Annotated in this window: 46 protein-coding genes, 4 pseudogenes and 1 riboswitch; of the genes and pseudogenes, 26 read left to right on the forward strand and 24 right to left on the reverse strand. The window is 72.9% G+C overall.

What is annotated here, in order from left to right; genetic code table 11:
* The first annotated feature begins 212 nt into the window (after positions 1 to 212).
* From AC07A4_RS29715 to AC07A4_RS29730, 4 pseudogenes are all read left to right on the forward strand, one after another.
* Positions 213 to 971: pseudogene (locus tag AC07A4_RS29715) on the forward strand (transposase).
* A 323-nt stretch (positions 972 to 1,294) separates the two neighbouring features.
* A pseudogene (locus tag AC07A4_RS29720) lies at positions 1,295 to 1,606 on the forward strand (effector-associated constant component EACC1); the annotation flags it as partial.
* A 1-nt stretch (position 1,607) separates the two neighbouring features.
* Positions 1,608 to 2,252 (forward strand): annotated as a pseudogene (locus AC07A4_RS29725) (caspase, EACC1-associated type); the annotation flags it as partial.
* Between the two features lie 144 nt (positions 2,253 to 2,396).
* Positions 2,397 to 3,314 (forward strand): annotated as a pseudogene (locus tag AC07A4_RS29730) (PAS domain-containing protein); the annotation flags it as partial.
* A 190-nt stretch (positions 3,315 to 3,504) separates the two neighbouring features.
* Here AC07A4_RS29730 and AC07A4_RS29735 read toward each other — a convergent pair.
* The 3 genes from AC07A4_RS29735 to AC07A4_RS29745 all read right to left on the reverse strand — a co-directional run bounded on the left by AC07A4_RS29735 (position 3,505) and on the right by AC07A4_RS29745 (position 5,844).
* Complete coding sequence (locus AC07A4_RS29735; protein ID WP_478604364.1) at positions 3,505 to 3,699, reverse strand: hypothetical protein; 195 nt, start codon at positions 3,697 to 3,699, stop codon at positions 3,505 to 3,507.
* A 439-nt stretch (positions 3,700 to 4,138) separates the two neighbouring features.
* A complete protein-coding gene (locus AC07A4_RS29740; RefSeq protein ID WP_478604367.1) occupies positions 4,139 to 4,522 on the reverse strand; it encodes a DUF6415 family natural product biosynthesis protein in 384 nt (127 codons plus the stop codon).
* 116 nt (positions 4,523 to 4,638) lie between these two features.
* On the reverse strand, positions 4,639 to 5,844 hold the full coding sequence (locus tag AC07A4_RS29745) for a helix-turn-helix domain-containing protein (RefSeq protein WP_478604370.1): 1,206 nt from the start codon (positions 5,842 to 5,844) through the stop codon (positions 4,639 to 4,641).
* Positions 5,845 to 6,191: 347 nt separating this feature from the next.
* On the opposite strand from AC07A4_RS29745, the gene AC07A4_RS29750 reads away from it, so the two are divergent.
* The 4 genes from AC07A4_RS29750 to AC07A4_RS29765 all read left to right on the forward strand — a co-directional run bounded on the left by AC07A4_RS29750 (position 6,192) and on the right by AC07A4_RS29765 (position 9,179).
* Positions 6,192 to 7,103 (forward strand): hypothetical protein, encoded by a 912-nt coding sequence (locus AC07A4_RS29750; RefSeq protein WP_478604373.1) that lies wholly within the window; start codon positions 6,192 to 6,194, stop codon positions 7,101 to 7,103.
* A complete protein-coding gene (locus AC07A4_RS29755) occupies positions 7,100 to 7,330 on the forward strand; it encodes a hypothetical protein (RefSeq protein ID WP_478604376.1) in 231 nt (76 codons plus the stop codon). Before AC07A4_RS29750 ends, AC07A4_RS29755 begins: the two co-directional genes overlap by 4 nt.
* 128 nt (positions 7,331 to 7,458) lie before the next feature.
* Entirely contained in the window at positions 7,459 to 8,412 is a 954-nt protein-coding gene (locus tag AC07A4_RS29760; RefSeq protein ID WP_478604379.1) for an ATP-binding cassette domain-containing protein, read from the forward strand.
* Positions 8,409 to 9,179 carry an ABC transporter permease gene (locus tag AC07A4_RS29765; protein ID WP_478604382.1) on the forward strand — a complete coding sequence of 257 codons (771 nt, stop codon included), beginning with the start codon at positions 8,409 to 8,411 and terminating at the stop codon, positions 9,177 to 9,179. The genes AC07A4_RS29760 and AC07A4_RS29765 overlap by 4 nt, the downstream gene beginning before the upstream one ends.
* Here the strand turns inward: AC07A4_RS29765 and AC07A4_RS29770 are convergent.
* The 5 genes from AC07A4_RS29770 to AC07A4_RS29790 all read right to left on the reverse strand — a co-directional run bounded on the left by AC07A4_RS29770 (position 9,163) and on the right by AC07A4_RS29790 (position 16,952).
* On the reverse strand, positions 9,163 to 12,357 hold the full coding sequence (locus tag AC07A4_RS29770; RefSeq protein ID WP_478605022.1) for a BTAD domain-containing putative transcriptional regulator: 3,195 nt from the start codon (positions 12,355 to 12,357) through the stop codon (positions 9,163 to 9,165). The genes AC07A4_RS29765 and AC07A4_RS29770 overlap by 17 nt on opposite strands.
* 468 nt (positions 12,358 to 12,825) lie before the next feature.
* Positions 12,826 to 14,019, reverse strand: a complete 1,194-nt coding sequence (locus AC07A4_RS29775; RefSeq protein WP_478605024.1) for an ATP-binding protein — start codon at positions 14,017 to 14,019, stop codon at positions 12,826 to 12,828.
* A gap of 178 nt (positions 14,020 to 14,197) precedes the next feature.
* Positions 14,198 to 14,914 (reverse strand): two-component system response regulator CseB, encoded by a 717-nt coding sequence (gene cseB, locus AC07A4_RS29780; protein WP_478604385.1) that lies wholly within the window; start codon positions 14,912 to 14,914, stop codon positions 14,198 to 14,200.
* A 35-nt stretch (positions 14,915 to 14,949) separates the two neighbouring features.
* Positions 14,950 to 16,026 (reverse strand): endonuclease/exonuclease/phosphatase family protein, encoded by a 1,077-nt coding sequence (locus tag AC07A4_RS29785; protein WP_478604388.1) that lies wholly within the window; start codon positions 16,024 to 16,026, stop codon positions 14,950 to 14,952.
* Positions 16,023 to 16,952 (reverse strand): D-alanyl-D-alanine carboxypeptidase family protein, encoded by a 930-nt coding sequence (locus AC07A4_RS29790; RefSeq protein WP_478604391.1) that lies wholly within the window; start codon positions 16,950 to 16,952, stop codon positions 16,023 to 16,025. Before AC07A4_RS29790 ends, AC07A4_RS29785 begins: the two co-directional genes overlap by 4 nt.
* 320 nt (positions 16,953 to 17,272) lie before the next feature.
* Between AC07A4_RS29790 and AC07A4_RS29795 the strand changes: the two genes are divergently transcribed.
* Positions 17,273 to 18,694: an alpha/beta hydrolase-fold protein gene (locus tag AC07A4_RS29795; protein ID WP_478604394.1), complete on the forward strand. Its 1,422-nt coding sequence runs from the start codon at positions 17,273 to 17,275 to the stop codon at positions 18,692 to 18,694.
* Positions 18,695 to 18,807: 113 nt separating this feature from the next.
* Positions 18,808 to 20,019 (forward strand): cation:proton antiporter, encoded by a 1,212-nt coding sequence (locus AC07A4_RS29800; protein ID WP_478604397.1) that lies wholly within the window; start codon positions 18,808 to 18,810, stop codon positions 20,017 to 20,019.
* Between the two features lie 10 nt (positions 20,020 to 20,029).
* On the opposite strand, the gene AC07A4_RS29805 is transcribed toward AC07A4_RS29800, so the two are convergent.
* The 11 genes from AC07A4_RS29805 to AC07A4_RS29855 all read right to left on the reverse strand — a co-directional run bounded on the left by AC07A4_RS29805 (position 20,030) and on the right by AC07A4_RS29855 (position 30,009).
* Complete coding sequence (locus tag AC07A4_RS29805; RefSeq protein ID WP_478604400.1) at positions 20,030 to 21,229, reverse strand: MFS transporter; 1,200 nt, start codon at positions 21,227 to 21,229, stop codon at positions 20,030 to 20,032.
* A gap of 140 nt (positions 21,230 to 21,369) precedes the next feature.
* Positions 21,370 to 21,798, reverse strand: a complete 429-nt coding sequence (locus AC07A4_RS29810; RefSeq protein ID WP_478604403.1) for an Rrf2 family transcriptional regulator — start codon at positions 21,796 to 21,798, stop codon at positions 21,370 to 21,372.
* A 45-nt stretch (positions 21,799 to 21,843) separates the two neighbouring features.
* Complete coding sequence (locus tag AC07A4_RS29815; RefSeq protein WP_478604405.1) at positions 21,844 to 22,278, reverse strand: MmcQ/YjbR family DNA-binding protein; 435 nt, start codon at positions 22,276 to 22,278, stop codon at positions 21,844 to 21,846.
* A gap of 9 nt (positions 22,279 to 22,287) precedes the next feature.
* Positions 22,288 to 23,109, reverse strand: a complete 822-nt coding sequence (locus AC07A4_RS29820; RefSeq protein WP_478604408.1) for an ABC transporter ATP-binding protein — start codon at positions 23,107 to 23,109, stop codon at positions 22,288 to 22,290.
* Entirely contained in the window at positions 23,106 to 24,158 is a 1,053-nt protein-coding gene (locus AC07A4_RS29825) for a FecCD family ABC transporter permease (RefSeq protein ID WP_478604411.1), read from the reverse strand. Before AC07A4_RS29825 ends, AC07A4_RS29820 begins: the two co-directional genes overlap by 4 nt.
* On the reverse strand, positions 24,155 to 25,213 hold the full coding sequence (locus AC07A4_RS29830; RefSeq protein WP_478604414.1) for an ABC transporter substrate-binding protein: 1,059 nt from the start codon (positions 25,211 to 25,213) through the stop codon (positions 24,155 to 24,157). The genes AC07A4_RS29825 and AC07A4_RS29830 overlap by 4 nt, the downstream gene beginning before the upstream one ends.
* A gap of 60 nt (positions 25,214 to 25,273) precedes the next feature.
* A riboswitch (cobalamin riboswitch) is annotated at positions 25,274 to 25,458 on the reverse strand.
* 23 nt (positions 25,459 to 25,481) lie between these two features.
* Positions 25,482 to 25,928, reverse strand: coding sequence for a VOC family protein (locus AC07A4_RS29835; RefSeq protein ID WP_478604417.1), 447 nt, complete (start codon positions 25,926 to 25,928; stop codon positions 25,482 to 25,484).
* Positions 25,929 to 25,933: 5 nt separating this feature from the next.
* Entirely contained in the window at positions 25,934 to 26,812 is an 879-nt protein-coding gene (locus tag AC07A4_RS29840; RefSeq protein WP_478604420.1) for an AraC family transcriptional regulator, read from the reverse strand.
* Positions 26,813 to 26,919: 107 nt separating this feature from the next.
* Positions 26,920 to 27,897 carry an asparaginase gene (locus tag AC07A4_RS29845; protein WP_478604423.1) on the reverse strand — a complete coding sequence of 326 codons (978 nt, stop codon included), beginning with the start codon at positions 27,895 to 27,897 and terminating at the stop codon, positions 26,920 to 26,922.
* 135 nt (positions 27,898 to 28,032) lie between these two features.
* Positions 28,033 to 29,367, reverse strand: coding sequence for a DUF2252 domain-containing protein (locus AC07A4_RS29850; RefSeq protein WP_478604426.1), 1,335 nt, complete (start codon positions 29,365 to 29,367; stop codon positions 28,033 to 28,035).
* 327 nt (positions 29,368 to 29,694) lie between these two features.
* Positions 29,695 to 30,009, reverse strand: coding sequence for a hypothetical protein (locus AC07A4_RS29855; protein ID WP_478604429.1), 315 nt, complete (start codon positions 30,007 to 30,009; stop codon positions 29,695 to 29,697).
* Between the two features lie 165 nt (positions 30,010 to 30,174).
* Here AC07A4_RS29855 and AC07A4_RS29860 point away from each other — a divergent pair, with 165 nt between their 5' ends.
* Positions 30,175 to 30,546 carry an arsenate reductase family protein gene (locus AC07A4_RS29860; RefSeq protein ID WP_478604432.1) on the forward strand — a complete coding sequence of 124 codons (372 nt, stop codon included), beginning with the start codon at positions 30,175 to 30,177 and terminating at the stop codon, positions 30,544 to 30,546.
* A gap of 50 nt (positions 30,547 to 30,596) precedes the next feature.
* Here AC07A4_RS29860 and AC07A4_RS29865 read toward each other — a convergent pair whose 3' ends face one another.
* Both AC07A4_RS29865 and AC07A4_RS29870 read right to left on the reverse strand, forming a co-directional pair.
* A complete protein-coding gene (locus AC07A4_RS29865; RefSeq protein ID WP_478604435.1) occupies positions 30,597 to 31,709 on the reverse strand; it encodes an NAD(P)H-dependent flavin oxidoreductase in 1,113 nt (370 codons plus the stop codon).
* Between the two features lie 49 nt (positions 31,710 to 31,758).
* Positions 31,759 to 32,403 (reverse strand): flavodoxin family protein, encoded by a 645-nt coding sequence (locus AC07A4_RS29870; protein WP_478605027.1) that lies wholly within the window; start codon positions 32,401 to 32,403, stop codon positions 31,759 to 31,761.
* A 186-nt stretch (positions 32,404 to 32,589) separates the two neighbouring features.
* Between AC07A4_RS29870 and AC07A4_RS29875 the strand changes: the two genes are divergently transcribed.
* From AC07A4_RS29875 to AC07A4_RS29895, 5 genes are all read left to right on the forward strand, one after another.
* On the forward strand, positions 32,590 to 33,186 hold the full coding sequence (locus tag AC07A4_RS29875) for a TetR/AcrR family transcriptional regulator (RefSeq protein WP_478604438.1): 597 nt from the start codon (positions 32,590 to 32,592) through the stop codon (positions 33,184 to 33,186).
* A 164-nt stretch (positions 33,187 to 33,350) separates the two neighbouring features.
* Positions 33,351 to 33,824 carry a hypothetical protein gene (locus AC07A4_RS29880; protein WP_478604441.1) on the forward strand — a complete coding sequence of 158 codons (474 nt, stop codon included), beginning with the start codon at positions 33,351 to 33,353 and terminating at the stop codon, positions 33,822 to 33,824.
* A 182-nt stretch (positions 33,825 to 34,006) separates the two neighbouring features.
* Positions 34,007 to 35,044 (forward strand): glutamine synthetase, encoded by a 1,038-nt coding sequence (gene glnII / locus AC07A4_RS29885; protein WP_478604444.1) that lies wholly within the window; start codon positions 34,007 to 34,009, stop codon positions 35,042 to 35,044.
* 375 nt (positions 35,045 to 35,419) lie between these two features.
* Positions 35,420 to 36,049, forward strand: a complete 630-nt coding sequence (locus tag AC07A4_RS29890; protein WP_478604447.1) for a winged helix-turn-helix domain-containing protein — start codon at positions 35,420 to 35,422, stop codon at positions 36,047 to 36,049.
* Between the two features lie 146 nt (positions 36,050 to 36,195).
* Positions 36,196 to 37,200, forward strand: coding sequence for an NAD-dependent epimerase/dehydratase family protein (locus AC07A4_RS29895; RefSeq protein ID WP_478604450.1), 1,005 nt, complete (start codon positions 36,196 to 36,198; stop codon positions 37,198 to 37,200).
* 201 nt (positions 37,201 to 37,401) lie between these two features.
* On the opposite strand, the gene AC07A4_RS29900 is transcribed toward AC07A4_RS29895, so the two are convergent.
* A complete protein-coding gene (locus AC07A4_RS29900) occupies positions 37,402 to 39,600 on the reverse strand; it encodes an MMPL family transporter (protein ID WP_478604453.1) in 2,199 nt (732 codons plus the stop codon).
* Positions 39,601 to 39,872: 272 nt separating this feature from the next.
* On the opposite strand from AC07A4_RS29900, the gene AC07A4_RS29905 reads away from it, so the two are divergent.
* From AC07A4_RS29905 to AC07A4_RS29915, 3 genes are all read left to right on the forward strand, one after another.
* Complete coding sequence (locus AC07A4_RS29905; protein ID WP_478604456.1) at positions 39,873 to 41,144, forward strand: sensor histidine kinase; 1,272 nt, start codon at positions 39,873 to 39,875, stop codon at positions 41,142 to 41,144.
* Entirely contained in the window at positions 41,129 to 41,779 is a 651-nt protein-coding gene (locus AC07A4_RS29910) for a LuxR C-terminal-related transcriptional regulator (RefSeq protein WP_478604459.1), read from the forward strand. The genes AC07A4_RS29905 and AC07A4_RS29910 overlap by 16 nt, the downstream gene beginning before the upstream one ends.
* 75 nt (positions 41,780 to 41,854) lie before the next feature.
* Positions 41,855 to 43,375, forward strand: a complete 1,521-nt coding sequence (locus AC07A4_RS29915; RefSeq protein ID WP_478604462.1) for a DUF1996 domain-containing protein — start codon at positions 41,855 to 41,857, stop codon at positions 43,373 to 43,375.
* 116 nt (positions 43,376 to 43,491) lie between these two features.
* On the opposite strand, the gene AC07A4_RS29920 is transcribed toward AC07A4_RS29915, so the two are convergent.
* Positions 43,492 to 43,899, reverse strand: coding sequence for a hypothetical protein (locus AC07A4_RS29920; RefSeq protein WP_478604464.1), 408 nt, complete (start codon positions 43,897 to 43,899; stop codon positions 43,492 to 43,494).
* Between the two features lie 112 nt (positions 43,900 to 44,011).
* Here AC07A4_RS29920 and AC07A4_RS29925 point away from each other — a divergent pair, with 112 nt between their 5' ends.
* The 5 genes from AC07A4_RS29925 (at position 44,012) to AC07A4_RS29945 (ending at position 52,198) form a co-directional block, all read left to right on the forward strand.
* The gene (locus tag AC07A4_RS29925; RefSeq protein ID WP_478604467.1) at positions 44,012 to 47,140 is read left to right on the forward strand and encodes an alpha-N-acetylglucosaminidase; all 3,129 of its coding nucleotides are present in this window, start codon (positions 44,012 to 44,014) and stop codon (positions 47,138 to 47,140) included.
* A gap of 289 nt (positions 47,141 to 47,429) precedes the next feature.
* Positions 47,430 to 49,301, forward strand: coding sequence for a hypothetical protein (locus tag AC07A4_RS29930; protein ID WP_478604469.1), 1,872 nt, complete (start codon positions 47,430 to 47,432; stop codon positions 49,299 to 49,301).
* A 98-nt stretch (positions 49,302 to 49,399) separates the two neighbouring features.
* Entirely contained in the window at positions 49,400 to 50,314 is a 915-nt protein-coding gene (locus AC07A4_RS29935) for a metal-dependent hydrolase (RefSeq protein ID WP_478604471.1), read from the forward strand.
* Between the two features lies 1 nt (position 50,315).
* Positions 50,316 to 51,416, forward strand: a complete 1,101-nt coding sequence (locus tag AC07A4_RS29940) for a PDR/VanB family oxidoreductase (RefSeq protein ID WP_478604473.1) — start codon at positions 50,316 to 50,318, stop codon at positions 51,414 to 51,416.
* A gap of 74 nt (positions 51,417 to 51,490) precedes the next feature.
* Positions 51,491 to 52,198: a TetR/AcrR family transcriptional regulator gene (locus tag AC07A4_RS29945; protein ID WP_478604475.1), complete on the forward strand. Its 708-nt coding sequence runs from the start codon at positions 51,491 to 51,493 to the stop codon at positions 52,196 to 52,198.
* Positions 52,199 to 52,237: 39 nt separating this feature from the next.
* On the opposite strand, the gene AC07A4_RS29950 is transcribed toward AC07A4_RS29945, so the two are convergent.
* Positions 52,238 to 53,971 (reverse strand): SpoIIE family protein phosphatase, encoded by a 1,734-nt coding sequence (locus AC07A4_RS29950; protein WP_478604477.1) that lies wholly within the window; start codon positions 53,969 to 53,971, stop codon positions 52,238 to 52,240.
* A gap of 362 nt (positions 53,972 to 54,333) precedes the next feature.
* On the opposite strand from AC07A4_RS29950, the gene AC07A4_RS29955 reads away from it, so the two are divergent.
* Both AC07A4_RS29955 and AC07A4_RS29960 read left to right on the forward strand, forming a co-directional pair.
* Positions 54,334 to 56,019: a glycoside hydrolase family 13 protein gene (locus AC07A4_RS29955; RefSeq protein ID WP_478604479.1), complete on the forward strand. Its 1,686-nt coding sequence runs from the start codon at positions 54,334 to 54,336 to the stop codon at positions 56,017 to 56,019.
* Positions 56,020 to 56,044: 25 nt separating this feature from the next.
* Positions 56,045 to 57,082, forward strand: coding sequence for a LacI family DNA-binding transcriptional regulator (locus tag AC07A4_RS29960; RefSeq protein ID WP_478604482.1), 1,038 nt, complete (start codon positions 56,045 to 56,047; stop codon positions 57,080 to 57,082).
* Positions 57,083 to 57,179 lie beyond the last annotated feature (97 nt).

Below are 57,179 nucleotides of genomic sequence, written 5' to 3' on the forward strand. Positions count from 1 at the left end.
TCGCAAGGCCCGCTGCAGCCCCAGCCGCATCAGCCGAACCGTCGCCGCTGTTCATGCCGTCGAGATCGCGTGGCACTCAGGATGAGAAGCCTTCACTGAGCTTCTTCGAGTTGGCCACCGATCGGGTGATGGGCCCTGAAGCTCAACGAGCGAGGCCCCCGAGCTGTTGATCGAGATGCCTGACGCCTCAATCACGTTGCTCGAGGGCCTCGTTGGTCATCCATCCTGCCGCACTCGACCTGCTGCATGTGCTCGTGGAGTGGGTCATCATGCTGATTGTCACCCGTGAGGGCGACCGGCGCTGCAAGCTCCGTCCGTCTCAGCGCGCGATGGTGGCGCTGGTGTACCTGCCCGAACACACACTCTGGCGAAGATCGCCTCCGGGTTCGGGATCAGTGAGTCCACCGCCCACGCCTACACCCGCGCGGTCGTCGACCTGCTCGCCGAGCGTGCACCGGGTCTGCTCAAGACGCTGCGCGAGCACGATCCCGACTTCGTCCTGCTCGACGGCACACTCGCCGAGTGCGACCGGGTCGGCGACGGCCGGGCCGACTACTCCCACAAGCACCTGCGCCACGGGGTGAACGTGCAGGACGTCACCGACCCCGGCGGCCGGCTGCTGTGGCTCTCGCCCGCCTTGCCGGGCCGTACCCACGACCTGACCGCCGCCCATGCCCACCGGATCATCCGGATCTGCGAGCACCAGGGCGTTCCCATCCTGGCCGATCTCGCCTACCAAGGCGCCGGCCCATGGCTGACCACCGGCATCAAACGCAAGCCCTGCAGGAACTCCCCCCACCGAAAAGACCTCAGCCAGACACCTCAACCAGACACTGGCCGCCGCACGAGCGCCCATCAAACGCGGCGTCGCAAGGCTGCAGTCCTGGCGAATCTTCCGCAAGTCCCGATGCAGCCCCAACCGGATGACGCCAATCGCCAAGGCCATCCTCACTCTGGAGCGGCAGCGCTGAAGAAGCTCACTGATCCGTTGCCACTAGCACCGCAGCCCGACGCCGAAGAGCGGCAATGCAGTCCCTGCGGAACACCCGGCGACAGCACTGCTCGCTACCAAATCCGCTCGTGCCTGAGCGACTGGCTCTGCAGGACCTTCCGTAACGGCCTGCCCTTCCCCGGTATGACGGGACCAACAACTCTTCACCTCAGCCGGTGGGACACCGGAGTGCACAGTGAGGCCCTCGGCGACTCGGTGGTGTGCGATGCTGTGACGATCTTAGGCGAGTCATTCTCTGGGGGGCTCTTGAACATTCTCGTACGCTGCTCGTCCGAGGACTCCGAGCAGCAGCTTCAGTCGCTCGCCGCTTGGCTCGGGACCGACAGGACGGTACGACGTTCCGTCGACGCCGAGTTGCGGAGTGACCATCCCTCCGCGCCCGGTCACCAGGGCAATGGCATCGACGTCTTGGCTCTGGTCCTCGGCAGCGGTTTCAACGCGGCTTCGTTGGTGATCTCCATCCTGACGTGGCGCTCCACCCGCCCAGAACGTCCGACGCTGACGGTCGAGCGGCACGACGGCGCCGTCGTGCGGATCAGCGGCCGCTCAGAGGAGGAAGCTGAGCGTCTGCTCCGACGTGTCCTGGGGGAATGAGGTGAACTTGCCGGAGGCAGAGCAGTTGCCTGCCCCAGAAAGAACCCGTGTCGTTCTGATCGGTGCGAGTACTTTCTCAGCCTTGGATCCCTTGCCGGCAGTGCAAGGAAATCTTGCGGTTCTCCGGAATCTGTTGCGGGAGAAATGGCAGCTACCCCCCGAGCACTGTACGGTCCTCGCCGATCCGTCCCTCCCTCGAGACGTTTCCCGGGCTGTGGGGAAAGCTGCCGAGGAAGCGTCCGATACGCTGCTCATCTATTACGCGGGGCACGGTCTGATCGAACCCAGGACCGGCCGTCTACATCTTGCCATCGAGAGCAGCGATCCTCGGTCAGTGCACGACTCATCCGTTCCCTACGACTGGGTCCGGATGGATGTGGAGGGAAGCCGGGCTCTGCGACGAATCGTCGTCCTTGACTGCTGCTACAGCGCCCGGGCATTCGGCGTCCAGTCGAACGCGCCCGCTCTAGAACTGGACGGCACCTATCTCCTGGCCGCCGCTGCGGAAACGGCCGTTGCACTCGCGCCACCCGGTGAACCAGTCACGGCATTCACCGGCGAATGGGCTTCCATCCTGCAAGAGGGAATTCCGGGCGAGGCATCACTCCTCACTTTGGACGCGATTTTCACTCGCCTCCGCACACGACTCATCATGAGGGAGCGGCCGGAGCCCCAGCGCCTGTGCCGCAACCAACTGGGGCAGGCTCCGTTCATCAGAAACGCCGCATACACGTCGCAGCGCGACCCGGCCACTGGCGCTGACGCGGCCTCCGACAGCACCGACTCCCTCATGGCGGACCAAGCCATAGCCGACCTCTACACCAGCCGCAGTCTGGCCGACACACTGCAGACTATTGCTAATGGAATCGTGACACATCTCGGATACCGGCTGGCCACCGTCAATCTGGTCAGGCCCGACGGCGATCTGGTGGTAGCCGCAGTTGCCGGTGACCCAGGGGCCGAAGCCATGCTGACGGGCCGTGTCGGCTCCCGTGCGTCCTGGGAGCGGCGCCTGTCCATGGGTGAGGACTGGGATCTGCTGCGCTTCATACCACACACCGAAAGTTGGGTTCTGGCCGACGACGACGTCCCGCAGTGGCACACTGAAGGTGCTCTGCCCCAGTTGGACCATGAGTGGCATCCTCAAGATCATCTCTATGCGCCGATGTATACGGCCGGTTTCCGGAATGAACTGATCGGGGTCATATCGGTCGATATGCCACGAAACCGGATCCGCCCCACGCCCCAGGCGCGCGGCCATTTACGCAGGTACGCTTATCACTCTGGTACGGCTGTCAACGGTGCCCGTCTGCGCGCCAATATGCAACGCGCGCTGGTTCGCCTCGAACGTGAACAGCAAGCCTTGCGTATCAACGAGGAATCCTTCCGTCAAGCCTTTGAATACGCTCCATCGGGTATCGCCATCGCCGAATTGGGCGGCGATCGCCATGGGAGGGTCCTCCGGACGAACGACGCGTTGTGCCGCATGCTCGGTCGCCCGGCTTCATCCATGCGACGGTACTCTCTGATCGACCTCACACACCCGGACGACATCGGGACTCTGCTGCGGACCCCGCCACAAGGCGGTCATGCGGAAGTACGGCTGGCCCGCCGCGACGGTACGTACATTCGGGTGAGGCTACGTAGCGCTGTAGTAGCCGACGTCAGCGATGGGCTTCGCTTTCAGCTGTCTCACATCGACGAAGTCCGCCCGGCCCTCACCACGAGATCCGAAGCTTCGACCCACGTCGACACAGTACGGCCGGAAGAGCCGCTTTCCGAGCGAGTCCGGTGGTACCGCCTCCGGCTCCTGTGGTCGACACTTTCACGACACCGCTTTTCCCTCTTCGTGCGGCATAGGGGCCATCAGGTCGGCAACACCGCGCGGTAGTGCGTCGTCAGGCGTCCCCCGCGTCCAGAACGTGGAACGCCACCGCCAGAGGCAGGTCCCTGTGGACGTGGTGGGAGTCGTGGGCCTGGGGTTCCCAGAGGAGGCGGAGGGTGGAGACCCCTCCCGGGGCCACCTGGAGGGGCTTTCCGGCGAACGTCGTCGCCGCCGGGGTGTAGCGCGTGGCCTGCCAGACCTCTGCCACTGCGCGTCCGTGAGCTCGTGTCGCCGCACCATATGGGCCTCCCGCCCGGCAACCCACGAGATCCACCAGCCCACCAAAAGCCATCAGAAACGGCCTAGTCGGGCTCCCCCTCGAACAGATCGGTCGCCATTCCCGAAGATCTCCGTCGTAGTCACCCTCACGCACGTCCCGCAGAGCAGCCGCGTACCCGACCTCGATGGCCTGGGCGATCATCTGCTGTACCTGGCCCGGCACAGCCGTGAGCCTTGCCCCTGAGTAGAGGTTGGCCGGAGACGACAACCAGCGGGCGTGGGTCGGGGCTGGACTAGGTGGGCGTGCGCACGGTGGGCGTACACGAGCCAGCCGGGGCCGCTCAGGCTCGGCTGGTAGGCGAACAACTCCGCGTCCTTGGGATCGGTGATCAGCTCGTCGCAGTAGCGGCAGTAGTGCCGGACGTCGGTCACGGGTGCTCGCCGCCCAGGTTCTCGATGTGATCGCACAGGGCGCTCACGCAGCGGGCCAAACGTTGCGCGTGCGCGATCCCGGCGGGCAGGGTGCGGCCGGGCTCCAGGCCGAGCCGCATGCGTGCCTCCGTCACGCAGGCGTACGCGCAGGCGCGGGGCACGTCGTCCTTGGGGAGCCGCCCGGCCGCGATCTCCACCTCAGGGATCGCCAGCATGATGTGCCCGCGCAGGTGAAGGGTGAGTGTTTCCAGGTCCTCGGGGGTGGGAAGTTCGGCGTTCTCGGCAAGCAGACGGCGCGCGCTGGCGCGCATCGTCTCGACATCGAGCAGCGGGGTGGGCGCCTGTCCCCTGCCGTTCGAGTGGGTGGTAGAAGTAGTCACTGTCGGCGCTCCTCAGCAGCGTTGGCACCCCGGCGAGGTCTCGCCACCTCGTCGGGGACTGTCTTCTTCATACTGCTGCGGTGCGTGCACCCGTGAGTTTCACGACTCGTGAAACATCAAGTGATGCCGATCCAAGCGGCGAATCCCGCCAGTGACTCCTTGCTGTAACGCTCCAGGTGGATCAACGTTTGGACGGTCTCCCGCACTTGGGGATGGTTCCGGGTTTGCTCAGGCGCCACTCCCCGCGCCGATTGGAGCGCGGCGAACGCCTTCTCGCGGTTCCCGTAGTCAAGCCAGCCCTTCGCAGCGTCCATGTACCAGCGCCCCGCCCGTACGGGTGCCACGTCGGCGGGGAGGCGGGTGCGCTTGGTCTGACGGACGACTTCCGGGCCGTCGTACATCTCCACGGCCACGCCGAGTCGGTGCATCGCGACGTTGGTCGGACCGAACTCAAGGCCGTAGTAGTTCGCGTCCCGACCGAGGCGGCTGGCAGCATCCGCCGCAGCGTCGAGGTGCGCATGTGCGGTCGGGCCGTTCCCGACACGTGCTGCGAACATGGCTGATCGTAGGTGCACGGCGCCATGCACGCTCAGCGTGGGCGCGTCCATGCGTGCGATGTCCTCGCCCAAGTCATGGCGGACGCGGTCCAGTAGCCGCATTCCACGGCCGTACGCGGCGGATTGAAGGAACAGCGTGGCGCGCTGCCATTGCGTACGTCCAATGCGCAGTGGGTCGGCAGACTCCCGTGCGGCCCACTGAATTCGATCCATCGCCTGCGAACGCAGATCGAATAGGCCGAGCGCGTAGGCGATCGCGGTGACACCGGAGTAGGCCTCGGCAAGCAGTCCGAACAGCCTTTCCCGCTCGACTCCCTCAGCTGTATGGCATGCGGTCGACAGTTCATCAAGGAGTGGCGGCAACAGGTGACCGACCTTCGCGTACTTGGCCTTGCGGCCGAGTGCGGAGGCGCGCGCCACGTCGGCGGCCAGCTCCTCGTACGCCCTCACCGACACATCCTCGTCCGGCAAGTCCCAGGACAGCATGGACGTCTGGATACCCGGGATCGTCGCGTGCACGCGACCCCGTTGAGCATCCTCGTACGGCTGTCCCGTGAGCTGTTCAAGGCGGACACCCAGCGCGCGGGCAGCGCCAGCTGTGAGTGCGGGCGTGGCGGGTTTGTGGCCCCGTTCGACCTGAGCGATCAGAGACTTCGAGCAAGGAATGCGCTGAGCGAGTTGGAGCTGTGTCAGACCACGCGTCTTGCGTGCTTGCGCGATGCGCCGCCCAATCCGCTCGCCCGCTGCGTCGTCCGCGTACGGCATGATGACGTCCTTCGAGTCTCGACAGCTCGAAGATACCCCCAGCCGCGCTGAGGGAACGGCGTTCGGCTCCCGGTCCCCTCGATGGGATCGACGCGCTGCATGCCCACGCTCGGTTCCTCGGCGGCGCTTCTCCGGTACTCAACCTGTTCGTTCACCGACTCGATCACGAGAGATGGTATAGCGTGCCTACCGCGCTGCTGCGGCAGTGCGTCTCGCTACATCCCGGTCCCGGCGCCGGAGCGAGCAGTGGGCTCTTGAGAGTCACCCGCAGTTGGCCATCAGTACGCATCAGGACATCCGACCTGTCTCTCCTGTCGTCGCCGGGCGGCAAGCGGAAGGGGCGACGTATGTCCAAATCGCGCAACGCCAGCCGTCTGGCGAAGAGGATCCACCGCCAGACGTCGCTCAGACAATCGAGTGCTGCACGGCTGGCGAAACAGGCCCACGTCTACCTCGGCCCCTCGATCGCCGATGCGGCAGAACCTCATCAGTGTCAGCTGGAAGCGCACGTCGCCCACGTCTTGGCAAGCCGATTCCAGGATCGTCAGCTCAACGGCGCCCTCTTTGGAGTACGGAAGGCGCGACCCGTCGCTCAGCACCTGGAGTTGACGCTTGAGCCCACGATGGCGAACGAAGTGGTCCGTGAGCTCCTCCCGCGCTTCGATGAGCCTTACGGAGGCATCCGTGGCGTCCCCGGGCTGCGTTGTCATCCGGACGACCGGGAAATCCTGCTCCACGACGCCCTCAGCCCTACGCGGATCACTCTGACGCGCACCGACGGCCGTACGTGGCGTCTCCCGACCGCACGCGACGGTGAGACTCTCCTGTGGAAGCGACCCGGGAGCGGACTTTCACTCGACGAGAGGGCTGAGGCCGAAGAGTGGAAACAGCCCCATCCTGCACACGTGGACGTGCCGGTGCGCGACCTGATGATGAGTCGGCTCCTGCGTCGTCCAGCTCTGGTCAATCGGACCGCGGAACCCCACGGTTTCGCCAACTGCTACACGCACCACTCCGGAGATCTCGTGATCGAGTGGTGCTGCGGCGACACTGTGGAGGCCCTCTGCGCTGCGCTATTGGCCCATGGCTTCGTCGACGGCCTGTCGCCGAGCGAGGCGATCGAGTTGACTTCGCATGAATCCGCCCGCCTGGGCGGACATACCGTGATCTTGAGGCGTCACTCCGCATGCCAGTACGGGTACGGGCCATCTGGCTCTCAGGAAATCACTGAACATATCCGGAAGGGCTACACATCGTGACCTCGATCATGGCCGTATTCGGAATCGTGGTCTGCGTGGCCCAAGGTGTTGTGGTCCGCTGCGGGCGGGATCTCGCCGTACTCCGTCGCCTGGAGCGCCTGATGGACGGCTGTGATCAACACCAACGGGTCGAAGTCTGCCGCATTCTCGCCGCTTCACTGCACCAGAGTGGGAGGCCGGACTCCGCAGAGGAATTGCCGGCCAACAACGTCACGGCGGCACGGTGACTCCCTTCTTGGGACTTTTAGGACTCTTGGGACCGACCCTTCCATTGTTCTGTCGCTTCGTCTGGTGTGGGGGGGGCGTGTCAGGTGGGTGACAGGGGGATGTCAGGGGCCGTCGGCACCTTGGGGGCATGAGAAGTTCGGCTGTCGCAGTTTCTGGGCTGCGCAAGATGTATGGCGACAAGGTCGTGCTCGACGGGATCGGGTTCGAGGTCGCGGCGGGGTCGGTGTTTTCGTTGCTCGGTCCGAACGGGGCGGGCAAGACGACGACGGTGAACGTGCTGACGACGTTGTCGAGGGCTGATGCCGGGAGCGTGCGCGTCATGGGGCACGACGTGGTGGACGCGACCAAGGAGGTGCGCGGGGTCATTGGTGTGACCGGGCAGTTCGCCGCGGTCGACGAGTTGTTGTCGGGCCGGGAGAACCTGCGCATGATGGCGGACCTGAAGCGCGTGCGCTTCGCTGGTCAGGTGGTCGCGCGGCTGCTCGAGCGGTTCGATCTGGTGGAGTCGGCGGACAGGCTGGCGGGGACGTACTCCGGCGGGATGCGCCGGAAGCTGGATCTGGCGATGACGCTGGTCGGCAGCCCGCAGGTGATCTTCCTCGATGAGCCGACGACAGGGCTCGATCCGCGCAGCAGGCGCACGATGTGGGAGATCATCCGAGAGTTGGTGGCCGACGGCGTCACCGTCTTCCTCACCACCCAGTACTTGGAGGAGGCCGACGAACTCGCGGACCGGATCGCGGTACTGAGCGGCGGCGGGATCGTCGCCGAGGGGAGCCCCGAGGAGCTGAAGCGGCTCATCCCAGGCGGGCATGTACGGCTGCGGTTCACGGACCCGGCCGCGTACCGGTCGGCCTCCTCCGCCCTGCGCGAGGAGGCCACCAGGAACGACGAGGCGCTGTCGCTGCAGATTCCGAGCACGGGCAGCCAGCGCGAGCTGCGGTCCCTCCTCGACTGGCTGGACGCCGTCGACATCGAGGCGGACGAGCTGACCGTGCACACCCCCGACCTCGACGACGTCTTCCTCGCCCTGACCGAGCGCACGAGCGAGCACACGAGCAGGAAGGCGATCACACAGTGAGTACGGCGAGTACGGTCTCGACGGCGTTGGGCGACACCCGGATCATGCTGCGCCGCAATGTGAAGCACACCTTGCGGAACCCGGTCACGGTGTTCAACGCGGTCCTGTTCCCCATGGTGATCATGCTGATGTTCGTGAAGGTCTTCGGCGGCGCGTTCAGCGTCGGCGACGACTACATCGACTACGCGACGCCCGGGATGCTCGTGATGGCCGTCAGCTACGGCCTGGGGGCCACCGCGACGGCCGTGAACGACGACATGACCAAGGGCGTCATCAACCGGTTCAAGGCCATGGACGTCTCGCGGGGTTCCGTGCTGACCGGGCATGTCGTCATCACCACGCTGCGCTGCCTGGTGGCCTGCGCGGCCATCGTCGCGCTGGCCTTCGCGATGGGGTTCGACCCGGACGCGAGCGCCGTCGACTGGCTCGGCGCGGCCGGTCTGGCCGTGCTGCTCAGCTTCGCGGCCGGATGGCTCACCGTCGCCCTGGGGCTCGCCGCGAAGACCGTGGAGTCCGCGGGCCTTGCCTCGGTGCCCCTGATCATGCTGCCGTTCCTGAGCAGCGCGTTCGTGCCCGCGGACACGATGGGGGCCGGGGTGCGGCAGTTCGCGGAGTACCAGCCCTTCACACCGATCATCGAGACGATGCGCGGCCTGCTCGGCGGCGACCTCTCCAGCGGCGACGCGTTCGCCGCCGTCGCCTGGTGCGTCGGGCTCGCCCTCCTCGGGTACGTGTGGGCGGTCGCCACGTTCAAGAAGCGAGCGTGACCTCGGCCAGCTGAGACCAGCCGGTCCGCATCCCCTCCTGAGCCGCCTCGGCGAACCGCGCGTCGCCGAGGCGGCGCCGCGCGTCCCGCTCGATCCGGCCCGCGTCCGGGTGGAAGCGGTCCCGCAGGCCGCACACGTCCTCGCTCGCCGCGAGCAGCCGCGCGGCCTGCTCGTGTTCGTCACGGCGCAGTGCCAGGTCCGCGACCCCGACGAGCGCCTGCGCGATCAGCGGGGCGTGTCCCGTCTCGGAGGCCGCCGCGCAGGCCGCCGCGCGGTGCACCCGGCACGCGTCGAGGTCGTCGGCGAGATAGCCGAGCAGGTCGTGCGTGAGGACGCGGATGTTCGCCTGCTCCGCTCCGTCGCCCAGCAGGGCGGTCGCGACGCCGAGTTGCTCGCGTGCCTCCCCGGCGTCGCCCCGCCACCGGGCGAGTTCCGCCTTCGCGAGAGCCAGCTCGGCCAGCGCGTCCGGCCAGGTGACGCGCTCCGCGCTCCGCTGTGCCTCGGCGATGGCGGCCGCGCTCGCGTCCCCGTCGCCGAGGAGCCAGTACAGCTGCGCCTGCCGCGACCGCATCCGGATGACGTCCTCGGTGCCGCTGACCTCGGTGACGGCTTCGATCGCCTGCTCGTAGTACGCGCACGCGTCGGCGAACTCTCCGCGCGTGGCCGTCCGGTCCGCCAGCTCGGACAGGGCGAACGAGATCCCGAACCGCTCGCCGAGCGCCCGGAACTCGGCCAACGCCCTCTCCAGGTGCGCGTCCGCGTCGCGCCCGGCCCGGCCGAGCATGATCCGCATCTTGCCCAGGTGCAGCCGGGCCAGGGCGCGCGCCCAGGGGTCGTCGTCGTCCAGCAGCGCTTCGATCGCGGGCAGGACCGCGTCGGGGGCGCGCAACAGGTGTTCCATGGGGACGACGAACCCCTCCAGGGGGTGGTAGCTCCGGCTGCGCCGACTGGCCTCGTACGCCTTGTGGATCCACTCGGCAGCATGGTGTTCGTCGCCCCGCCCGGAGCCCACGAACAGGACGACCAGCAGGTACACCGTGGCCCGGACGTCGTCCGTCACCTCGCCGGGGACCCTGGTGGCCGCCGTGAGCAGTTCGAGGCCCTCGGTCTTGTGGCCGCTGAGCCACCAGTACCAGCCCGCGCCCCCGGCGAGCCGCATCGCCGCCTGTGCCTCGCCCGCCGCGAGCGCGCCGCGCAGCGCGGCGCCGATGTTGTCGTGCTCGGCCTCGAGCCTGGCCAGCCAGTGAAGTTGCCCGGCGCGGCGCAGGTGGGGCTCCGCGGTCTCGGCGAGTCCGGTGAAGCAGGCCAGGTGCGCGTGGCGCGCCAGGTCCGTCTCCCCCGCCTCGGCGAGCCGGTGCCCGGCGTACTCCTTGATCGTGCCGAGCATGCGGTAGCGCGGAGCGCCGTCGCCCTCGGCGAGCAGCAGCGACTTCTCCGTGAGCGCGGTGAGCAACTCGAGTACCTGCTCGCGCTCGACCGCGCCGGTCGTGCCGGCCGCGCAGACGCTTTCGGCCGCCTCCAGGCTCGCCCCGCCGGAGAACACCGAGAGCCTGCGCAGGACGGTCCGCTCGGCCTCGGTGAGCAGGTCCCAGCTCCAGTCGACCACCGCCCGCAGCGTCCTGTGCTGCGGAAGCGCGGTCCGACTGCCGCTGGTCAGCAGGCGGAACCGGTCATCGAGGCGGCCCGCGAGCTGGTCGACGGAGAGGGTGCGCAGCCGGGCCGCGGCCAGTTCGATCGCCAGCGGCATCCCGTCGAGGGCCCGGCACACGCGCGCCATCGTCGCCAGAGTGGGGGCGTCGGACGCGAGGTCCCTGCGCACCGCCCCGGCCCGGTCCCGCAGGAGCTGGACGGCGGGCGAGGCCTCGATCACGCCCGGGCCCGCGCCGTCCTGCGGCAGGGCCAGCGGCTCCACCAGCCACAGCGCCTCCCCGGTGATGCCGAGCGGTTCACGGCTCGTCGCCAGGATCCGCAGCCGCCCGCACTCCCCGAGCAGCCGGTGGGCGAACACCGCGGCGGCCTCGATCACGTGCTCGCAGTTGTCCAGGATCAGCACCGCTTCCCGCTCGCGGATCGCGGCGACGAGACGGTCCGTCGGCTCCGTGTGCGGGGCCCCGCCAAGCAGGGCGTCGCGGAGGCCGAGCCCGGCGAGCGTCGCGTGGGCCACGTCGCCATCGGCGCCGATGGCGGCGAGCTCCACCAGCCAGACGCCGTCCGGAAGTTCGCCGAGCAGGGTGCGGGCGGTCTCCGTGGCCAACCTGGTCTTGCCGGAGCCGCCAGGACCGATCACGGTGGTGAGCCGGTGCGCGGCGACGAGGCCTCGGACGGCGGCGACGTCGGCGCCCCGGCCCACGAAGGTCGTCAGCTCGGCGCGCAGATTGGTCCTGCGGCCCGGCTCGCCGCGCGCGGGGCCGCTCTGTCCCGGCTCGCCGCGCCCGGGCAGGTCACGCGCCAACTCGCCGCGCAGCAGCGCGACATGCAGCGCCGCGAGCTCCGGTGAGGGGTCGACGCCCAGCGCCTCGGCCAGGGTCTCCCGCGCGTGCTGGTACGCGAGCAGCGCCTCGCTGTCACGTCCGGCCGTGACGAGGGCGCGCATCAGGGCGGCCACGAGACGTTCCCGCAGTGGATGCGCGGCCACCAGGTCGGTCAGCTCCGTGACCATGCGCGCGCCGCGTCCGAGGGCGACCTCGGCGTCGACCCGCTCCTCCGTCGCGGTCAGGCGCAGCCCTTCGAGACGGGCGACCGCCGCGGCGAACGCGGTGCTGTCGCAACCGACGTCCTGCAGGGCCGCACCGCGCCACAGTCCGAGGGCGTCGCGCAGCAGCCGCGCCCGCGAGGCCGCGTCCTCGGTGCGGGCCTGGCCCGCGACGACGAGGCGTTCGAACCGTACGGCGTCGACGGCGTCGGGCTCCACCGCGAGGCGGTAGCCGTCCGTACGACCCTCGACCACCCCTTCAGGCAGTGCCTTCCGCAGCCGGGAGATCAGGCGGTGCAGGGCGTTCGTCGCGTCGGCGGGCGGGTGCTCCCCCCAGATCCAGTCGACGAGCGACGCCTTCGGGACCACGTGCCCCGGCTTGAGCGCGAGGGCGGTCAGCAGTCCGCGCAGCCGCGCGCCGGGCACGTCGAGCGGGACGCCGTCCTCCGTGCGCACCTCGAATGGACCCAGCATCCCGATCTGCACCCGCTGAATTTTGCCATGGTCCTGACCGGGCCCTCGGGCGGATGGCGCCTTGCCGGACCGGCCCAGCGGGTCAGTCCGGCGGGCCGTGACGAGGGCCGCGAGCCCGCGAGGGGTCAGGAGGCGGTAGCTGTCGGTGAGGAGTCCGGCGATCTCCGTCCAGTCCATGACCTCGTCCCGACGCACCCCCACCGCGTTCGTGCCCCACGCCGACGCGGCGCGGACGGTGACCGCCGCGTGGAGTCAGCGCGCCGCCTGTGAGGTGGACCTCGTCGTCTCCGCAGCGCCCCGAGCCTCCCGACGGCACGGTGCGGCTCGCGGTGGACGGGCCCACGGAGCAGGCCATCACCGAGCGCGCCACGATCCTCGCCGAGGTCTACCGCCGAGGTGACGGCTGGCGGTTGCGGGGCGCTCACCCTGTCCGGTCACTGAGTCGAGTCCGAGATGTGTCCTGAGGCGCCGCCCTGCCGCTCAGGCCGTCGGGGGAAGCGTCAGTGTGGCGAGGGCTCCCGCAGGGGGCGCGTTCGTCAGGGTGAGGCTGGCGCCGATCACCCGTGACTGGCCCAGGGCGATGGTCAGGCCCAGGCCGTGGCCGTGGCCGCGTTCGGGGGTGGCGGTGTGGAAGCGTTGGGGGCCGTGGCGGAGGAGGTCCTCGGGGAAGCCGGGGCCGTGGTCGCGTACGGCGATGGTCGTGGCGGCTACGGTGACCTCCACCGGGGCGGCGCCGTGGCGGTGGGCGTTGAGGGCCAGGTTGGTGACGATGCGGTCGAGGCGGCGCGGGTCGGTCTCGGCCATGGGGCGGCCGACGACGGTGACAGTGACGTGCTCCTCCAGGCCCGCCCTGCGCACGGACTCCGCCACCAGCTCCCCGAGCGGTACCGGCTGGGTGTCGGCCCGCTCCGCGCCCGCGTCGAGGCGTGAGATCTCCAGGAGGTCGTCCACCAGGCCCCGCAGCACCCGCACCCGGTCCTGGACCAGTTCGGTGGCCTCGCTCTCGGGCAGCAGCGAGGCCGATGTGACGAGGCCGGTCAGCGGTGTGCGCAGCTCGTGGGCGACGTCCGCGGTGAAGCGCTGCTCGCCGCGCAGCCGCTCCTGGAGCGCGTCCGCCATGTGGTCGACGGCCGAGGAGATCTCGCTGATCTCGTCGTGGCCGCGGCCTCCGGTGCGCGCGTCGAGGTCGCCGTGGCGGATGCGGCGGGCCGTCCCCGCGACGCGCCGCAGGCGTCGCAGGACCAGTTCGGCGGCGAGCAGCGTGAGGGGGACGACGACGGCCAGCGTGGCGATGGCCGCGTAGCGGATGTGCCGGTCGAGGGCTTCGAGGCTGAGCTGCTCGCCGACCATGCTGACGTTGACGGCGATCACGGTGCCGTCGACCCGTTCGGCCGCCCACATGCTGGGCCCCTGGAGTGGCTTGCGGGTGTCCTTCCAGGTCGCCGTGGAGGGCGGAGTGGCGGACGACGTGGAGGCCAGCTGGTTCCGCAACTGGTCGGGGACCTCGTCGCCCACGACGTAGTTCGCGCGTTCCTCGGGGGCGCGGCGCGTGGGCTGCTCGCCGCGGAACTCCGCCTTGGCCAGGTCGAGTTCGCGCAGCGCCGCGGCGCGGGCGATGCCCAGGCCGCGCTCCTCGGTGCGCTGGTGCACGAGCACCCCGATGCCGAGGGCCATCGCGCAGGCCGCGGCGGCGACCCCGGCGGCGATCTTCCAGCGCAGCGAGCGGGGGTCGACGAAGCGCAGCAGCGCGGGGCGGTCACGGCCCGTGTCAGGGCTCGTGTCGGGCCGCAGGTCAGGTCTCACACCAGGTCTCACACCAGGTTTCATGTCAGGTTGCATGCCAGGTTTCATGTCAGCGCCGGAACTTGTAGCCGAAGCCGCGCGCCGTCTCGATGTGGTCGGCGCCGATCTTCTTGCGCAGCCGCTGTACCGCCAGGTCGACGACCCGGCTGTCGCCCTCCCAGCCGTAGTCCCACACGGTGCGCAGCAGCCGCTGCCGTTCCAGGACGATCCCGGGCGCGGCCACGAATTCGAGGAGCAGGCGCAGTTCGGTGGGGGTGAGCGCGACGAGGTGCCCGTCGGTGCGCACCTCCAGGCCACGGGTGTCGACGGTGAGGTTCCGGAAGGTGAGCACCGCGTCGTCGTCGGCCGTGGCCGTCTCGGGCGTGGTCGCGGTGAAGGTGGCCCGGCGCAGCAGGGTGCGGATGCGCGCTACGAGGACCGTGGTGTCGACCGGCTTGATGACGTAGTCATCCGCACCCGCCTCAAGGCCCGCCACTACGTCCAGCGCGTCGCCCCTGGCGGACATCATCAGGATCGGGGCCTGGCTCGTCTCGCGGACTCTGCGGCACAGCCCGATCCCGTCGAGGTGCGGCAGCATGACGTCGAGCAGCAGCAGGTCGTGCTGTCCGTCCCGGAAGATCTCCAGGCCGGTGAGGCCGTCCGGTGCCGCGGACACCTGGTAGCCGTAGCGCTCCAGGGCCATGCCGACGGACTTGCGGATCGTCTCGTCGTCCTCGACCAGCAGGACGCGGACGTCAGCAGGGGGGCCGCCACTGTTCTGTCCCATCACGTCAGCCTAGATCTTCTTCTCGTACGCCACCGTCACAGCCGGAAGGCGGCCGCGACGGGCAGATGGTCGCTGCCGGTGCGCGGCAGGGTCCAGGCGGAGACCGGTGTGACGCCGCGCGAGAGGATCTGGTCGAGCCGGACCACCGGGAACGAGGCGGGCCAGCTGAAGCCGAAGCCCTGCCCCGCCTCCTCCTGCGCCGACCGCAGCCGCGAGGTCAGCGGGCGCAGGGCGCGGTCGTCCGTGGTGCCGTTGAGGTCACCGAGGACGACGGCCCGGGACAGCCTCTCCTTCCGTACGAAACCGGCGAGCCGCGCGGCCGCCTCGTTGCGCTTCTCGGTGGCGAATCCGCTGCTGGGGTGCACGCGGATGGACGCGAGGTGGGCGACGTACACGGCGAGCGGCCCCTTGGGGGTGTCGACGGTGGCCCGCAGGGCGCGGGTCCACGGCATGATGGCGAGGGGCTCCACGTCCCGGAGCGGACGCTTGCTCCACAGGCCGACGGACTCCCGTACCGCGTGGTACGGGTAGGTGTCGGCCAGCGTCCGTTCGTACGCCGGAGTGGCGCGCGCGGTCAGCTCCTGCAGGGCGATGACGTCGGCGCCCGAGGCGGCGAGGTCGCGGGCGGTGCGGGCCGGGTCGGGGTTGCCGTCGTGGACGTTGTGGCTGACGACGGACAGGTCCCCGCCCGGGGAGCTCTTGTCCAGGAGCGTGCCCGCGAACAGCGAGCACCAGACGACGGCCGTGAGCGCGACGGCGGCGCAGGCGACGACGGACCGTCGCAGCAGCGCCGCCGCCAGCAGGACGGGGACGCTCACCCCGAGCCAGGGCAGGAAGGTCTCAAGGAGGCTGCCGGAGTTGCCGAGGGCGTTGGGCACGAGCGAGTGGCCGAGCAGGAGCAGCGCGACGAGCACGGCGAGCGCGGCGACGATCCACCCGGGGCGCCTCCCGCTCCCGGCCGGGACGCCAGCGCCTTCGGTCAAATCGGCCTGGCTGTCGGCGCGTTCGGGCACCTCTACCTGGCTGTCGGCGCGTTCGGGCGCCTCTACCTGGCTGTCGGCGCGTTCGGGCACCTCCGCCTGGCTGTCCGCGCGTTCGGGCAGCAGAGTCATGTCCGCACCGGCTCTCCGTCACGCAGCGCGGCGGGCAGGCCCGTCCGCACGGCCTCGATCAGCGCACCGCTCTTGTCCAGGGCGGCGTTCAGGCCCTCCGTGGGAGTGGTGCGGGCGCGCTGTCCGAGGACGACGCCGAGGACGAGGTGCCGTCGCGCGCCGGACGTCACCTCCGCGGCCCACATGAGGTTGCCGCCCGCGGGAGTGCTCGACCCGGTCTTGAGCCCGATCACCCCGGGCTCGTCGAGGAGCCGGTTGGTGTTGGTGACGGTGCCGGGTACGCCGGGCACCGTCGTGCTGCGCAGCGCCACCACGGCCCGCAGCACGGGCTCCTTCATCGCCTGCCGGGCGAGCTTGAGCTGGTCGTCGGCGGTGCTCCTGGTGCTGGCCTCGAATCCGCTGGCGCCGGTGTACGTCGTACGGTCCATGCCGAGCCGCGCGGCGGCGCGGTTCATCTTCGCGACGAACGCCTTCTCGCTCCCGGCGTCCCAGCGGGCGAGCAGCCTGGCGACGTTGTTGCCGGAGGGCAGCAGCAGCAGTTCCAGGAGCTGGCGCTGGGTGGGCCGCCGTCCTTCGCGGAGCGGGGCCGTCGACTCGTCGAGCGAGTGGGACTCCTCGGCGGCGGCCGCGTCGACGGTGATCCGCGGGCCTTGCTCGCGGCCCGTGAGCGGGTGCTCCTTGAGGATCACGTACGCGGTCATGACCTTGGCGACGCTCGCGATCGGCACCGGCTCGCGCCCGCCCTCGCGGCCGAGGCTGCCGAGGCCCTCCACCGCGATGCTCGTCTGCCCCTCCCCGGGCCACGGCAGGTCGAGCCGCCCGGCGACGGCGGCGGCCTCCCCCGGGGCCCCGCCGCCCTCGTCCCGGGCGAACCCGAACCAGCCTCCGACCCCGATGACGGCCAGCAGCGCGGTGCCTCCGCACACAGCCCCGACGCCACCCCGCACCCGACGACCCCTCACCGCAAGCACCCCTCCACGACCGGCACGTGCGGTGATCCCCGCACGTCACCAAGGTTTGGCGGAGACCGCATCAAGGCGGTCAGGGTCGTGCATCCGGTGGCCCGCGAATGTGTGTCATCCAGGTATCAGCCGCCCGGCGACGTGTCGCCGCCTGCGGCGGACGCGGCGGGCGCGACGGAGCGAGTGCCGCGGAAAGTGCCCTGGGGGCCGATGAGTTCGCCGGTGGGCGAGGGTCTGCCCTTGCGTACGACACCACACGTTGGACTACGGGAAGGGTGCTTCTGATGAGGAGACGAGGGGGGCGCGTCGTCGTGACCGCCGCGCTGGTGGCGGGCTCGGCCGTCGGGACCGGGACCACGGTGGCCGCCGAGGCCGCGGACGGCGCGGGTGAGCGCCGCTCGTACACCGGGGAGATCGACGGGGCGAAGTACCGCGCGGAGGTCCCGGAGAACTGGAACGGGACCCTGCTGCTTTACAGCCACGGCTACTACCCCGCGGGCTGGGCGCCGGAGAAGATCGCGCTGACCAACAGCGAAGAGGCCGAGGAGGCCCTCCTTGGCAAGGGCTTCGCCCTGGCGGCGTCCGACTACAAGGGCACGCACGGGTACGCCGTCGCGGACGCGCTGACCGATCAGGTCGCCCTGCGGGACTGGTTCGCCGACAACGTCGGACGGCCCGCGCGCACCATCAGCACCGGCCAGTCGATGGGCGGAACCGTCGCCACCCTGCTGGGCGAGCGGCATCCGGACCGGTTCGACGGGGTGCTCTCGATGTGCGCGGAGTACGACGGCAACGGAACCTGGAGCACCACCCTGGACATGACCTACGCCCTCAAGACGCTCCTGGTGCCCGCGGCCGACCAGGACATCGACCTGGTGCGGCCGCGCGACCCCGAGCGGAGCGTCGAGGTGCTGGTGGCGGCGGTCGACCGCGCCCTGGGGACCGAGCGCGGCCGGGCGCGCCTCGCCCTCGTCGGCGCCCTCGGCAACGTTCCCGGGTGGAACTCGGCGCACGAGGCGCGGCCGACGAAGACCGCGGACCGCGTGCGGGCGCAGGCACAGTGGCTGCGCAACGCGTACGTCGCGGGCACCGGCCCGCTCGGCCGGGTCGACCTGGAGCGCAGGGCGGGCGGCAACCCGTCCGCCAACGCGGGCGTCGACTACCGGCGGCAGCTCGCCGGTTCGGCGCACAAGGACCTGGTCCGCAAGGCGTACCGCGCCGCGGGCCCTGCCGCCGCCGACCTGGCCGCCGACCTGGCGAAGCTGAACTCCGGCACCCGGATCACGGCGGACCCGAGGGCCGTCGACTACATGAAGCGGTACACGATCGCGCGCGGGACGGCGCCGCGGCCCGTCCTCACGCTCCACAACACCCAGGACGGCGGCGCGGTCTCCGACCAGGCCGGGTGGTACGCCGACCAGGTCCGCCGCAACGGCGACCCCGGCAACCTCCGCCAGCTGTACGTGAACCGCGGCTCGCACTGCGCGTTCAGCGCGGCCGACGAGATCACCGCGCTGGAGGCCCTGCTGGCCAAGGCCGACACCGGTCGCTGGCCCCGTACGGACCCGGGGGTGCTGAACAGGACCGTCGGCCGTTACCAGCCGGAGCTCCAGCAGGTCCTCGACCTCGCGACGTTCGAGAAGAAGACCGTGCCGCCCGCCTTCACCCGGTTCACCCCCGCCCGCTTTCCCCGGCCCTCCCGCTGAGACACCTCCTTGGCCTTCCTGATGCAGCGAGCACCCAGCCAGCACCCAACCAACGTCCAGTCAACGTCCAGCCAGCTCGATGCAATTGCCCGGATTTGTGCTAGTCAGTACCCATGTCGCATCCCGGCACGCTGATTCTGATCATGGCCATGGCGGTGCTCGCCCCGCTCCTCGCGTACGCGGTCGGGCGTCGGCTCACCGTCCCCGTGGCCCTCTTCGAGATCGTCCTCGGCATCCTGATCGGTCCGGACGTGCTCGGCTGGGCCCGGCCCGACGCCGCCATCGAGACGCTGTCCGGCCTGGGGCTCTCGATGCTGATCTTCCTGGCCGGGTACGAGATCGAGTTCGCCGCCGTCCGCGGTGACACGCTGCGGCGCGCGGTCGGGGCCTGGGGCGTCTCCCTCGCGGTGGCGCTCGGCATCGCCTTCGCCCTGACCGGCGCGCAGGCCACCAAGAGCTTCGTCATCGGCACCGCCCTGACCAGCACCGCGCTCGGCGCCGTGCTGCCGCTGCTGCGCGACGCGGACCTGCTGCGCGGCCGGTTCGGCACCGTGGTGATGGCGTTCGGGGCGGTGGGCGAGTTCGGTCCTGTCATCGCCATCTCGCTGCTGCTCAGCGGCCGGTCCCCGGGCGTCGCCACCGTGCTGCTCGTCGCCTTCGCCGCCGTCACGGCGGTCGCGGTCTTCTGGGCGCTGCGCCCGCGCCCGCCGTGGTTCGCGCCCGTCGTCGCCAGGACCCTGCACTCCAGCGGTCAGTTCGCCGTGCGGTACGTAATGCTGCTGCTCGCCTCGATGCTCGGCCTTGCCGCCGCGTTCGGCCTCGACACGCTCCTCGGCGCGTTCGCGGCCGGGCTGCTCACCCGGCTCGTCCTGCGCGGCGCGGCCCCCGAGGCCGGGGCGGAGGTGCTCGGCCGGATCGAGGCCATGGGCTTCGGCTTCCTGGTCCCGGTCTTCTTCGTCGTCACCGGCATCGGCTTCGACCTCTCGGCCCTGCTCGACGGCGGCCGCCCGCTCGCCCTCCTGCCGGTCTTCCTGCTCCTTTTCCTGCTGGTGCGCGGGGGACCCACGTGGCTGCTCGCGCCGCGCGACCTGCCCCGGCGCGAACGCGCCGCGCTCACCCTGTACTCCGCCACCTGCCTGCCGCTCGTCGCCGCCATCACCACCATCGGCACCGACGACGGCGTCCTGGCCCCCGGCGAGGCCGCCGCCCTGGTCGGCGCGGCCATGCTCTCCGTGCTCGCCTTCCCGCTGCTCGCGCTCAAGGCCCTCGCCGGGCGCCGGGCCACTCCCTCATCCCCCACGGCCGGGGCGGCCGAGACGTGGTGACCCCGCTGGCTCACCGCGCCCTGGACGCCGCCCTCGCCCGGGGCTCCGTGGCGACGCCCCGCCGCCCACGGCGGATGGTGGCGTGAGCCGTCTCCGCCGCGACGAGGCCCAGCGCCATGAAGGCCGCGCCGACGGGACCAAGCCAGTGCGGGCCCGCCCAGGCCATGCCCGCCTGGCCGACCAGCGGCGCCGCCGAGACGCCCACGTAGACCATCGCCGAGGCGAGGCCCGTGAGGAGGGGGGCCGCGGTGGGCAGGGCGGTGATCAGGCGGTGGGTCTGCGGTGCCAGGAGGCCCCACCCGCACACGCCCCAGACGAGCAGCGCCACCACCGTGGACGGCAGCTGGGCGCTGGTCCACGGAAGCAGGGCGAAGTCGGCCGCGGCCACCACGATCGCGGTGTTGATGACGCGGCGGCCGCCGAAGCGGTCGGTCAGGCCGCCCGAGCCGAGCGTGCCCGCCGTGGCCGCGAGGCCCCAGACGAACAGCAGCACGGCCAGCGTGGTGCCGCTGCCGTCCGTGGCGCGGTCGAGGCTCTCGCCGATGAAGGAGTAGACCGTGTAGAGACCGGTGTAGACGAGCAGCGTGGTGAGCAGGGTGAGGCCGATGCGGCGGTCCGCCAGCGGGGCCAGGCGCGTGCGCAGCGGGACCGCCGGGGGCGTGGGGATCGTGGGCAGCAGCAAGGCGACGGCCACCGCGGCGAGCACCCCGAGGGCCGACACGAACACCATGGTGAGGCGCCAGTCGCCGGTGGCGCTGCCGATCGCCGTACCGAGGGGCGAGCCGAGCGCCGTGGCCGCGCTGAGGCCCGTCATCACGGTGGCGATGGCGCGGCCGCGCCGCTCGGGCGGGGCGAGGGCCGCGGCCGCCGCGACGGCGGCCGGGGTGACCATCGCCCCGCCGAACCCGGCGAGCGCCCGTCCGGCCAGGGCCACGCCGAAGTCGGGGACGAAGGCGGTCAGGAGGTTGCCCGCGGTGAAGACGGCGAACCCGGCGAGGAACAGCGGCCGCCGGGACCTGCGCGCGGTGAGCGCGGCCATGACGGGGCCGAGGACGGCGTACGTGAAGGCGTAGGCGGTGAGCAGCCAGCCCGCGGTGCCTACGGAGACGCCGAGCGAGTCGGCCGCGTCCGGCAGGATGCCGGCGATCACGAAGCTGTCGGTGCCGATGGCGAACATCGCGGCAGCGAGGACGACGAGTGAGCGGTACACGGGGGACGGGCCTCCTGTGGATGCGGGGCGGGCGGCGGGCGCGACGGGCTCACCGCGACGATCAGGGTGACGTAACAGAAGTTGTTACGTCATAGCGTTCAAAAGAGGCCGGTCCGCTCGGACCGGCCCGCTCGGCAGGGTCAGACGACCGTCTCCTTGAGGACGTCGGCGACGGTGACGCCCGCGAGCTCGGCCTTCATCGCCTCCTCCGCGCGGTCGTACGCGCCGCGCAGCACCGGCGGAATGCCGCGCCCCACCGGGCACTTCTGGTTGGGGGGCGAGGGGTGAAGCGCCAGGAGCGGATCGGGCTCGACCGCGAGGTAGACGTCCCTGAGCGTGATCGACTCGGGCTCGCGGGCAAGCCGCCAGCCCGCGCCCTGCCCGCGCTGCGACACCACCAGGCCCGCGTCGCGCAGGCTGCCGAGCGCCCGGCGGATGACGACGGGGTTGGTGTTGACGCTGTCGGCGATCTGGTCGGACGTCACGATGCCGTCGGGCCGCTTCGGGCAGACCAGAGCCATCCACGTCAGCGCGTGCGTGGCCACGGTCATGCGGCTGTTGGCGCTCACAGGTGCTCCCCTCCTCGCCCGGCCGGCTTGTCGCAACTGATTCTGTTACGACAATGGCGTGGCTGTCCAGCCCTGTTCGTCGAGCAACGCCGTGAGCTTCCCGGGGGCCAGGCCCCGATAGCTCTCCACGAGGAGTTCGGCGACCTCCGTCCAGTCCGTGGTGGCCCCGTCCAGGTGCATGCCGACCACGTTCGCGCCCCAGCCCATGCGGAAGAAGGGCGGGCCCGCGTGGGTCAGGGCCTCGAACTCCTCGCCCCCGGCCCGGAACGTGAGGGTCGTGGTGGGCTCGGCGGCGTGGGCGTGGGTGGCGGTGGAGCGGGCCGGGTCGGTGACGTAGACGTGCGCGAAGGTGCGGCCCCGGACCCGCCAGCGGATGCCGGTCCAGGCCTGCTCCTCGTACGCGTCGGGCAGGCGGCCGCAGATCGCACGGAGGCGCGTGAGCGTGTCGAGGGGGACCTCGTCGTGAGGGTGCGCGGTCATCCGGGAAGTCTAGGAGCGGCCACTGACATCGCCGGAGGGCCGCGGACGCAGGAACGTGACCGTCAGGTGGTCCTCGGTGCCGGTGGCGGGGGTGACGCGGGCGCGGACCCCGTAGACCTCCTTGATGAGGGGTTCGGTGACGACCTCGGCCGGAGTGCCGTACGCGTGCGCCCTGCCCTCCTTCAGGACGAGGACCTCCGCGCAGAACATCGCCGCCAGGTTGAGGTCGTGCAGGGCGATCACCGTGGTGACAGGCAGGGTCGACACCAGGGTAAGCAGGTCGAGCTGGTGGTGGATGTCGAGGTGGTTGGTGGGCTCGTCCAGGAGGAGTTCGCGGGGCGACTGGGCCAGGGCGCGGGCGATGTGGGCGCGCTGGCGCTCGCCGCCGGAGAGGGTGTGCCAGGCCTGGTCGGCGCGGCCGGTCAGGTCCGTGCGGGCCAGCGCGTCGGACACCGCCCGCTCGTCCGCGGCCGTCCCGGTCGACCAGGCGCGGCGGTGCGGGACGCGGCCGAGGCGCACGACGTCCCGTACCGTCAGGTCGGCCTGGGTGTCGGCCTGTTGCTCCACCACGGCGAGGCGGCGGGCCACCTCGCGGCGGCCGAGGTCGCGCAGCGCCGTGTCGTCGAGGGTGACGACGCCGGAGGTGGGGGCGAGGACGCCCGCGAGCAGGCGCAGCAGGGTGGACTTGCCGGAGCCGTTGGGGCCGAGGAGGCCGACGACGGTGCCCGGGCGCGGGGCGAGGGTGACGCCGTCCACGATCAGACGGCCCCCGGCGGCCCGGCTGACCCTCTCGGCGCGCAGACCGGCGCCCCCGCCCCGCCCCGCGCTCACGTCGTCCTCCTCGTCCGGCTCGTCCGGAACAGCACCGCCACGAACGCCGGGACCCCGATCAGCGAGGTGACCACGCCCACCGGTACCTCCTGCGGGTCGAGCAGGGTGCGGGCCAGGGTGTCCACCCAGATCAGGAAGACCGCGCCGGTCAGCGCCGTCACCGGAAGGAGGCGGGCGTGGGCCGCGCCGACGAGGGCGCGGGCCGCGTGCGGCAGGGTCAGGCCGACGAAGCCGATCGCTCCGGCGGCGCTGACCAGGGCCGCCGTAAGGAGGGCCGTCGCGGACAGCAGGACGAGGCGGACCCGGGTCACCTGGACGCCGAGGGAGGCCGCCGCGTCCTCGCCGAAGGCGAACGCGTCGAGCGTACGGGCGTGGGCGAGGCAGATCGCGAGCACCGCGGCCAGGATGGCGGCGCACACCGTCACGTCCGTCCAGCCCGCCCCGCTGAGCGAGCCGAGCAGCCAGAACAGGATGCCGCGCATGGTCTCGGCGTCGGCCGAGGTCAGGACGATGAAGGAGGTGACGGCGGAGAAGAGCTGCATCGCCGCGACGCCGCACAGGACCACGCGGTCCGTCGTGGCGCCGAGGGCCCCGCTGAGCAGCAGGACGAACGCGAAGGCGCCGAGGGCGCCGACGAACGCGCCGGTGGACAGCGTCAGGACGCCCCCGCCGACGCCGAGGACGGCCACCGCGACGGCGCCCGTGGACGCCCCGGACGACACCCCGAGGACGAAGGGGTCGGCGAGAGGGTTGCGCAGGAGCGACTGGAGGACCGCCCCGCACACGGCGAGGCCCGCGCCGCACACGCCCGCGAGGAGCGTGCGCGGCATGCGCAGGTTCCAGACGATGCCGTCGCGCAGCGGGGTGAGCCGTGGCTCGCCCCAGCCGAGGTGCGCGGCCACCGCCGACCACACGTCGGGGACGGAGATGTCGGCCGGGCCGATGGTGACGGCGACGGCCACGGACAGGAGCAGCGCCGCGAGTCCGGCCGTCCACAGCAGGCCCGCGCGCCACGCTCCCCGCGCGCCCGCGCGCACGGCGGTGCTCACCGCGCCAGGCCGAACTTCCGCAAGCCCGCAGCGACTTGCTCGACGCCGTCGACGGTGCGGATCGTCGGGTTCAGGGCCTGGCCGCTGAGCAGGACGTACCGCTTCTTCTTCACGGCGGTGAGGTTCTTGGTGACCGGGTGGGACTCCAGGAACTTGATCTTCTCGCGGGCGCTCTCGGCGGACTGCGCCTTGCGCGTGAGGTCGCCGATGACGAGGACGTCGGGGTCGCGGTCGGCGACGGTCTCCCAGTTGATCTGGGGCCATTCGGCGCGGGTGTCGGCGAAGGCGTTGGTGACGCCGAGGGCGCGTGTGATGACGCCGGGCGCGCCGCAGCAGCCCGCGATGTAGGGGGCCTTGGAGTCGGAGAACCAGTAGGCGACGGACGCCTTGGAGGAGGTGACCGTGCGGGAGGCCTTCGCGGTGCGGGCCTTGAGGTCCGCGACGAGGCGCTCGCCGCGCTTCTCGACGTCGAAGATCCGGGCCAGGTCGCGGATCTCGCCGTAGACGGTGTCCATGGTGAGGGTCTTGACGCGCTTGCCGTCGCCGCCGCCGGAGTTGTCCTTGCCCGCGCAGTCGGTGGGCGAGACGTAGACGGGGACGCCGAGTCCGGTGAACTTGGCGCGGTCGGCGACGCCGCCCTTGCCGACGGTGTACAGGAACGAGGCGCTGACGAAGTCCGGTTCCTTGGAGAGGACCTTCTCCAGGGACGGGTAGCGGTCGGCGAGGCGCTCGACCTTCGCGTTCGCCTTCCTCAGGTCGGGGCGGACGGGGTCGGTCCAGGTGCCGGTGCCCGCCATGCGGTCGGCGAGGCCGAGGGAGAGGAGGATCTCGGAGGAGCCCTGGTCCAGGGAGACGGCCCGCCGGGGCGGGGCCTTGACGGTGACCTTCTCGCCGCAGGCGGTGAGCGTCACGGGGTAGCCGTCGGCCTTGGCCCCCTCGTCCCGGTCCCCGGCCGGGCCGCCGCAGGCGGTGACGAGGGCGAGGGTCGCGGCGAGCAGGGCGGCGCGGCGTACGCGCGGCGGGACGGTACGGCGGCGAGCGGTGGGTGAGGGCACACGTCTTCCCGGATTCAGGGCTCATGCGCGGAGCCTGGTCTGCGAACCCCGCCGCCCGGGGCGCGGACGGCGGCGCCAGCAGGTCTTCGGACTCGGGATCGTCCGGACGGGGCCGCCTTCCCGGGCGCAGGAACGCCCAGTGGCCGCTGGCCCCGCCCGTCCCCCTCACCGCTGCGCGTCAGTTCCGGATTCCCACCGGATTCCCTGGCCCGGGTGCGGGCGTGACTGGCGTCCGCAAGCTATCACCCCGCCCCGGACGGGGCGGACGTCACCCCTGGTCGGGGCGGGGTTCGCCGCGGTAGGTGCCGAAGGACCACTTATTGCCCTCGGGGTCGGCGACAGCGAACTCCCGGCTGCCGTAAGGCTGGTCCTCGATCTCGCGGATCACCTTCACGCCCGCGTCCTTCAGGCGCCGGTAGAGGTCGTCGACGCGGTCCGTGACGACGTACGCGCCGAACGTGCCCGGCCGCAGGCACCACTCGGCGGCCTCGGGGTCGTAGGAGCCGAGCATGACGCCGCCGCCCTCGGGCCAGTCGAGCTGGGCGTGGGCGACGCGGCCGCCGTCCTCGTAGACGGCGGTGCGCAGGAACCCGACCGTGCCGACGAGGAAGTCGATCAGGGCGGGGGCGTCGTCGGCCTGGAAGGTGGGCCAGACGTCGGGGGCGCGCAGCGGCTGGTCGCTCGTTCCGTTATGGGTGCTTTCGTTGCTGTTCATGACTCTCAGTCTGCGCCGTTGAGGTGCCCCCCGGCTTGGATATTCCGGCACTCCTCGGCCAGCCAGGCGCTCGGGCTCGCGCCCGTGTACTGGTGGAAGTCGCGCACCAGGTGGGAGTGGTCGTAGTAGCCGCAGTCGGCGGCGACCCGGGCGAGGTCCAGGGGCGCGCCCGCGACGACCGCGCGCACGACCCGCGCCTTCGCGTGCTGGAAGCGCATCAGGCGGGCGGCCTGCTTGGGCGTGACGCCGGTTTCAGCGCGGAACAGGGCGGAGAGGCGCCGCTCGCTGAGGGACACGTGCGCGGCCAGGCCCCGCAGCGTGCCCGCGCCCCGGTGGCGGGCCAGCCACGCCCAGGCCTCGGCGATCTCCGGCCGGACCGCGCCCACGCGCCCGGCGTCGGCCGTGCGGCGCGCCAGGTAGGCGTTCAGGCGGGCGAACCGCTCGTCCCACCCTTCCGCCTCGCACAGCCGCTCCCGTACGTCGGCGGCGACCCGCCCGAGGACGTCCGTGCCGTCGGTGACGAGCTGCCCGGCGAGCTCGGCCGCGGGCAGGCCGAGGAGCGCGCGGGCCGCGAGCGGGTGCACGGCGAGCTGGATGCCCGCCTCGTGCTCGGGCTGGACCACGTACGCCGGGCTCTGGTGCAGGCCGCCGACGACGATGTCGGTGCGGACGGCGTCCGGGCCCCTGGCCTGGCCGGGGGTGGCGCCGGTGACGACCGGTCCGTCCAGGGAGAAGATCAGCGTCAGGTACGGCGACGGCAGGCCGCGGTGCAGGGCGGGGCGCTGGCCGCGGCTGCGGTAGCCCACGGCGGACACGACCAGGCCGCGCTGCTCCGGCGGGGGCGCGGCCCGGACGAACTCGCGGGCCGCGGTGTCGGCGTCCATGAGCCCATTGTGGCCGGGCGGCCCGCCCCGGGGCGCGGCGAAGCTCGGCGAGGCCATCGCGGCCAAGCGGCGGCTGACGGTGACGCCGGACCAGCTCGCCTGACCGGTCAGGCGCCGCCGCGCAGGCGGTGGAAGGCCGCTCGCGTGGCCGCCTGGTCCGCGCCGTCGGCGAGCAGCGCGTACAGCAGGAGGCGGGCCTTGGGCGCGTCGAGTTCCCCCGCGGGGATCAGGCCGCGGGACAGCAGGTCGGCCTCGGAGCCGGGGCCGCGGTAGGTCTCGCTGAGCAGCGGGCCCGCGCCGGTGCGGGACGCCAGGACGACGGGCATGCGCCCGGCGAGCCCGGCGAGCGGTTCGACGAGCCACGTCGGCACGTGCCCCGCGCCGAAGGCGGCCACGACCAGGCCGTCGAAGCGGTCGTCCACCGCGTCGAGGAGTTCCCCGCCGTCCCCGATGCTGAGGGTGACCAGGGCGACGCGGGCGGGCGCGCGCAGCCGCAACGGGCGCTCCACGGTGGGTTCCTGGGGCCGGAGCAGGACGCGCGGGACGCCCTCCACGACCCGGCCGAGGGGGCCCGCGCCCGGCGAGGCGAACGTCGTGAGGGAGGTGGTGTGTGCCTTGCGGGCGTGGCGGGCGGCGTGGATCTCGTCGGCGAGGACCACGAGGACGCCGAGGCCCTGGCAGCGGGGGTCGGCGGCGACCGCGAGGGCCGCGGCGAGGTTCGCGGGGCCGTCGGCGCCCGGCAGGTCGGGGCGGCGCATCGCGCCCGTGACGACGACGGGGGTACGGCGCGCGCACGCCACGTCGAGCAGGAACGCCGTCTCCTCCAGGGTGTCGGTGCCCTGGACGACCACGACGCCGTGGCCCGCCGCCGTGGCCTCGTCCACGCGCGCGGCGAGCTCTGCCAGGTCGGCCAGGGTCAGGGAGGAGCCCGGGAGCCGGCGGACGTCGTGGAGTTCCACCTTGACGCCGTCCGGTACGGGGGTGTCGGCGAAGGTCTGGGCTCCGGTGAGGCGGGTGGGGCCGCCGCCCGCCTGGGCGGAGATGGTGCCGCCGAGGGTGAAGACGCTGACCGTGCCTTGGGGCATGGGGGCTCGATTCGGGTGCGGGGGCGGGTGTGGGGGCGGGTGCGGGTGTGAACCTGGGTGCGGGTGGGGTCCTGCCGGAGGCTCCCCACGCCCGCCCCTTCCCGAAACCCGGGGCTTGCGCCCCCCTTCCCGGTCCTATTCCGCCGCCGCGAGGACTCCCGCCGAGATCGCGTGCGTCAGCGCCTTGTGGTCCGCCTCGTTCTGGGCGGCGTAGCGCAGCGCGAAGGTGGCCACGGCCCGGTCGAAGGTGTCGGCCGAGCCCAGGTAGGCGGCGATGGCCACGCGGTCGCCGGAGCGGGCGTGGGCGCGGGCGAGGGCGGTGCCGCAGAGGCGGGCGTAGGCGAGGAGTTCGGCGGAGTCCATGTCCGTGATGTCCATGGAGCCCTTCATGTCCCGCAGTTGGCGCCAGTAGTACGCGCGCCCCTGCGGCCCCGTCATCCAGCCGAGGAAGATGTCGCTCGCGGCCTGGAGGAGGCGCTGGCCCGCGACGACGCGGTGGCCGGGGTGCAGATAGGGCCCGGTGGGCAGGTGCTCCTCCAGGACCGAGCGCACCGCCTCCTTGATCTGGAGGAAGAGCGGGTCCCCGGCGTCGCGGCCGGTGAGGAGCACGATGAAGCAGCGGGTGCCGACGCTGCCCACACCGACGACCTTGCGGGCCGCGTCGACGAAGCGGTAGCGGTCGAGCAGCAGGCGGCGCTCCTCGGTGAGCGTCGAGCGGTAGTCGCCGAAGATCTTGCGCAGGGCCGCCATGTCCGGGGCGCCGGTCGGCTCAAGGAGGGGCGGGTCCTGGATGATGCGGCGCCGCCCGTCGGCGAGTTCGGTGAGCTTGGCGAGGGCCTGGAGGCTGGTGCGGCGGCGGGCGTGGTCGAGGCGGGCCTCGGCGCGGCGGCGGTGGCGCGCGGACTTGATGAGGGGCAGCAGGTCGCCGGTGTCGACGCGCTCGTACCAGACGTCGAGCTCGCCCCTGCGGGCGAGGCGGCGGATGGCCGTGCGGTACGCGGCGGCGGCCGCCTGGGCCGCCGCGTGGGCCCGGTCCTCGCCGTGGCCGTTCTCGTGGGCGGCGACGGCGACGCTGGCGGCGAGCCGTTTGACGTCCCACTCGAAGGGGCCGGGGTAGGTCTCGTCGAAGTCGTTGAGGTCGAAAAGCAGGCGGCGCTCGGGCGAGGCGAACACGCCGAAGTTCAGCAGGTGGGCGTCGCCGCAGAGCTGCACGGTCAGGCCGGTGTGCCACTGGGCGGCGAGGTCGCCCGCCATGACGGCGGCCGCGCCGCGCAGGAAAGCGAACGGGGACGCGGCCATCCTGCCGTAGCGGATCGGCAGCAGGTCCTGTACGCGGTCGGCCGCCTGCCGCTCCAGGACGGCCACCGGGTCGGGCCGGTCGGCCGCGGGTATCCAGGCCCCGTGCGAGGACCGGGAGGCCCGCTTGCGGGCCGCCTTGCCGCGCTCCGCACGCTCGGCCGGCGTGGTCATGGGCGGTCACTCCCCTCTCGGGTCTCGGCCTGGCCTCAGGAGCAGCCAATGCGGGTGCGCGCGGGCGCGCATGTGTAGTACGCCGAACGGGTGAGCCGGGGGTTGCCGCCCCCGGCCCCCGCTCAACTCAACAGCATCGGCGCTCCGCGCCCCGCCCTCGAACGCCGGGCGGGCTGAATCCCCGCGCTCACGCGATTGTCCGCAGGCGCCGGACAGGCTTGAAGTGCCCACCCAGCCGCGAGCCGCTAGGTCGGGGAGTGCGGGAGCGGCCGCAGGTGTAAGGGCGGGCGGGTGGGAGAAAAAAGCCCGTCCGGCGTTTGAGGACCGTCAGCGGGAGTAGCGCATCAGGGCCCGCACCATGTGGCACGTGGTGTCGGACGGCGGGTGGATGCCGACCGTCTCGGCCATGGTCCGTATCCGGACGTTGTTGGCCTGGTTCGGCACGAACACGCCCGCGTCGAGGAGGGCGATGGCCAGGCGCATGGCCTTGAGGCGGCGGTTGTGCGAGACGTACCACTCACGCGGGCGGCCGGGGGGCAGGGGGTGCTTCTCCAGCGGCGCGTACGGCAGCTGGTTCGGGCACTGGGTGCGGGCGGCGCGGGGTGTGGTGGACTTCCTGGAACGGGTGGCGGCAGCGGGCACAGACATCCTCCTGTCGCGGTGCGGAAACCCTCGCGGGCTCCGTCGAACATTGCTTCCATTCTACGGGGCGGCACTGACAACAGCATCGGGAGCGAGCGGCAATCTCCGCTGGCCAGAGGGGGTTTGAGGGGCACGGGACGGATGGTTCACGGGTAGCGTTGCGGCATGGAGATCTGGATCAATCCCGCCTGTTCGAAGTGCCGCGGCGCCCTGGCGCTGCTCGACGCGGAGGGCGCCGACTACACGGTGCGCCGCTATCTGGAGGACGTGCCGAGCGCCGACGAGATCCGTGACGTGCTCGGCAGGCTCGGCCTCGAACCCTGGGACATCACGCGCACCCAGGAGGCCGCCGCCAAGGAGCTCGACCTGAAGGACCGCGTGCGCTGGCCCCGGGACGCCTCCGGGCGCGAGGCCTGGATCGAGGCGCTCGCCGCGCATCCCAAGCTCATCCAGCGGCCCCTGATCACCGCGGACGACGGCACCGCGGTGGTGGCCCGCACGGAGGAGGCGGTGCGGGACGCGCTCGGCCGCCGCTGACCCCCGCGCGGCCCGGGCGCGCGGGGGCCGCCCTCAGCGCGCCCGGGGCCTCAACCGGCGGGCACCGCACGGCCCAGCGCCGCGCCGGTCTCGGCGACGAGGTGGTCGAGGTAGTCGCGGGCGCCGCGCCGCCGGGTGAGCGCCGCCGCCTGCCCGGACCAGAGGTTGGCGTAGTCGGCGCTGCCGCGTTCGGCGGCCGCCGTGCGCAGCGGGCGGGTGAGGGTGTACTGGAGCGGATAGGGCGCGAGTTCGTCCTCGTACGCCCGTGCCGCACGCGTGAAGCGGTTGGGGATGGCCCGCGCGTACCGTCCCGAGAAGGCCCGGGTCAGCACGGTCGTACGGGCTTCGGGGCCGCTCAGCGCGGCCCGGTGGACGGCGCTCGCGCCGGACTCCTCGGTGGCCAGGAAGCCGGTGCCGATCTGCGCCCCGTCCGCCCCGAGGGTCAGCGCGGCGGCGACGCCCCGGCCGTCCGCGATGCCGCCCGCGGCCACGACGGGGATCGACACGGCCCGCGCGACCTGCGGGACGAGGGAGAAGGTCCCGACGAGGGACTCGTTCACCGGGCGCAGGAACGAGCCGCGGTGGCCGCCCGCGTCGCTGCCGGAGGCGACGACGGCGTCCATGCCCGCCTCCTCGATCGCGAGGGCCTCCTCGACGGTGGTCGCGGTGCCGATGGTCCGGATGCCCCGGCGCCGCGCCTCGCCCAGGACCCGGGCCTCCGGGATGCCCATCACGAAGCTGATCACCGGTGGCGCCGCCGCGAGCAGCGCGTCGACCTGGTCAGCGAAGGCGGGCGCGGGGTCCGGTTCCTCAAGCCGGTCGGCGGGCAGTCCCAGCTCCTCGAACCAGGGGCGCAGCAGTGCGGCGTACCGGGCCATCCGGTCGTGGTCGGGCGGCGCGGCGGCTTCGTCGGGGTGCGGGACCCACAGGTTGACGGCGAAGGGCCGGGCGGTGGCCTGGCGCAGGTCGGCGACCAGTTCGCCGATCCCGGCCGGGGTGAGGATGTGCCCTCCGTACGAGCCGAGCCCGCCGCCTTCGGAGACGGCGGCGGCGAGGGCCACGGACGAGAGCCCGCCGCCGAAGGGCCCCTGCACCAGGGGGACTTCGATGCCAAGGAGGTCGACGAGCCGGCCTCGGGTCCAGGAACGCTCGCTGCGGGTCATGACGTTCTTCCCTTCGGGGTACGGAGAGCTGCCGGGGTGCCGGAGGCGGTCATCGCGCGAGGGCGAGCGCCGTGCGGCCCGACACCTGCGCGCGTGCGGCCTCGGCGACCCGGCGCCCGAGGTGCTCAGCGGTCCGCAGGTCCGCCCCGGACGGGGCGGCGTCAGGGCCGAGGTCGGACGGCGACTGGGCCAGGGCACCGAGGAAGCCGCCGAGGCGGTTGAGGTCCTCGGGGGTTCCGGCCGTGGAGTAGTCGCCGCCGGGCAGCAGGCCGAGCGAGACCCAGTTCATGCCGTGCTGCGCGGCGAAGAGCGCGAGGGAGACCAGGACGTTCAGCTTGTCGCCGTTGACTCCGGCGGAGTTGGTGAACCCGGCGGCGAGCTTCCCCGCCCAGCCCTGCCGCGCCCAGACCGGGGCGCTGGCCTCGGCGAAGGCCTGGAAGACGGCGGACTGGCTGCCCATGTAGGTGGGCGTGCCGAAGACGATCGCGTCGGCCGTGGCCAGCGTGTCCCACAGCCGGTCGTCCACGGCGGACACGTCGCACAGCTCGGCGCGCGCTCCGGGCACCGCCCCGGCCCCGGCGGCGACCGCGCGGGCCTGGCGGGCGGTGTGGCCGTACCCGCTGTGGAAGGCGACGGCGACCGTGACGCTCTCCGGCGCCTCTCGCAGCTCCGGTGTTACTCGCATCTCCTGCATCTCCTGCATCTCTCGCGCCTCTCGCGCCTCTCGCGCCTCTCGCGCCTCTCGCGCCTCTCGCGTTTCAGGCATGGGGAAGTCCTCGCGATCGGGAGGGGCGGGAGGTTCCCGCGCCCCGAAAGGACAGTAGACGACCGGTCAACTAATCACCACCCCGAATAGTTGACCGCCCGTATACTCACCGGCATGGGACGAACGAGCACGGCACGGGAGCGACTCCTCGACGCGGCCTGCGGCCTGATGCTGAGCCGTGGCTACGGCGCGATCGGCGTCGCCGAGATCTGCGCCCGCGCGGACGTGCGGAAGGGCAGCTTCTACCACTTCTTCGAGTCCAAGCAGGCCCTGACCGTCGAGGCGATCAACGCGCACTGGGCCGCCCAGCGCCCCGGCTGGGTGGCCGCTCTGACGGGCGAGGGATCGGCACAGGACCGCCTGGAGCGGCTCTTCCTCGACCAGGCCGCCGCCCAGCGCGCGGCGAAGGCCGAAGGGGGCGCGGTCCACGGCTGCCTCTTCGGCAATCTGGCGCTCGAACTGAGCACGCAGGACGCGGTCGCCCAGGCCCGCCTCGCGGAGATCTTCGACGAGCAGATCGACCTGGTGCACGCCGCGCTGACGGACGCCGCCGCACAGGGCACGCTCCCCGCCCCGGCCGCGACCCGCGCCACCGCCCGCGCGGTACTCGCCCAGCTGGAGGGCATGGTCATGTTCGCCAAGCTGACGAACGACCCCTCCCTCCTCGACGGCCTCGGGGCGCAGACCTCGCGGCTGCTGCTGAGCCACTGACGCGAGGGCCGAGGGCCGAGGGCCGAGCGTCGAGCGGCCAGCGGGTGACGCGCGACCGATCCACAAGAGCGGGCAAACCTTTACGAATCCCTGCGTATCGGTACGTAGGGTGGGGCGCTCCCCCGGGCCGGACCGCGGCGCGGGACGAGCGAAGGGAGCGCCCCGTGCGCAGCAGCTGGCTGGCCGGGGGCGTCTACGGCACGGTCCTCGCGAGCGCCCTGCTCGCCGCCCTGCAGTCCGAGGGCGAGCGGTTCACCCCGTTCTACGACGCCTCCTGGGTCATGATCACCGCGGGCACGGCGGCGCTCGCCCACGGCTACGCCCACCACATGGCCACGCACAAGCCAGGCAGCGGCACCCACCGCTGGCGCCAGCTCGGCTGGGCGCTCGCCGACGAGTGGCCGGTGGTCATCGCCGTCTGGCCGACCGTCGCGCTCCTCGTCCTCGCCGGGATCATGGGCTGGCCCGAGGAGAGCGTCACCTACACCGGGCTCACGCTGAACGCGGCGCTGCTGTTCGGCTGGGGGACGTTCGCCGCGCTGCGCGCGGGCTACCGCAGGCGCTCGGCCGTGCTCATCGGGGTCGCGGACGCGGCGATCGGGCTGCTGATCGCGGCCGCCAACGCGGTGATCAAGTAGCGCCGCGAGCGCCCCGGCCCCAGCCGCCCCCCGACGTGAGGTGCGCCACTCACGCCCCTGGTAACACGGGGTTCACAAACGGGCAACGGACGGGAAATCGCGCGTTGACAGGCTGCGGGGCATCACCGCGGCCCACAGCACCCGCACCGCTGCGCCGTACCTAGGTTTTAAGGATGAGGCCCGTGACCTTCAAGGCTGAGTACATCTGGATCGACGGCACCGAGCCGACCGCCAAGCTGCGTTCGAAGACGAAGATACTGACGGGCCAGGGCCCGGCGCCGACGGTCGCCGAGCTGCCCGTCTGGGGCTTCGACGGCTCGTCCACGAACCAGGCCAAGGGTCACGCCTCCGACCGCGTGCTCAAGCCGGTCTTCTCCTGCCCGGACCCGATCCGCGGCGGCGCCGACATCCTGGTCCTGTGCGAGGTCCTGAACACGGACATGACGCCGCACTCCTCCAACACGCGGGCCGCGCTCACCGAGGTCGCGGCGCGCTTCGCGGCGCAGGAGCCGATCTTCGGCATCGAGCAGGAGTACACGTTCTTCGAGGGCGACCGCCCGCTCGGCTTCCCGGCCGGCGGCTTCCCCGCCGCGCAGGGCGGCTACTACTGCGGCGTCGGCGCGGACGAAATCTTCGGCCGTGACGTCGTCGAGGCGCACCTGGACAACTGCCTCAAGGCGGGCCTCGGCATCTCCGGCATCAACGCCGAGGTCATGCCAGGCCAGTGGGAGTTCCAGGTCGGCCCGCTCGCCCCGCTCGAGGTCTCCGACCAGCTGTGGGTGGCCCGCTGGCTGCTCTACCGCACGGCCGAGGACTTCAAGGTCTCCGCCACCCTCGACCCCAAGCCGGTCAAGGGCGACTGGAACGGCGCGGGCGCGCACACCAACTTCTCGACGAAGGCGATGCGCGAGGGGTACGACGCGATCATCACCGCGTGCGAGTCGCTCGGCGAGGGCTCCAAGCCGATGGACCACGTCAAGAACTACGGCGCGGGCATCGACGACCGCCTCACCGGCCTGCACGAGACCGCCCCCTGGAACGAGTACAGCTACGGCGTCTCCGACCGCGGCGCCTCGGTCCGCATCCCCTGGCAGGTCGAGCAGGACGGCAAGGGCTACATCGAGGACCGCCGCCCGAACGCCAACGTCGACCCGTACGTGGTGACGCGGCTGCTCGTCGACACCTGCTGCGCCGCCCTGGAGAAGGCCGGCCAGGTCTGACCCGCTTCGCACGTTGTGCCGGATGTCCCGAGGGGCGCCCACCGATGCGGTGGGCGCCCCTTTTCCGCTGCTCAACGCCCCTTGTCAGGGGCACCACTTCACGCCATCCATATGCCAAGACGGCGTATCAACGTTCGAGAGGGGTCCGCCGGACCCGCTCCCATCTGCTTCAATGGGGCCATGGGCAGCTTCCAGAACACCGCGACGGGTCATCACGACCTTGAGCCTTTCTGGCCTTCCCGGCAGCACCACGACTTCGACCGGGTGTGTTGCCGCGCGCTGAACGCGCGGGCCCTCTAAAGCCGTTCCCCGGCCTCCGGCCTGACGCGCACGACGTACGTCCTCGACGACTCCTTAGCGCGAAAGAGCTGACTCATGGCGAACTCCCGTACCTTCACCGCCGCCAACGCCACCACCGCCGTCTCCGTGGCCAGGGCCACCGCGCCCCGCCCCGCCGTGCCCTCGGCGCGGGGGCGGCTGCGCGCCGTCGCCCCCGGCGAGGTGGCGCGGATCTCCGATCTCACCGACCTCGCCGACATCTCCGCCTATCTGCCGCCGGGCGCCACGCTGCTGCCCGCGCCGCAGCACACCCTGCCCGCGCTCCCCGGGCAGCCGCCGATGATCGGCTATCTGGTGCTCGTGCCCGCCGGGCAGGAGCACCTCGCCGCCGGGCCGCTCGCGGCCGAGCCCGAGCCCGCGCCCCAGGGCGGCGAGGGCCCGGTGCGGATCGACGCCGCGCGGCGCTCCGCGCACGTCGACGGGCACCAGCTCGACCTCACGTACCTGGAGTTCGAGCTGCTCGCGCACCTCGTCGCGCACCCGCACCGGGTGCACACGCGCGACCAGCTGGTGACGACGGTCTGGGGCTACGGCCACGTGGGCGACGGCCGGACCGTCGACGTCCACATCGCCCGGCTGCGGCGCAAGCTGGGGGCCGAGCACCGGGCGGCGATCCAGACGGTGCGGCGCGTCGGCTACAAGTACGCGCCCCCGACGGCGGGCTGAGCCCCTCCCCCGCCCCTGTTCCTGTCTCTGCCCCTGTTCCTGTCTGTCCGGGTTCCTGCCTGTCCGGATTCCTCCTGCGGCTGAACGATTCTTCCGCGGGCGGAATCCGGTTCCCGGACGGCCCCCCGGCCCGGCAGAGTCAGCCCATGAGACTTCTGTTGCTTGGCGGTACGGAATTCGTGGGGCGCGCGGTCACGGAGGCGGCGCTCGCGCGCGGCTGGGACGTGACGGTCTTCCACCGCGGCAGGCACGCGCCGCCGGAGGGGGCGCGTGCCGTCCACGGGGACCGGACCACCGCCGACGGCCTCGCGGCGCTCGCCTCCGGCGGCGACACCTGGGACGCCGTGGTCGACACCTGGTCCGGGGCGCCGAGCGCCGTGCGGGACGCGGCCCGGCTGCTCGCGGAGCGCGCCGGACGGTATGTGTACGTGTCCAGCGGCTCGGTGTACCGCTACCCCGGCAAGGCGGGCTCCGACGAGTCGTACCCCGTCGTGGACGGGGACCCCGACGCCGACGCCACGGCGTACGCGGAGGACAAGCGGGGCGGCGAACTCGCCGCCGAGGCCGCCTTCGGCGCCGCCCGCACCCTGCTCGTCCGGGCCGGGCTCATCCTCGGCCCGTACGAGAACATCGGGCGGCTGCCGTGGTGGCTGAACCGGCTCGCCCGGGGCGGTCCGGTGCTCGCGCCGGGGCCGCGCGGCGCGCGCATCCAGTTCATCGACGTGCGCGACCTCGCGGAGTGGACCCTCGACGCGGTGGCCGCCGGGCGGCACGGCCCGTACAACCTGATCTGCCCCCAGGGGCACGCGACCATGGGCGATCTCCTTGAGGCCTGCGCGGCGGTGGCGGGCGCCGGGGACGCCGAACTGCGGTGGACGGCGCCGGAGGCCGTCATCGAGGCGGGCATCGCGCCGTGGACGGAGCTGCCGGTGTGGCTGCCGCCCGGGGAGCTCGCCGACACGATGCACGACACCAGCGCGGACAAGGCGGTGGCGGCGGGGCTGCGGTGCCGGGAGGTCACCGAGACGGTCGCCGACACGTGGGACTGGCTCCAGAGCCTCGGCGGCGTCGCCCCCCACCGCCCGGACCGCCCTGAGGTGGGCCTCGCCCCGGAGAAGGAGGCCGGGGCGATGGGCTCTGCGCCTGCGTGACGACTGCCGGGGGCTCCGGCACCGCGCCCGCGCCCGCCGGGCTGGCGGACCGACTGCCCGCGGCGCGGAGAACCGACACGGCGCCCGCAGCGGTGTGCGCTGTGGACGCCGTGTCGAAGTCGGGGAGTTAACGGGTGGGCGGGTGGGAGGCATCGCGCCGCGGTAGCGGCGGGCACCGACCACCCACCCGCACCCGGACGGTCACACGCGCACGGCGGGCCGTACCGGCTCCGGTGCCCCGGCGGGCTCCTCGTGGGACACCTGGGGAAGGCGGCGCAGCCACCGCGGGGTGTGCCAGTTGCGCTCGCCCAGGAGGCTCATCAGGGACGGCAGCAGGATCATGCGGACCACCGTGGCGTCGAGGAGGACGGCGACGCCGAGGCCGACGCCCATCTGCTGCATGTCCTGCATGGACAGCATCCCGAACACCGCGAACACGGCCACCATGATCACGGCCGCCCCGGTCACCGCGCCCGCCGTCCGCGTGATGCCCTCGCGGATCGCGGACCGGTTGTCGAGCCCCCGGTCGCGGGCCTCGCGGATGCGGGAGACCACGAACACGTGGTAGTCCATCGACAGGCCGAAGAGGACCACGAGGACGAACAGCGGCATCCAGTTCTCGATCGCGCCGACCTTCTCGGAGCCGATCAGCGAGGCCCCCCAGCCGTGCTGGAACACCGCGGTCATCACGCCGTACGCGGCGCCGACGGACAGCAGGTTGAGGGCGATCGACGTCACCGCGATGACGACGGAGCGGAAGCTGACCAGCATCAGCAGGAAGGTGACGGCGGCGATGAAGCCGAACACCGGCACGATGCCCCGGCCGAGCTGGTCGGTGAAGTCCTCGGAGCCCGCCAGCTGCCCGCCGACGTACGCCTCGACGTCGGCGTCACCGCGTACGCCGTCGCGGAAGTCCCGTACGTCCGCCTTGAGTTCCTTCAGGGCCTTCTTGGCGGCGGCGTCGGTCCCGGTGCCCGGCAGCGGCACCTCGATCTCGGCGACATCGCTGTCCTTGTGCACCGTCAGCTCCGCGCCGGCGCCCGCCTTCGCGGTGAGCGAGCGCAGCGCGCCCTGGACCGGGGCGGCGGTGATGCCGTCGCCGGAGTCGGCGCGGACCACCACGCGGGCGGGCGCGGGGCCGCCCGGGAACTCGTCGGTGATCTTCTCGTAGGCGATGGTGAGGCGCGCGTCGGAGCCGAACTGCTTCTCCAGGCCGAGCTGTTCGGTCTTCATGCCGAGGGCGGGCGCGGCGAGCGCGAGCAGCAGGCCCGCGGAGGCGACGGCGAAGAACGTGGGCCGGGCGAGCACCGGCTTCAGGAGCGTCCCGGCGAAGGAGCCGCTGGCGTGGGCGCCCTTCTTGGAGCGGCGGCCGAGGAACGGCAGGCGCCCGGCCTCGACGCGGTCGCCGAGCCCGGCGAGCAGCGCGGGCAGCACCGTCACGGAGCCGAGCATCGCCACGCACACCACCAGGATCGTCGCGACGGCGAAGCCCTTGAAAAGCAGCAGCCCCGACAGGAACATGCCCGCCATGGCCACCATGACCGTCAGACCGGAGACGAGGACGGCGCGCCCGCTGGTGGCGGCGGCGATCCGCAGCGCGGTGTCGGCGTCGTGGCCCGCGGCCCGCTCGTCGCGCTCGCGGCGCAGATAGAACAGGCAGTAGTCGACGCCGACGGCGAGGCCCATCAGGAACATCACGGAGTACGTCGTCTCGGCCATGTTCACGGCGCGGCTGGCGAGGCCGAGCAGGCCGAAGGCGGCGACGCACGCGGTCAGCGCGAGGCCGACGGGCAGCAGCGCGGCGACGATCGCGCCGAAGGCGACCAGGAGGATGGCGAGCGCCAGCGGCACCGCCATGAACTCGGCCTTCTTCAGGTCGTCGGCGAGCAGGTCCTTGACGAACCGCTCGGAGCTCGCGTCGCCGAACTGGTGGACGGTGACGCCGCGCGCCTCGCCCGCCTCCCTGGCCTCGTCCACCACGTCGACGACGGCCTGGACGCGGTCGGCGGCCTTGTCGGACTCGCCCTTCACCTCGAAGCGCAGGAGCGCCTCCTTGCCGTCCTTCGACGGCAGCGGCGGCTTGACGTCCCTCGTCTCGCCGGTCTTCTCGATCGCCGCGGCAAGGTCGGCGGCCGCGTCCCGCCAGCCATCGGGCGTCCGCGCGCCGACCAGGACGAGCTCGCTCGCGGGCTCGTCGATGCCCGCCTCCTTGAGGATCGTGGCGGCGCGGGCCGAATCCCCGGTGCCCATCTCCTCGTCATCGGCCGTGACGGTGCCCAGGGCACCGCCGACGACGGTGGCGAGCACGACGAACAGCAGCCAGCCGAGGATCGCCTTCTTGCGGTGGTGCGCGCTCCACACCCCGAGCCGTGCCGCGAGGTTCCGCCTCTTGGCGCTCATGACCTTCGCCCCCATTGATAAACGTGAAGTAAGCCGGTGGACGTGGATCACGCTAGAAACCAGCGGCGCCGGGCCCCAGCCGCCGAGACCCCCTCTCGGCGAAGCACAGGGCGAGTGCGGGGGGTGTCGTCAGGTACACCCCCACTCCGGTGGCGGGGCCGCATGACCGAAGCCGCCCCCACCAGGGAAACTGTCCTCGTGCCCGGCTCACCGGGCGCGCCACGGCCCGGTCGGGGGACGGTCGGTCACGGCCAGCGAGGAGAGGTTTCACCATGAAGACGTCGAGGGTCCGCGAGAGCCTGCTCGCGGGGGCGCGCGGCCTGTATCTGGCGGTTTTCTCGCTGGCGGGGTCGATCACGCTCTTCGTGTTCGCCGTGGTCTCGATCGCGTTCATCCTGCTCGGGATCGGCCTGTTCACGACGCCCGCCGTCCTGATGGCCGTACGGAAGTTCACGACGCTGACCCGGGTGCACGCGGGCGAGTGGGCGGACGTGCGCATCCCGGTCCCGTACGGCGAGCGGCCCCGGCGCCGGGGCCTGTCCGGGCAGGTGGAGCTCTGCTCGCACCTCCTGAAGGACCCGGCGACCTGGCGGGACCTCCAATGGCTCCTGGTGTGCATGACGTTCGGCTTCGTGCTCGTGATCATCCCGCCCGCCCTGGTCCTGTACATGGTGTACGGCTGGGTGCTCGCCTGCGGCGTGTGGAAGCCGATCTACGAGGCGGGCGGCGGCGAGTGGTTCGCCTTCATCCACGTCACCTCGCAGGCCACCGCCTTCGGTGCCGCGGCCCTCGGCACCGCGTTCTTCGTGACCGGCGTGTACGTCAACCAGCCCTTGCTGCGCGCCCACTTCCTACTCGCCCGCACGCTCCTCGCCCCCACCGCCGCCATGCGGGAGCGGGCGCTGGCCCTGCGGGTCGACCGCCTGGAGGAGACCCGGCACGACGCGGTGGACAGCTCCGCCGCCGAGCTGCGCCGCATCGAGCGCGATCTGCACGACGGGGCCCAGGCCCGGCTCGTCGCCATGGGCATGGACCTCGGCACCATCGAGGCGATCGTGGAGAAGGACCCCGCCAAGGCCAAGGAGATGATCGCCAGGGCCCGGCAGAACTCCGGCGAGGCGCTGACCGAACTGCGCGACCTGGTGCGCGGCATCCACCCGCCGGTCCTCGCCGAGCGCGGCCTCGGCGACGCGGTGCGGGCGCTCGCGCTGCGCCTTCCGGTGGCCACGGAGGTGGACGTGGTGCTGCCGGGGCGCGCGGACGCGTCGGTGGAGTCGGCGGCGTACTTCGCGGTGAGCGAGGTCCTGACCAACGCGGTCAAGTACGCGGAGGCGGAGCGCGTCTGGGTGGACGTCCACCACGCGGACGGCATGCTCCGCATCGCGGTCACCGACAACGGCAGGGGCGGGGCGAGCGTCGGCGCCGGATCGGGGCTGAGCGGGATCGAACGGCGGCTCGGTACATTCGACGGCATACTCGCCGTCAGCAGTCCCGTTGGCGGCCCGACCATGGTGACCATGGAGATTCCTTGCGAGTTGTCCTAGCCGAAGATCTCTTCCTGCTGCGCGACGGTCTGGTGCGGATGCTGGAGGCGTTCGACTTCGAGATCGCGGCCGCCGTCGAGACCGGACCAGAACTGACCAAGGCCCTCGCCGAGTTGCGGCCGGACGTCGCCGTCGTCGACGTCCGCCTTCCGCCCTCGCACACCGACGAGGGCCTGCAGTGCGCGCTCGCCGCGCGCCGCGCCCGTCCTGGCCTGCCGGTCCTCGTGCTGTCCCAGCACGTGGAGCAGCTGTACGCGCGCGAGCTGCTCGCCGACGGCAACGGCGGCGTCGGCTATCTCCTCAAGGACCGGGTGTTCGACGCCGAGCAGTTCATCGACGCGGTGCGCCGGGTCGCGGCGGGCGGCACCGCGATGGACCCGACGGTCATCCAGCAGCTGCTGTCCCGGCGGGCCGCGGACGAACCCCTTGGCGCGCTGACCCCGCGCGAGCGCGAGGTCCTGGAACTGATGGCGCAGGGCCGTTCCAACGCCGCGATCGCCGGGCAGCTCGTGGTGACCGAGCGGGCCATCGCCAAGCACACGTCCAACATCTTCGCGAAACTCGGTCTGCCGGTCTCGGACGACGACAACCGCCGTGTCCTCGCCGTTCTCGCCTTTCTCGACCAGGGCCGCTGAACCGGCGCCCGTCCTTTCCCGGAATTCCTCCCCGCCCCGTTGAACGCCGCGGCCGCGGGGCGCGTACGTCATCCCATGGGACGCACCACACGACGCACGTCACGAAAACGATCGAAGCTCGCCCACCGGGCGATCGCCGCGTCGGCGGCGCTCATCCTGGGCGGCGGCGGCCTCGTCGCGCTGAATGTCTACGCGAACGCCGAGGACAGCGCGGGGCCGCCGCCGCGGGCCGAGAGCGGCGCGCCGCGGGCCACCACGATCAGCTGCCCCGACGTGGGCAACCAGCTGCCCGAGGTGCCCGCGGACGCGCGCGCCGACGTCGACCGCGAACTCGCCGCTCTGGACACCCAGATCACCGAGGCGTACACGCGGTTCGCCGAGGCCGACGACCGCGCGGACCAGGGCGCCGTGCTCGGCCCGCTGGAGGAGCAGCGGCGGCCCGCCCTCGCGAACATCCGCTCCGCGATCGACCGCAGCGGCCAGGCGCCCGAGAACCTCGACAGCATGGCCGCCTGCACCATGCGCGCCGACGACGACGGTGGCGGCGGTCAGCAGCCGGGGGACCAGCCGCCACAAGGAGGCGAGGGCCAGGACCAAGGGCAGGGCGAAGGGCAGAACCCGGGGCAGGATCAGGGGCAGGACCAGGGGCAAGGTGACGACGGCCAAGGCCAGGACCAGGGACAAGACCAAGGTCAGGGCCAGGCCGGGAACGGTCCCGAGGCCGGTGACTTCGTCGACATCACCACCGTCCGGCCCAACGTCCAAAAGCCACGGCCGCAGCGCGGCGCATCCCGCGGCACCTTCACCACGCGCTGCGGCACGAACAAGAACGGCAAGTTCAACCCGGACAACGTCATCGTGGCGCCCGGCGTGAGCAACGGCGCCCACCACATGCACGACTACGTCGGAAACCAGGAGACCGACGCGTTCTCCAGCGACCAGGAACTCGCCCGCGGCCGCACCAGCTGCCGCAATCAAGGCGACAAGTCGACCTATTACTGGCCGGTGCTCCGGCTCCAGAACGGAAACGACGAGAACGACTCCGACGCGGACGGCGGCGGCCGGGACAAGAACGTCGGCGAGATCCAGACCCCGGCCCAGGTCACGTTGAAATTCGCCGGAAGTCCCGTCGGCAAGGTCACCGCGATGCCGCGTTTCCTGCGCGTCATCACCGGTGACGCCAAAGCCTTCACCAATGGCGACGCGAATGCCAACGCCTCCTGGAGCTGCACCGGATTCGAGAACCGGCAGCTGAAGGACAAATACCCGATCTGCCCCGAAGGCAGCGACGTGGTCCGCACCTTCAACTTCCAGAGCTGCTGGGACGGGCGGAACACCGACAGCGCCAACCACCGCACGCACGTCGCCTTCGCCGATCCGCGCAGCGGCCGCTGCCCGCGGGGCTTCCGCGCCATTCCGCAGCTGGTGCAGCGCGTCGTGTACGACGTGCCGCCGGGGCCCGGCTTCGCCGTCGACTCCTTCCCCGAGCAGCTCCACAAGCCGGTCACCGACCACGGGGACTTCATCAACGTCTTCGATCAGCGGCTGATGCGGACCGTCGCCACGTGCCTCAACGAGGGGCGGCGTTGCGCTTAGCGCTGTGCTGGCTCAGCAGTGCTGGGAACTGCGGGTCCGTTGTGGCTGGTCGCGCAGTTCCCCGCGCCCCTTCGGCGCGCTCATGAACCGGAGCGGTCCTCTCCCCCCTACGCCACTCACCCGTGGTGTGAGGACCGCTCCACCGTCCCGCCGAGGTGGCCGCGCAGCGCGGTGATCACCTTGGGGTCGCCGACCGCCACCCACTTCCTGCCGACGAGGTAGGTGCCGCCGTAGTCCTTCGCCTGGTTGAGCCACTCGCGCTCGCCGCGGTCGGTGGCGAAGGTGGCGAGCACGAAGCGGCCGTCCTCGTTGCGGCAGTTGGCCTGCCGCAGCTCCTGCGCGTCCGTCTGGAGGGCGGGCGCGCACTCGGCCTTCGCGGCCAGCTCCTCCAGGGAGCCCGTGGCCGTGACCGGCGCCCCGCCGCCCCGGGAGCCGCCGTCGTCGTCGGCCGCCAGGCCCGCCGCGATGACCAGACCGATCGCCGTGGCCGAAACGGCCCCGGCCGCCCACACCATGCTCCTCATGTCCCGCTCCCGTCTCATCAGGTGATGTGAACGCGCCTTGTCCGTGCGTTCCGTTCCGTCCCGGTGGCCGCCCGGATACCGTGCGCCGCAGCCATCGACGCAGGGGGTACGCATGTACGAACCATCGCGACGCTCGGTACTCGGCACCGCGGGCGCCCTCGGCCTCACCGGCCTGGGCGCCGCTCTGGGAACGGCACTCCCGGCCCACGCGGCCGACGGGCCCGTGCGGGGCCCCGCCCTCGATACGGACGCGGCGCGCGCCGTGCTCAATCGGCGGCTTCCGCACCACGCGGACCAGTTCCGCCTCAGACTCACCCCGGCACCAGGGGGCGGGGACCGCTTCCGGGTGACGGGGACCACGGGCCGCGTCGAGGTGGCGGGCACCACGCCCGCGGTCCTGCTCACGGGCGTCCACTGGTACCTGAAGTACGTGTGCGGCGCGCACATCGCCTGGAACGGCGCCCAGCTGGACCTGCCGCGCCGCCTGCCCGCCCCCGCGCGCCCGCTCACCCGGTCGACCGCGCTCCCCCACCGCTTCGCGCTCAACGACACCAACGACGGCTACACCGCCCCGTACGCCGACTGGCCGTACTGGGAGCGGATGATCGACATCCTGGCACTGCACGGCTGCAACGAGGTGTTCCTCATCGCGGGCATGGAGGACGTCTACCACCGCCTCCTGAAGGACTTCGGGTACAGCGACGCCGAGTCCCGCGCCTGGCTGCCCGCGCCCTCGCACCAGCCGTGGTGGCTGCTGCAGAACCTGTCCGGGTACGGCGGCCCGCTCTCGCCCGAGCTCATCGCCCGCCGCGCGGCCCTCGGGCGGCGGATCGTGGCCCGGCTGCGCGAGCTCGGCATGGCGCCGGTCCTGCCCGGCTACTACGGCCACGTCCCCGACGGCTTCGTCGAGCGCAACGGCGGCGACGCGCGCGTGGTCCCGCAGGGCACCTGGCACGGCTTCAAGCGCCCCGACTGGCTCGACCCGCGCACCGACGCGTTCGCCCGGGTCGCCGCGGCCTTCTACCGCCACCAGCGCGAGGTGTTCGGCCCGGCGGACCACTTCAAGATGGACCTGCTGCACGAGGGCGGCACCCCGGGCGACGTGCCCGTCCCCGACGCCGCGCGCGGCGTGGAGCGGGCCCTGCGCACGGCGCGGCCCGGGGCGACCTGGGTGATCCTCGGCTGGCAGGAGAACCCGCTGCCGGAGCTGCTCGACGCGATCGACAAGAAGAAGATGCTGATCGTGGACGGCGTCTCCGACCGCTACGCGAACGTCACCGACCGCGAGAAGGACTGGGGCGGCACGCCGTACTGCTTCGGCACGATCCCCAACTTCGGCGGGCGCACCACCCTCGGCGCCCGCGCCCACGTCTGGCAGGAGAAGTTCTTCGCCTGGCGCGACAAGCCCGGCAGCGCGCTTGCCGGGACCGCGTACCTGCCGGAGGCCACCGACCGCGACCCGGCGGCCTTCGAGCTGTTCTCCGAACTGGCCTGGCGGGACGAGGAGGTGGACCGGGCCGCCTGGTTCTCCGGCTACGCCGACTTCCGGTACGGCGGCCGCGACCGCTCCGCGCGGGCCGCGTGGCGCGCCCTGCACGACACGGCGTACCGGCACACGGCCGTGGAGCGCAGCGACGCGCACGACTCGCTGTTCGCCGCCCGCCCCGACCTGTCGGCGAACCGCGCCGCCGAGTACGCGCCGCGCGCCCTCGCCTACGACCCGGCCCGCTTCGACGCGGCGCTCGCCGGGCTCCTCGGCGTCGCGGGCCCGCTGCGCCGCAGCGCCGCGTACAAGTACGACCTGGTGGACGTGGCCCGCCAGGCCCTCGCCCACCGCTCCCGCCAGCTCCTGCCCCAGCTGAAGTCGGCGTACGAGCGCGAGGACCAGGCGGCCTTCCGCGCCCTGTCCGCCCTGTGGCTGCGCCTGATGCGGCTCGCCGACGACGTCACAGGCGCCCACGAGGCGTTCCTGCTCGGCCCGTGGGTGGCGGACGCGCGGAACCTCGCGACGAACGACACCGAGCGCGCCGAGTTCGAGCGCACCGCGAAGGTCCTCATCACGGTCTGGGGCGACCGCCCCACCTCGGAGGGCGGCAAGCTGCACGAGTACGGCAACCGCGAGTGGCACGGGCTCCTGCGCGACTTCTACACGCCCCGGTGGCGGCTGTGGCTCGACGAGCTGGCCGACGCGCTCGCGGCGGGGCGCGCGCCGCGCGCCGTGGACTGGTTCGGCGAGGTCGAGGAGCCCTGGACGCGGCGCCGCGCCGACTACCCGCTGCGCCCCGTCACGGACGCCTACCGGACGGCCGCGCTGGTCCGGGACGCCCTCGCGAAGGCCCCCTACCAAGGCACCCTCGACGTCACCGCCGAGCCGCCCGCGTTCCCGCCGGGCGGGCACGCGCGCGTGCGGGCCCGGTTCCGCAACGTCAACGGCCTGCGCGCCACCGGCCGCGTCGACTTCGCCCTCACCGGCATCGACGCGAAGCCCGAAGGGCCCACCTCGCTGCCCCGGGTGCCCGCGGGCGGCTCCGGCACGGTCGCCTGGCGCGCCGAAGCGCCCGGCACGCCCCTGGACCGGCCCCTGCGGCCGCTGCCGTACACGCTCACCGTGGACTACGGCCCCCAGGGCGAGCGGCGCGTCCGGTCCGTCCACGAGGGCACCCTCTTCGAGGCCGGGCCCCTCGGCTCCGCCTGGCGGACGTACACCAGCAACGCCGCCGTCTTCGGCGAGCTGGACGGGCGGTACGCCATCGACGGCGGCGGCGCGGACCTGTGGCGCGGCACGGCGGAGTTCGGGGCGCTCTTTAGGCCGGGGGCCCTGCGGGACGGCGGCTCCGTGACCGTGCGCGTCGACTCCCAGGCGGCGACCGGGCCCTGGGCGCGGGCCGGGATCATCACCCGCGACTCCCTGTCCACGCCCCTGTCGCCCGGCTTCGTGAACCTCGCCGTGACCCCCGCGAACGGGGTCGTGCTGTCGTACGACTCCAGTGGCGACGGCACCCTGGACACCTACCGGCGGATCACCGGGGTACGGACGCCGGTGCTGCTGCGGCTGTCCCGGGCCGGGGGCTCCTTCACCGGGGCGCTGTCGCTCGACGACGGTACGACGTGGCGGACCGTCGCCACCGTGCCGGTGCCCGGGGGCGGGGCGGTTCGGGACGTGGGCCTCTTCATGACCGCCACGCATGGTGGGGGCGGGGCTCGTGGCACGGCGGAGTTCAGCGACTGGCACGTGGGCTGACCCTGCCGGGGGCCTCCCCCACCCCGCCCCTTCCCGAAACCATGGGGCTCCGCCCCCTGGCACCCCCGAAAAGCATTGGCGCTCCGCGCCTCGTCCTCAAACGCCGGACGGGCTGAAGATCCCCGGCTGTGGCTGAGACGATTTCAGCCCGTCCGGCGTTTGAGGACGAGGCCGAAGGCCGATTGCTTTGAGCGGGGGAACGGGGGCAGCCGCACCCGGATCGGGAAGGGGCGGGCCTGGGGCGCCCCGCGTGAAGTGACCGCCAGGGCATTCGCTCGTTCTGCTGAACGTGTCGTCATCGCAGTCCACCATCGACGTAGAGCAGGCCGAGGCCGCCGTCGTCGAGCACTATCCCCGCCTGGTCCGCCTGGCCTACCTGGTCCTGCCGCCGGGCCTCGCCCGCAGCCGCCGCGTCCTGACCGCCCACGCGCTGGCCCAGCGCGCGCTGCCGCGCGGCCGCGCGACGGTGCCGGAGCAGCGGCGCGCGGCCGGCGCCCCGCCCGCCGCGCCCGGCTACGCCTACGTGCGCTGCCAGGTGCTGCGGGCCGCGCTCGACGCCGGGCTTCCGCTGCGGCGCAGGGCCTGGCCCAAGCGGGCCCAACTGCCGCCGCTGCTGCCCCAGGTGTGGGGCCTGCGGCTGTTCCCGCGGTCCGGCGGGGCCGATGAACTCGCCCTGGACCAGCGGCTTTCGGCCCTGTCCGGGCCCGCGCGCGCCGCGTACGTGCTGCGCGGCCTCGAACGCCTCACGGACGACGAGGCGCGCGGCGTCCTCGGCGCCGCCGGGGTCGACGACGCGGACGCCGCGCTCGCCGAGGCCGACGGCGTCGAGGCGCTGTACGCGCTCCTGGAGTCCCCCGAGTTCGACCCCTGCTCCCTCCAGGCCAGGCCCACCGACCTGATGCGGCGCAGGCAGCATCTGCGCGCCGCCGCGGTGGCCGCCGCGGCCGCCCTGGTGTGCGGGGCGCTGCTCGGCATGCCCGGCGACGGCTGGGGCCCGGACGGCGCGGCCGCTCCCCCGTACGCGAAGAACCCCGCGGCCGAGGCCGCCCTCGACCCCGCGAAGCTCACCAAGGTCGCGGCCGTCGCCTGGAAGCGGTCCACGCGCACCGACTTCACGGCCTGGCCCGCGCGCGGCGAACTCGTCGGTGACAAGACGCTGTTGCGGCGCGCGCTCGCGGTGTGGGCGCGGCCCGGCGAGTCGGTGCGCGTGTCGGCGACGCCGGGCACGGCCGCGGGGGCGCCGCCCGGGCCCGCGCAGCTTCTGTTCGCGGGCGAGGTCGACGCCGCGCGGGTGGTGCTGCTCTACGACGGCCTGCGCGTCGTGCGGTACGCCGAGCCGAGGGACGGCACCAAGGGCGCCGCGCTCGACTTCGCCCGCGTCGACGGTGCCGACGCCGCCGACGCCGGGGCCGTGGTGCTCGGCCGCTCCGACGGCAACGTCCGCTATCTGACGGCCCCCTGGGTCCGGGACGCCGCCGTCCGCGACCTGCTCAAGCCCGCGGCCGAACCGACCCGCCTTCGGCGCACCGCCGACGGGGTCACCGCCCCCTTCGCCAGCCCCGCCCTCGCCACGGACTGCCGCGCCTGGAACGCCCTGCAGCTCCGCGACCGGGACGGCACCACGCGGCTCGGCACCGACCTGGGCGAGCTGACCCCCGCGCACCTCACCGCGGGGCGGCCGGGCGCGCCCCGCGAGGCCGTCGCCGCCGACTGGTCGAAGACCGCCTGCTCCCTCGCGGCCGCGCGCTCGAACGGGGTGCGGACCGTCAACGCGTGGTCCTACGCCCGGCAGGACCTGCCCGACGCGAGCGGGGCCGCCCACTGGGTGTGCACCCGCGCCGAGACCTGGCGCGGCGACGGCGGGCGGGTCCTCGCGCAGGTCTTGACGCCCGGCGCGGCCGCGGGCTCCGTGGCCGCGAAGGCCGAGGGCTCCGCGGCGTGCGGGGTGCGGGAGCCGCGGGTGCTCGCGGGCGTGCTGTGGAAGGCGCGCACCGGGCAGTGGTACGTGCTCGCCGCGGGCGGTGGCGGGGTGAACTCGGTCAAGGTGTCGGGCCGGGACCGGGTGGCCGGTGCCACGGTCGCACTCCCCGCGAAGCAGGGCGAGCGCCTCCAGCTGACGGCCCGCCTCAGGGACGGCGCCACCCTCTCCACGCTCCAGTGACCCGCTCCCCAACAGGGCCCGGTGGGTGGGGAGAAGGGAGCTGAAAAAGGCGGTGCAGGTGGGTGTACGGGCCTCGTACCCGCAAGTACATTGACGCCATGTCTAATACGAAGGCCCGGCTCCCCCAGCCCGTCGCCTCCGAGCACATACCGCTCAAGGCGCGCCGCGTCTCCTTCTCCTGGGAGGAGACGCCCCTGCACTGGCTCCCGGGCGACCCCTTCAGCACGCACACGATCAACGTCCTGCACCTCCTGCTGCCCGCCGGGGAACGCTGGTTCGTGCATGTGTACAAGCAGGTGCTCCCCCTGATCACCGACGAGGAACTGCGCGCGGACGTCATCGGGTTCATCGGCCAGGAGGCCATGCACGCGCAGGCCCACGACGAAGTCCTGCCGCACCTGCGGGACCTCGGCCTGGACCCCACCCCGTACACGGCGCAGGTCGACTGGTTCTTCGAGAAGCTGCTCGGCGACCGCACGCTGCCGCCGGGCAAGGCCCGCCGCTGGTGGCTCCTGGAGCGCGTCGCGATGATCGCGGCCATCGAGCACTACACCGCCTTCCTCGGCGACTGGGTCCTGAACGCGGCGGAGCTCGACCGGCGCGGCGGCGACCCCATGATGCTGGACCTGCTGCGCTGGCACGGCGCCGAGGAGGTCGAGCACCGCTCCGTCGCCTTCGACCTGTTCCTGCACGTCGACGGCGGCTACGGCCGCCGGGTGCGGACGTGGGCCGCTGCCTTCGGCGCCCTGGTGTTCCTGTGGCAGCGCGGGGCCCGGTTCTTCATGGCGAACGACCCGACGCTCACCGACGGCAAGGCCACCTTCAGGGACTTCCACCGCGCGGGGCGCGCGGGCACGCTGCCCACGACCGGGGCCATGCTCCGCTCCATCCCCACGTACCTGAGCCGCTCGTACCACCCCTCGCACCAGGGCAGCACCGCGCAGGCCGTCGCCTACCTCGCCTCGTCCCCGGCCGCCACGGCCGCCGAGGCCCGCGCGAACGGAGCCGCGTGACATGCCGCTGTCCCGCGCCCGCGGCGCCCTGCTCCTGACCGGCGCCGCCCTCGTCGCCCGGCAGACCAGGCGCGCCCTGCGCCGCCGCGTGGACGCCTCGCCGCTGTGGCCGCTGCCCGCGCTCGCGGAGCCCGTGTCGGGGCGGCCGCGCACCCGCGCGCTGCGGCTGCGCGTGGCCCGGCACGAGAGGGCCGCCGACGGCGTCGTCCAACTGCGCCTGGAGGGCGCCGGGTTGCCCGCCTGGGAGCCGGGCGCCCACATCGACCTCGTGCTTCCTTCGGGGCTCGTACGGCAGTACTCGCTGTGCGGGGACCCCGAGGACACGTCCTCGTACACGATCGCCACCCGGCTCATCGGCGCCGGGGAGGGCGGGCGCGGTGGGTCGCGGGAGGTGCACGAGGGCTTGCGCGAGGGCGCCCTGGTGGAGGTGCGCGGGCCGCGCAACCGCTTCCCGCTGGTCGCGGACGCCCCCGCGTACGTCTTCGTGGCGGGCGGCATCGGGATCACGCCGGTGCTCGCCATGGTCCGGGCCGTCGAGGCCAGGGGCGGCGCGTGGCGGCTGCTGTACTGCGGGCGCGGCCGGGCGTCCATGCCGTTCCTGGAGGAGATAGAGAAGCTCGCGAAGCCGGGCGGGCCCGGCGGGGGGCGCGTCACCGTCGTCGCCGAGGACGAGAGCGGGCGGCCGGACGTCGCGGGGTTCATCGGCGACGCGGGGAGCACGGGCGCCGCCGTCTACGCGTGCGGGCCCGAAGGGCTCATGGCCGCGGTCACCGGCGCGCTGCCCGAGGACCGTCCGCCGCACCTGGAGCGGTTCGCGCCGCGCGCGGCGGCGGGCGGCGCCGCCGCCTTCGAGGTCGAACTGCGGCGCAGCGGGCGCACCGTGGCCGTGGGCCCGGACACCACGGTCCTCGCGGCCGTCCGCGCGGCCCTTCCCAGCACCCCGTACTCCTGCGAGCAGGGCTTCTGCGGCACCTGCCAACAGCGGGTCCTGGAAGGCGACATCGACCACCGCGACGAGCTCCTGACCGACGGCGAGCGGAGCGACTCGATGCTGATCTGCGTGTCGCGGGCGCGCGGGGAGCGGATCGTCCTCGACCTGTGACCGCGCGCCGCGTCCGCGAACGGGCGGAGCGGGGGCCTCCGTTCACGGCCCGCCCGGCTCGGTAGAGTGTTCGCATGACTACGGGGACGCGACGCAGGATGGGCGTGGAGGAGCGGCGGCAGCAGTTGATCGGGGTCGCGCTCGAACTGTTCAGCCACCGCTCGCCCGAGGACGTCTCCATCGACGAGATAGCCTCGGCCGCCGGCATCTCGCGCCCGCTGGTGTACCACTACTTCCCCGGCAAGCTCAGCCTGTACGAGGCCGCTCTGAAGCGGGCCGCCGACGAACTGGCCGAGCGGTTCGTGGAGCCGCGCGAGGGTCCCCTTGGGGCGCGCCTGCTGCGGGTGACGGGCCGGTTCTTCGGCTTCGTCGACGAGCACGGCCCCGGCTTCTACGCGCTGATGCGCGGCGGCCCCGCCGTCGGCTCCTCCACCACGAACGCGCTCATCGACTCGGTGCGGCAGGCGGCGTACGACCAGATCACCGCGCACCTGGGGATCGCCGAACCGCCCGCGCGGCTCGAACTCGTGGTGCGCTCGTGGATCTCGCTCGCCGAGTCCACGGCGCTGATCTGGCTGGACGGCCGCCGCATCCCGCGCGAGGAGCTCGAGCTCCAACTCGTCCATGACTTCGCGGCGTTGGCCGCCGTGAGCGCCGCGTACGACGAGGAGATGGCGCGGCTGCTCGGCGGTGTCCTCGCCGACGAGCCGGCCGACGGGCCCTTCGCCGACCTGCTCAGCCGGCTCGCCGCGCTCGCGCCGAAGGCGGCCCTGCCCTCCTAGGGGCGGCCCCTTCCGGGCGGCCCGGAAGCCCCCGGGGGCCTAGGCGTCCGCGCCCGTCAGGCGCAGCGCGAGGAGCGCGATGTCGTCGTCGCGGTCGCGGCCGAAGCACTCCAGGAGCGTGTCGCACAGGGCCGTCACGCCGGGCGGCGCCTCGGCCGCCGCGACGCGCAGCTGCTCCATCGACACGGCCAGGTCCGTGCCCCGCGTCTCGATGAGCCCGTCGGTGACCATCAGGAGGCGGTCCGAGGGCCCGAGGCTGGCCTCCACGGGCGGCGGCCTGCGCAGCCCGAGGCCGAGGAGCGGACCCGCGACCTCCAGGTAGGCGGCCTTGCCCGGGCCCTGGACGACCAGCGGCGGGATGTGGCCCGCGTTCGCGACGCGGGCGCGGCCCGAGGCCAGGTCGACGAGTGCCAGGCACATCGTCGCCGTGGTCTCCGGGTGGTAGTGCTGGAGCATGCGGTCCAGGCGCTCGGCGAGCACGCCGGGATCGGGGTCCTCCAGGCAGTAGGCGCGCAGCGCGTGGCGCAGCTCGACCATCACGGTGGCCGCGTCGAGGGAGTGCCCGGCGACGTCGCCGATGCCGGTGAGGACGCCGCCGGGCGTGGTCAGCGTGGCGTAGAAGTCGCCGCCGATCTCCGCCTGCCGCGAGGCCGGTTCGTAGCGCACGACGATCTCCGCCCCCGGCACTTCGGGCAGGTCGCCCGGCAGGAAGCTGTGCTGGAGCGTGAGGGCCACGTGGCGGCCGTTCTCGAACATCAGGAGCTGCTCCGCGACGCGGGCGGTGGCGTGGGCGAGGCGGCCGAGCTCGGCCGCGTGGTCGCGCGCGTACGCCGGGACGGCCAGGCACACCGGGCCGCGGTCCGCGCGGGTGCGGGCCAGCGCGAGGAGCGCGCCGACGGGGGCGCTCCACCCGCGCGCGGCGCCGTCGCGCGGGCGGGCCAGCGCGTGCGGCGGCCAGCCGCGGGCGTCCCCGCCGCAGGCGTGCGGGCCCTGCGCGAAGGGTCCCGCCCCGAAGAACCCGGCCGGCCACACCGGCGCCGGGATGACGGTGCTGTGCACGCCGGTCCTGCCCGCCATCAGGCTCTGGGCCAGGCGGGCCACCGTCTCGTGGGCGCCCCGGTCGGGCGGCGGCGTCGCGCCCCGGGACCAGGAGAGGCCCTGCCGAATCCCGCCTTCGTCGTCGACGACGAAGGCCGCCGCGGGGGTGCCGCTGAGGCGGGCCGCGTGGGCGGCGGCGGTCTCGGCGAGTTCGCGCGGGGAGCGCGCGGACTGTACGTCAAGGACGGCCTCGGCGAGCAGGGCGAGGCGGCCCGCGCGGCTCCGGGCGGCCCTGCGGTGGCGGCCGCCGCGCGCCGCGGCGCCGACCACGGCCTGGATCTCCTCCGGCTCGGCGGGCACCGTCAGATACGCCTCGCCACCCGCGTCGAGCCCCCGGCACCGGTCGACGGAGCCGTGCGCGACGGCCGAGAAGTGCACGACGGGCAGCTCCGCGGTCGTCGGCGACGCCTTCATGCGGCGGCACAGGTCGAAGCCGCTCATGTCGGGCAGGCCGACGTCGACGAGCGCCACGTCGGGCAGCCCGGCCCCGCGCAGCAGGACGTCGAGCGCGGTCAGGGCCTCCCCGGCGCTCCCGACGAGGACGACCTCGTGCCCGGCGCGGCGCAGCACCGCGCCCAGCGCGTACCGGCTCGCGGCCACGTCGTCGACGACCAGGACCGTCGTCGGCCCCGGCCGGGCCCTCTCCCGGCCCTCGGTGTTCTGCTTGGTCCTCACGGTGGACGGCTCCCCGAGCGGCGAACGGCACGGCGGGCCCCGCAGGCCCGCCCCGACCACGCTAGCGCCGCACCGGCCCCCGGGGGAGCGCGTGCGGCCGGTGCGCCCCCGGGCAGCGGGAGTCCGCGGGATCTTCCCCGCGCACGGCCGCGGCGCCGATACACTCCGCTCCCCGGGCGGCCCGCGGCCGGGCGCCCGTGTCGACTCCGCTTCTGGCCCAGCCTCCCCGCGACCCCTCGCGGGGGCCCGCTCGTGACCTCCTCCTCCCGCCGGACGTTCAGCACCGTGTCCGGCTCCCCCGGTGCGACACCGCGCGACACCGGGGGCACCGCAGTCGATCCCCCGTACCGGCAAGGGACTTCATGACCCAGCACATCACCGACGTCGCCGACGAGCCCGACCGCACCGACACCGCCGCGCGCACCGGCTGGTGGCACGACGCCGTCATCTACCAGGTGTATCCCCGCAGCTTCGCCGACTCCGACGGCGACGGCATGGGCGATCTGCGGGGCGTCACCGCCCGCCTTCCGCATCTGCGGCGGCTCGGCGTGGACGCCGTGTGGCTGTCGCCGTTCTACGCCTCGCCGCAGGCCGACGCCGGGTACGACGTCGCGGACTACCGCGCGGTCGACCCGGTGTTCGGCACCCTCGCCGACGCCGACGACCTGGTGCGCGCGGCGCACGCCCTGGATCTGCGGGTGATCGTCGACATCGTGCCCAACCACTGCTCGGACCAGCACGAGTGGTTCCGCGCGGCCCTGGCGGACGGTCCTGGCTCGGCGGCGCGGGACCGGTTCCACTTCCGCCCCGGCAAGGGGGTGCGCGGCGAACTGCCGCCCAACGACTGGGAGTCGGTGTTCGGCGGCCCGGCGTGGACGCGCGTGGACGACGGCGAGTGGTACCTCCATCTGTTCGCGCCCCAGCAGCCCGACTTCGACTGGGAGCACCCGGCGGTGCGCGAGGAGTTCCGCTCGGTCCTCAGGTTCTGGCTCGACCTCGGCGTCGACGGCTTCCGCGTGGACGTGGCGCACGGCCTGATCAAGGCGCCCGGCCTGCCAGACGTCGGCCACGGCGAGCAGGTCAAGCTGCTCGGCGTGAAGCCCACGCCGTACTTCGACCAGGACGCGGTGCACGAGGTGTACCGGGACTGGCGCGAGCTCCTCGACTCCTACGGCGGCGAGCGGATCGCCGTCGCCGAGGCGTGGACCCCGACGGTGGAGCGCAGCGCGCTGTACCTGCGCCCGGACGAACTGCACCAGGCCTTCAACTTCAGCTATCTGACCACCGGGTGGGACGCCGGGGCGCTGCGTGCCGTCATCGACCGCTCGCTGGCCGCCATGAACGCCGTGGGCGCCCCGTCGACGTGGGTGCTCTCCAACCACGACGTCGTCCGGCACGCCACGCGCCTCGCGGACGGCGACGCGGAGCGCGGCCTGCGCCGGGCGCGCGCCGCGACGCTGTTGATGCTGGCGCTGCCCGGCTCGGCGTATCTGTACCAGGGCGAGGAGCTCGGCCTGCCCGAGGTGACGGACCTGCCCGACGAGGTGCGCCAGGACCCGGCGTTCTTCCGCGGCTCCGGGCGGGACGGCTCCGGGCAGGAGGGCACCCGCGACGGCTGCCGGGTGCCGCTGCCGTGGTCGGGGACGCGGCCGCCGTTCGGGTTCGGGCCCGTCGAGGGCGGCCCGAGTTGGCTGCCGCAGCCCGCCGCCTGGCGGGACCTCACCGTGGCAGCCCAGGAGCGCGACCCGGGCTCGACGCTCGCCCTCTACCGGGCCGCGCTGGCCCTGCGCCGCGCGCATCCGGCGCTTGGGGCGGGCGACGCCGTCGCGTGGCTGGACGCCCCGCCCGGCGTCCTGGCGTTCCGCAGGAGCGGCGGGGGCCGCTCGGTGGTGGTGACGGTGAACCTCACCGGGGAGGCGGTGACGCTCGCGGACGCGGGCGAGTTGCTGCTGAGCAGCGCCAACTCCGATGCCTCCGGCGGCGACCGGGCGCGGGCCGCGGCCGGTGCGGTGCTGCCGCCGGACACGACGTCCTGGTGGGCAGGGTGAGACACGACCGGTACAGTCCAATCCTGTGACCGCGCGACTGGCCGACATCGCAGCCCAGGCGGGGGTCAGCGAGGCGACCGTGAGCCGGGTCCTGAACGGCAAGCCGGGCGTCGCTGCGGCCACCCGTCAGTCCGTGCTCGCCGCGCTCGACGTCCTCGGCTACGAGAGGCCCGTACGGCTGCGCAGGCGCAGCGCGGGCCTCGTCGGCCTGATCACGCCGGAGCTGGAGAACCCGATATTCCCCGCGCTCGCCCAGGTGATCGGGCAGGCCCTGACCCGGCAGGGGTACACACCGGTCCTCGCCACGCAGTCGCCGGGCGGCTCCACGGAGGACGAGCTCACCGAGATGCTGGTGGACCGGGGCGTCGCGGGCATCATCTTCGTCTCGGGGCTGCACGCGGACACCACAGCGGACGTCGAGCGCTACGAGCGGCTGCGGGCGCAGGGCGTCCCGTTCGTCCTCGTGGACGGCTTCTCGCCCGCCGTGCGGGCGCCGTTCATCTCGCCCGACGACCGCGCGGCGATGCGCCTGGCGGTCACGCACCTGTCCTCGCTCGGCCACACCCGCATCGGCCTGGCGCTCGGCCCGCGCCGCTTCGTGCCCGTACAGCGGAAGATCGAGGGCTTCACGCGCACCATGCGGGAGCGCTTCCGGCTGTCGGCACAGGCCGTCGAGGCGGAGCTCGTCGAGCACTCCCTGTACACGCTCGAAGGCGGACAGGCGGCGACGGCCGCGCTGCTCGACCGGGGCTGCACCGCTGTCGTCTGCGCCAGCGACATGATGGCGCTCGGCGCGGTGCGGGCGGTGCGCGAGCGGGGCCTGGAGGTGCCGGACGACGTCTCCGTGGTCGGCTTCGACGACTCGGTGCTCATCGCCTTCACGGACCCGCCCCTGACGACGGTCCGCAAGCCGGTTCCGGCCATGGGGCAGGCCGCCGTCCGTACGCTCCTCGAGGAGATCGCGGGGACGCCCGCGCCGCACAGCGAGTTCGTGTTCATGCCCGAGCTGGTCGTCCGCGGCTCGACCGCGATGTCCCCGGACGGAAGGCCCCCCACCCCCTAGGGGTATGGCGCCTCGCACCCCTTGGGAGGGGCCTGAAGCACCTCGTCCCTGCGGCGTAGGGCGTGCGCCCGGAACCCATCCGGGGGATGATCTGAGG

The organism is Streptomyces sp. NPDC043996 (assembly GCF_056435225.1).

Excerpts from the sequence above, each read along its gene's own strand:
- AC07A4_RS29945 (WP_478604475.1), top strand. The coding sequence starts at position 51,491 with ATGACTACGGGGACGCGACGCAGGATGGGCGTGGAGGAGCGGCGGCAG.
- AC07A4_RS29860 (WP_478604432.1), top strand. The coding sequence starts at position 30,175 with ATGGAGATCTGGATCAATCCCGCCTGTTCGAAGTGCCGCGGCGCCCTG.
- AC07A4_RS29845 (WP_478604423.1), bottom strand. The coding sequence starts at position 27,897 with ATGCCCCAAGGCACGGTCAGCGTCTTCACCCTCGGCGGCACCATCTCC.
- AC07A4_RS29920 (WP_478604464.1), bottom strand. The coding sequence starts at position 43,899 with ATGAGGAGCATGGTGTGGGCGGCCGGGGCCGTTTCGGCCACGGCGATC.
- AC07A4_RS29745 (WP_478604370.1), bottom strand. The coding sequence starts at position 5,844 with ATGCCGTACGCGGACGACGCAGCGGGCGAGCGGATTGGGCGGCGCATC.
- AC07A4_RS29875 (WP_478604438.1), top strand. The coding sequence starts at position 32,590 with ATGGGACGAACGAGCACGGCACGGGAGCGACTCCTCGACGCGGCCTGC.
- AC07A4_RS29890 (WP_478604447.1), top strand. The coding sequence starts at position 35,420 with ATGGCGAACTCCCGTACCTTCACCGCCGCCAACGCCACCACCGCCGTC.
- cseB (WP_478604385.1), bottom strand. The coding sequence starts at position 14,914 with ATGGGACAGAACAGTGGCGGCCCCCCTGCTGACGTCCGCGTCCTGCTG.
- AC07A4_RS29795 (WP_478604394.1), top strand. The coding sequence starts at position 17,273 with ATGAGGAGACGAGGGGGGCGCGTCGTCGTGACCGCCGCGCTGGTGGCG.
- AC07A4_RS29760 (WP_478604379.1), top strand. The coding sequence starts at position 7,459 with ATGAGAAGTTCGGCTGTCGCAGTTTCTGGGCTGCGCAAGATGTATGGC.
- AC07A4_RS29915 (WP_478604462.1), top strand. The coding sequence starts at position 41,855 with ATGGGACGCACCACACGACGCACGTCACGAAAACGATCGAAGCTCGCC.
- AC07A4_RS29775 (WP_478605024.1), bottom strand. The coding sequence starts at position 14,019 with ATGGCCCTCGGCATCGGGGTGCTCGTGCACCAGCGCACCGAGGAGCGC.
- AC07A4_RS29785 (WP_478604388.1), bottom strand. The coding sequence starts at position 16,026 with ATGACTCTGCTGCCCGAACGCGCGGACAGCCAGGCGGAGGTGCCCGAA.
- AC07A4_RS29905 (WP_478604456.1), top strand. The coding sequence starts at position 39,873 with ATGAAGACGTCGAGGGTCCGCGAGAGCCTGCTCGCGGGGGCGCGCGGC.
- AC07A4_RS29955 (WP_478604479.1), top strand. The coding sequence starts at position 54,334 with ATGACCCAGCACATCACCGACGTCGCCGACGAGCCCGACCGCACCGAC.
- AC07A4_RS29850 (WP_478604426.1), bottom strand. The coding sequence starts at position 29,367 with ATGACCACGCCGGCCGAGCGTGCGGAGCGCGGCAAGGCGGCCCGCAAG.
- AC07A4_RS29940 (WP_478604473.1), top strand. The coding sequence starts at position 50,316 with ATGCCGCTGTCCCGCGCCCGCGGCGCCCTGCTCCTGACCGGCGCCGCC.
- AC07A4_RS29925 (WP_478604467.1), top strand. The coding sequence starts at position 44,012 with ATGTACGAACCATCGCGACGCTCGGTACTCGGCACCGCGGGCGCCCTC.
- AC07A4_RS29865 (WP_478604435.1), bottom strand. The coding sequence starts at position 31,709 with ATGACCCGCAGCGAGCGTTCCTGGACCCGAGGCCGGCTCGTCGACCTC.
- AC07A4_RS29935 (WP_478604471.1), top strand. The coding sequence starts at position 49,400 with ATGTCTAATACGAAGGCCCGGCTCCCCCAGCCCGTCGCCTCCGAGCAC.
- AC07A4_RS29870 (WP_478605027.1), bottom strand. The coding sequence starts at position 32,403 with ATGCAGGAGATGCGAGTAACACCGGAGCTGCGAGAGGCGCCGGAGAGC.
- AC07A4_RS29895 (WP_478604450.1), top strand. The coding sequence starts at position 36,196 with ATGAGACTTCTGTTGCTTGGCGGTACGGAATTCGTGGGGCGCGCGGTC.
- AC07A4_RS29900 (WP_478604453.1), bottom strand. The coding sequence starts at position 39,600 with ATGAGCGCCAAGAGGCGGAACCTCGCGGCACGGCTCGGGGTGTGGAGC.
- AC07A4_RS29835 (WP_478604417.1), bottom strand. The coding sequence starts at position 25,928 with ATGAACAGCAACGAAAGCACCCATAACGGAACGAGCGACCAGCCGCTG.
- AC07A4_RS29800 (WP_478604397.1), top strand. The coding sequence starts at position 18,808 with ATGTCGCATCCCGGCACGCTGATTCTGATCATGGCCATGGCGGTGCTC.
- AC07A4_RS29750 (WP_478604373.1), top strand. The coding sequence starts at position 6,192 with ATGTCCAAATCGCGCAACGCCAGCCGTCTGGCGAAGAGGATCCACCGC.
- AC07A4_RS29815 (WP_478604405.1), bottom strand. The coding sequence starts at position 22,278 with ATGACCGCGCACCCTCACGACGAGGTCCCCCTCGACACGCTCACGCGC.
- AC07A4_RS29840 (WP_478604420.1), bottom strand. The coding sequence starts at position 26,812 with ATGGACGCCGACACCGCGGCCCGCGAGTTCGTCCGGGCCGCGCCCCCG.